Source organism: Fibrobacter sp. (assembly GCA_017503015.1).
Classification (GTDB): Bacteria; Fibrobacterota; Fibrobacteria; order Fibrobacterales; family Fibrobacteraceae; genus Fibrobacter.
The window spans coordinates 1-57671 of the sequence record JAFVTX010000023.1 but is presented as its reverse complement, the minus strand read 5'-3'; the positions used below and the strand labels follow the sequence as shown (position 1 = coordinate 57671).

Sequence of the window (57671 nt, the reverse complement as noted above, 5' to 3'; positions counted from 1 at the left end):
CCAGCACCGTCCCGCTAATGGAATGGTAGGCACAGCTCAAGGCACAAGGCACCATGCAAAGCACCGCCTTGGGGTTGGCCGCCACATTTTCGGGGTTCGCAAAGAAGGCCATGGCAAGCACGGTGGCCATGCCGGCGTTCTGCACGCCCACCTCGATAGCGATAGTCCGCTTCTTGGCGGTATTGAACTTGAAAAGCCTACCTACGCCGTAGCCCAGCACATAGCCTAGCGCATTGTGGCAGAACACCACCGCAAGCACCAGGAAAATCAACGAAAAGCCGTTGGTCAACAACTGCGGACGCACCGTCACCACCACACCGCCCACGATGAGCATCAGGCCTATGACGCTTACCGCAGGCATGTTGGACTGGATTTCCTTGAACACGGCGCGCTTGCCCAAGAAGTAGTTGCAGAGGAACCCGATAGTAATGGGCGCGATTGTCACATATAGAATGTTCAGGAACATACCCTTCGCATTCACGTCGATACTGGTGTCGGCAAGCCAAAGCACCAAGAGCGGAGTCATGATAGGCGCAAGGAGGGTGCTCACCATGGTCATGCTCACGGAATACGTGACATCGCCATGGGCCAAAAAACTCATAACATTGCTGGAAACACCGCCCGGGCAGCACCCCACCAGAATGATACCCACAGCAAGGTACGGATCCAGCCCGAACACCTTCGTAAGCCCGAAGGCCACAAAGGGCATGATCGTATACTGCGCCACAGCGCCCAGCAGAATGTGGAAAGGCTGCTTCAGCAGATTCCGCACGTCGTCCATAGAGATGGTAAGTCCCATGCTCAACATGATGACGCCGAGAATGATGGAGGATACATTCCCGTGAACCCAGCCAAAAGCGACCGGGACGAAGAATGCGACTATTGCGCTTGCGATGACAAAGGGTGAAGCGTAGTTAGAAAGCAGACGGCTAATAGCCTTGATTACCTTAAACATGCTTTAAATATAGAACTCGGCGGCACGGCAAGCAAGCCCTACTTGCGCACGATGGTCACTGCGGCGCCCAACTGCAGAGTATTCACTTCTTCAACGGGGTCCCGCTTGGAGTTCTTGTTCACCTGGAACTCATCGTCACCGTATTCCTTGTTGGAGCCTACACCGCTCCAATAAATGGCCGTACTCAAGGTTATGCCCACAAAATAGTGTTCCGAAACGCTCCAGACGTTTCCCATCTCGAATTTATAGCCCACTTCTTCACTAGCATAATCCATATCATACTTGTCCCAAGAATTATCCGGGACCAAAAAAGATACTGAAGCCCCTACAAAGAACCCGTCCAAAAGCGGCACCAATTTCACGAAAGGGTACACCTTGGTTCCAAAACCATAAAAGGGGCAGAGTTGACCGCCGCTTTCCTTGAATTCCTCCTTGTCCCGGGAATAGTACTTGTAATAGGCATCCCCAAAGGACCAGGCCAGGCCAAAATCAACAAAAAAAATGCCCCTTTGCAACAAAAGTATACCCACCTTCGTTTCAAACTGCGGACCATAACCTTCAAAGGAGTAGATGTTGTAATAAAGGTCCTTGTCGTAAACCATTTCATCCCGGTCGGTATCGTGGTACCAATGGGCGATAGATTCCGTCTTGTAATCAGACTTTGAATACTGCCCCCCTGCAGAGATTTCAAAATAGGGGTAGACAAATTCTGATGCACGATGACGCCGCCTCTTGCGAGGCTGTGCCGGCTCGTCCGTGTCGGCCAGGGTCACGCACACCAAGCAGGCTATCAAAAAGAGAACGCGAATCACGGCAACCTCAACACGGCGTAATTCACGAACTTTCCACATGAGGTGTCATCCGGTGGCAGAAACGATTCCACCACAAAATCCCCATTAATTTTCCGTTCGTCAAATTCCACAAAACGGTAATCGATATCGTCTTCGCCCCAACGATGGGATTGTCCGTCAATAGCATAAGTGGGCAATGTTATTACCTTACCCGCACAATAAAAAGAAAGATCAACCGATATCTTGTTTTTGCTACTGAGCGAAAACAAACTGTCACATTTCCATATACAACTTACGCAAGCCATATTGCGACGGTCAAAGAAGTCATATTCTGATACCGTAGAGTTGGAGTCAGCCCAAACGGAATCCCCTGCCTGGTAGGTAACCTGTAAATTCAAGGAATCTACGCCTGCTGGTTTCTGGGCGCAAATACTGGCGGTATATTTGCTTTCAAATCCTCCTTCGTCGCACGATGTAGCACAAAACGCCAGCCACGAAGACACCAGCACGCAGTACACCGCAAATTTGGACCTAGGGAACTTCATTTGATGAAAATATAAAAAGACCGCAGCGGTTAGGTGCTACGGTCTGAATTTCTATGGATCCTATCGCGTCCTCACGGACGCTCCAGGATGACAGTCGCGGAATTACGCCGGCTTGCGGCTATTTTACCACGATGTTCACGAGCTTGCCGGGAACCACGATGGACTTCACGACGGTCTTGCCAGCCATGAACTCCTTCACGCGGTCGTTGTCCATGGCGAGCTTTTCGAGGGCGGTCTTGTCCATGTCCTTCGCGACGGAGGCCTTGGCGCGGACCTTGCCGTTCACCTGGAACACGACTTCCACGGTGTTTTCCACAGCCTTGGAGTGGTCGGCTTCGGGCCAGGCGACGTTCGTGAGCGAGCCTTCGTGACCGAGGATACTCCACATTTCTTCGGCGATATGCGGGGCAAACGGGTGCAGCAACTTCACGAAGGTTTCGCACGGTTCGCGGTAGCGCTTGTCCATCTTCATCATTTCGTTGTTGAAGATCATCAGCTGGCTAATCGCGGTGTTGAAGCTCATGTTCTCGATGTCGCTCGTGACCTTGATGACGGTCTGGTGCATCACCTTCTCGATCGCTTCCGGAGCGGTTTCGTCAACGAACACCGGGGCTTCATCGCTGTCGCCCACGACAGAGCGCCAGGCGCGGCCGAGGAAGCGGTTCATGCCTTCGATACCCTTGGTCTGCCACGGCTTCACGGCGTCCAGCGGGCCCATGAACATTTCGTACAAACGAAGGCTGTCGGCACCGTAGTCGCGAACAACGTCATCGGGGTTCACGACGTTCTTGAGGGACTTACTCATCTTAGCCACAATCTGCTTGAGTTCGATGTCGGTTCCCTTCTTGAAGAACTTTCCGTTCTTCTCTTCGACTTCGTCGGTGGGGACCTTGGAGCCAGCGGCATCTTCGTAAGCGAAGGCGAGAATCATGCCCTGGTTGAAGAGTTTCTGGAACGGTTCGTCGGTAGAGACGAGGCCGAGGTCGAAGAGCACCTTGTGCCAGAAGCGGCTGTAGAGCAGGTGGAGCACGGCGTGTTCGGCGCCGCCCACGTAGAGGTCAACGGGCATCCAGTACTTTTCGAGTTCCTTAGCGACGAAGGCGTCGCCGTTGCAGGCATCGATGTAGCGCAGGTAATACCAGCATGAGCCAGCCCACTGCGGCATGGTGTTCGTCTCGCGGATACCCTTGCGGCCGTTCTTGTCCGTGACCTGGAGCCATTCGGTGGCGTTTGCGAGCGGGGACTGTCCGCCGTCACCCGGCTTGTAGTCCTTGAGTTCCGGCAACAGAACCGGGAGTTCGGAATCGTCGACGGTAGAGATTTCGCCGTCTTCCCAGTGGATAATCGGGAACGGTTCGCCCCAGTAGCGCTGGCGGCTGAAGAGCCAGTCGCGGAGCTTGTAGTTCACGGTGGCCTTGCCGATCTTGTTCGCTTCGAGCCATTCGATGACCTTCGCAATGCCCTGCTTCTTGTTGAGGCCGTTCAGGCAAAGCGTGTCGTTCTGGCTGTTGATGTAGGTGCCGTCGGCAGCCCAGCAGGCGTCCCCTGCGAGAACCTTCGGGCGAACGTCCTCGGGGCAGCTTGCATCCGGTTCCATGATGCAGATGACGGGCAGGTTAAACTTCTTCGCGAAATCGAAGTCACGGGTATCGTGAGCGGGCACGGCCATGATGGCGCCCGTGCCATAGCCGGTCAGAACGTAGTCGGCAACCCACACCGGAATCTTGGTGCCGGTGAGCGGGTTCACGGCGTAGCTACCGGTGAACACGCCGGTCTTTTCCTTCGCAAGTTCGGTACGGTCGAGGTCGCTCTTCAAGGCGGCGGCGTGCACGTATTCTTCCACGGCGGCCTTCTGTTCGGCGGTCGTGAGTTCCGGCACCATCGCATGTTCCGGAGCGACGACCATGTAGGTAGCGCCAAACAGCGTATCGCAACGGGTGGTATAGACGCGGAGCTTCTTTTCAGTCGGCTTGCCGTTAGCGTCGGCAATGGCAAAATCCACTTCGGCACCGTAGCTCTTGCCAATCCAGTTCTTCTGCATGTCTTTGACGCCCTGCGGCCAGTCGAGCTTGTCGAGGCCCTTCAGCAGGCGGTCGCCATACAGCGGAATGCGCATGAGCCACTGCTTGAGGTTACGGCGTTCCACTTCCTTGGTGCCGCACTTTTCGTGGCTGCCGTCGTTCAAGACTTCTTCGTTTGCGCAAACAATCTTGCAGTGCTTGCACCACCACACCTGTGCGTCGGCGTAGTAAGCGAGGCGCTTAGAATCCTTGTACTTGCGGACTTCGGCAGCACCCTTGGCTTCGACATCGGCAGGAATCGGGAGTTCTTCGATGGGGCGGCCCTTCTGCTGGGCTTCATCGAACCAGGTGCCGTAAAGGCGCTTGAAAATCCACTGCGTCCACTTGTAATACTTCGGGTCGGTGGTGTTGACTTCCTTGTTCCAATCGTAGCTGAGGCCAAGGCGCTTGATCTGGCGGCGGAAATTGCCGCAGTTCTTCTTGGTGGTAATGGCCGGATGCGTACCGGTCTGAATAGCGTACTGTTCGGCGGGGAGGCCGAAAGCGTCCCAACCCATCGGGTGCAACACATTGAAACCGCGGCTGCGCTTGTAGCGGCAGATGATATCGGTAGCGGTGTAACCTTCGGGGTGGCCCACATGGAGGCCTGCGCCGCTCGGGTACGGGAACATGTCCAGGCAGTAATACTTGGGCTTGGACTTATCGGTGCCCGTCTTGAAAGTCTGATGTTCTTCCCAGTAGGCTTGCCACTTGGTTTCGATCTCTTGCGGATTGTACTTAGCCATTATTTTATACCTCTAGTAGGAGCTGCAAGGTATGAGGTTTGAGGTCGCCGAGCCCATACCTCATAGCTCTATATTTTTTCGGGTGTAAATTTAGCAAAAACAGGGCGGAAGGTCCCTTTTTTGTTATAATTGTTCACATGAAGCTTTCCGGTTTTGTACTGTCCTTGTCTTTTGTCGCCCTATTTGGAACGAGCGTCCTTGCCCAAGAGGAATACTACCAGCCCGACGTAGATTCCGCATGGGTGGCGTCCCAGAATGGCGGACAGCCCCTCGAAAGCGAAGAACAGCCCGCCGAGGCTGCCCCCGCCTGCATAGGCGATGGCTGCGACGGCACGGAAACAGCGGCCACAGAGTCAGCGGAAGCAACATCTGAACCTGCCACCAGCGAAACCGCAAACCAAGGCGAGAACGCAGGCGAACAGTCCGCAGAGTCTACCGCCGACAGTTCCACAACGGACAACACAGCCCAGGCAACCGCAGACTCCACCAAAAAAGATTCCGCACAGGTGAAAACCGCCGCGAACAAGCCTATCGACCCCGACGAATACGAAGACTGCACCGAGGCGGATTCCACCAACACCGAATGCGTGGAAATTGACGAGACCGACACCTACGACCGCTACCTGCAGGAAAACGCCGAAATGTACCGCTCCCGCAAGGAAGGATTCTCCAGGTCCATCCAGATTGGCATTCGCGCCGCCGGCGGCATGAACACCTTCTTCGGTAAAAAGAGCGACGACTGGGGCTTTGGCTACCAGGCCGGAGGCGGCATTTTGGTAAGGCTCCCCGTAGGTATCCGCCACGTGAGCCTCGTTCCCGAACTGGACTTCGTCTACCGCAACTACAACTACGAAAGCAAGAACGAATACAGCAAGACCGAAGGCAGCCTGGACTACATGCTCTTCGAGATTCCCATCATTGTCCGCTACACCTTCGACGAAGACAACTTCTTCGTGGGGCTGGGCATGAACCTGGATTTGAAACTTACCGGCTCCTCGGAAATTACCCAGAAGACCAAGGAAACCGGCGAAAAGGACAAACGCAAGAACACCCTGCCCTCTTCGGGCGTGGAACTGGGAGGCGTATTCAACGTGGGCTACGCCATCAACCGCTGGCTCATTGCCGACATCCGCGTGGTGCAGTGCTTTACCAACCTGCTGAACGAAGACGCCATCGCCGAATCCAGCCTCTCTAAGGCTCACCTCTACACGTTCTACACCAGCCTCGGCCTGACCTTCGTGTTCTAGGCGTGACAAAAGCCTGACCAACTTTCTACGAGCACTTGACCTTTCGCGCAGGTGCTTTTTGTATTTTCACGGATTATGAAGAAGATTAGGTTTGCCCTAACAGTCCTTCTAGGACTGTCCCTTACAGCGTTTGCCGAAGAGGCGAAGCCCCAGGAACATTTTGTCATCGACGTGGGCGGCGGTTTTGCGACTTACTCCAGCCTTATCGTTCTTGACGGAGCTATGGACGATTTCGATTATTGCAATAACGGGAAATGCGACCCGCCCGATGAAGTTGATCACGAAACAAACTATGCGGTAGCAAGCCTTGGCGCCCGTTACATTTTCACACCCCACATTGAGGCGGGCCTGGCGGCCTCTTACGAATACTACGGTTCCTACGATAACGTTTGCGAAGGCACAGACCGTGAAATGTACTGTAAGGCAGGGGATTTTCTTGACCACCACCTGGTCCATGTCGCTGTCGAAGGAAAGTTCAACTGGTTCACGCTTTTTGACCATTTCAGGCCTTACAGTCGCGTAGGCGTCGGAGCATTGCTCGAATTTGACAGCGGGCTGGAACGAGTCGGGTTGCCTTCCGTCCAACTGACGCCTGTGGGCCTGGAATTCCTGTTCCCGTACGTAAGCGTGTACGCCGAACTGGGTGCAGGCTACCGCGGCTTCATGAGCGGCGGCATTGCACTGAGAATCTAAGCCTTAGTCCCTAGGCCTACATCCCCATGTTCTTGCGGGTCTGTTCCCGGCGGAGGCGGACGATTTCCTTTTCGATGAGGAGTTTTTCCACGGCCGGGATATCTTCGTGACGCCGGATGGCATCCTTGTACAGGGCGTTGGCCAGTTCGGGTTCACGGGCAAGGAACGATATGACGGCGACGTTCCGGAGGAAGAATTCGTCCATGTTCTTGATTTCGTACTTTTCGTAGAAATCCGCCACCAGTTTGGCAGCCGTCGCATAGTCCTTGGCACGAGCCGTTTCCAGGATGTTGAATTCATCTACAAAGGAGGCGGGAAACACCCCTGCGTTCACCAGGTCGCGGACCTTCACATAGACGGCGTTGGTGTCGCGGGCTTCCATAGGAATGCCCCTCACCCACTCGATGTATTCTTCGCGGAACTTTTTCCATTCGGGCGTGGCCTCGGCCACCATAAAGCGGGGCTTTTGCGCCAGGGCGCCAGATTCCGGCTCGGGGGCCGGAATGACGTTGTTGTTGGAGGCCGGAACGACGTTGTTGCCGGAGGATGCGACACCACTAGTATCCTGCGCAGCTTGTGGCTGGGCACCTGCGCGCATCAGGGAATCCGTACGGACTAGGTAGGCGAGCAGTGCGTTTTCGCGGTAGGTATCCTTGTTCTGCATCATGGCCTTGACCTTGGCGGGCCTGCGAAGCGCATAGTCGGCGCTGTCCAGGTATTCGGGCCAGCAGACTTCGCAGCTGTCGAACACCTGCACAATATGGGCGTTGGAATGCACGAAGCGGGCCTCTTCGGCCTTGTTATCCACGATGGGCGTGAAGATGCTGTTGGGCTGGATGTTTTCCATCATGGGCCGGACCATCTTGGAGGTGAACAGGAAGTTCTGTTCACCAAAGAAGTCAGGTTCCCGGTGGATGCGCTCGAATTCCGCCACCAGCACGGGGTCGGTGCTGAACCGCCCAATGTTCTTCTGGATTACCGGCTGGTCGCTTGCGATAATGATGATGTCGGGTTCTTCGGGAGCGCGGTACAGGCTCACATAGGGGAACACCACGTCCAGTGCCTTCAAGATGTTCAGGAACAGCTGGTCGTTGAATTCGTAGGTCTGGATCCACTGGACCCAAAGTCCGCCGGGTTTCATGTAGCGGCGCATCTTGGCGTAGAACTCGTGACTGAAAAGGCTCGCCACGCCGCTGACCCAGGGGTTGCTGGGCACGCTGATCAGCAGGTCGTACTTGCGGCGGTTGGTCAGGAAAAACGTCTGGGCGTCGTCGATGTAAATGTGGATGCGGGGGTCGTCGTAGCCGCGGGCGTTCCAGGGGTAGAACCCGCGGGCAAGATTCATCATTTCGTCCTCGATTTCCACGCAGTCAAAGTCCTTTAGCAGCGGGTCGGCCAGCAGGTAATGAGCGCCCATGCCGGAGCCAAATCCCACCATGCCCGCGTCGTAGGGCTCGGAGCGCACCGCCATGGGCATGAACGCCGTAGCCGCCTGGGTCAGTTCATCCCCTTCGATGGGGTGCTTGCGGTCCTTGCTCATGCTGGCGTCGGCCTTGCCGTTGGTCTTGATGTACCAATGCACATCGGACTCGTGGAAACTGATGGTGGCCGTCTTTCCGTCCTTCACCACAATCTTTTCGTCGGGGTGCAGGTTCTTGTAGGCACGGAACGCCCCGGAGGTAATGAGGTGCGGGTCAAAATTCACAAAGATGGAAGGCAGAACCATCAGGGCCGCCACCAGGTAGAAAGGCACGCTGTAGCGGAACTTTTTACGATAGACCACCAGCAGCACAAAGCCGATGGCAAAGTCCAGCACGGCGGCAAGCACCAGGGCGCCCTTCAACTGCAAGAACGGCAAGAGAATCAGGCCGCCACCTGCCGAACCGATGATAGAGCCCACCGTATTCCAGCCGTAAACCTTGCCGATGGGGGCTTCGCTCTTGAAGGCCCGGGTGAGAATCACCGTGATGAGCGGGAGCGTCATGCCCGCAAAGAAACTGGTAGGCACCATCCACAAAACGGAAAGGGCATACTTGAAAAGGCTCCAGCAGATATAGCCGTCGGCGGTGGTATTGAAAATCTGGTTCGCCTCGTTCATCATGCCCCAGAAGGGCTTGTGGAAGTAGAGCGTGCACAGGGCGAAAAACGCCATGAAAATCTGGGCCAGGGAAAGGATGACCAAGGAATCTTTTTTCAAAAGTTTTCCGCTGACGGCGCTTCCGATGGCAAGCCCCAGAATGAAAGCCGAAAGCATCTGGTCGAAGCTGTGGCTGGAACTGCCCATCAAGAGGCTCAGCAGGCGTATCCAGACAATCTCGTAAACGAAGGAGGTAAGCCCCGTAATGGCCGCAATCCAGAGCCAGGTGTTCTTGGGCGGCATGGGCAGCTTGTGCTCGGCAACGTAATCGACGTTCAGGGGCTCGGCGGCACGGTTTGAACCTGCCGTGGAACTTTCCGAACCAGCCGTGGCACGGTCCGCACCAACATCCGCAACATCGTCCTCGTCGTCTTCCTTGTTGGGAGACGTGGCAAACCCGATGTAGCCGAAAACCGCCGCCAGCAAGAAGTTGATAGAAGCCGCCACGCAGAGGGTGGCGTGGTTACCCAGTTCAGGGATCAGCAAGTAACTGGTCACCAGAATGCCAATGGCAGAACCCAGGCTGTTGGTAAAGTAGAGCATGGGAAGCGAAAGTTCCTGACCGCTCTTGCGCAGGAGCCCCGCCGCAATAAAGGGGAAAGTCATGCCCACCGCAATGGCGATGGGGAGCGTAGAACCCGTAGCCAGCACCACCTTGGTAATCTCGGCGCCGGTAAAGCCCAGGCCCGCAATCCATTCGCTGTCGAAGAAGAAGCCCGTAAGCAGGTTGTAGAGCGGGTGGTAAACCAGGCCGCCAATACCGATGGCCAGTTCCACCGCCGCATAGCCAAGCAGGGGCCGCTTTACCCATTCCACCATCTTGCCCGCAATAAAACTACCGATGGCAAGACCGCCCATGTAAATGCACAGCGTGAGCACCTGGCCGTAGCTGGCGTGGCCCAAGAAAAGCTTGAGGTAGCGGGCCCAGGAACCTTCGTAAATGAGGCCTGCAAAACCCGAAAGCGCAAAGAGAAAATAGACTAGGATGTTCATGGCGTAAATTTATATAAAAAAGACGCCATCCTAAGTCAAAGATTTTTACGAACCTCCGCCTTCAGTAAGACCGAATTCTCGGCGGGCCCAAGGTTCCATATAGGGCAGAATTTCCTTGTAAGGCACCACGATCATCACGCTGCCGTGGGTGTGCTCGCCGATTTCGAAAGAGGAACCATCAAAACCGATACCGTCCTTCAAGAAAGAAGGCTTCAATATGAAATTCATGCCGATGGCATTGGGACGGGCATCGTATTTTTCTGCATACTTGCGAAGAAGCGATACAATCTTTTCCTTTTCTTCTGGATTGAAAATAGTGGAATCAACCAGCGACCCGTCTTTCTTCGAGAAGGTCCGATGATACTCGTAATTGTATCCTCCGGCGGCACCGGCATCGTACCCGGCATTCGAAATATAATAGGTCGTCCACAGCTGTGAATCGAACGCAACATCTATACTGTCCATACGCTCGTATTTGAGGGTGGCGGCGACTTCCGTCTGGGCGCTGTCATAGTACCAGTCATTGGGATAATTCCTGAGTTCGGATTCAATGGACCGCTTGTATGCCTCCACCTGACGGTAAAGGGCTCTTTTATGAATTTTTTGTAAATGTCTAGCATCAAGGACTGTGTCGGCATCGGTCAAGTCCTCGCCCAACAATCCCTTGATGATTTTCCAGTAGACCCGTTTAGGATAAACTTGGAATCTCGGCAACTTCCAGTGCAAAGATACCGTGTAAAACCTGTTGCTGTCGCGTTCCGTCCCGTAATTGGAGAATTCCATACAACCCTTCTCTTTTGTGGGGTCGCATTCAATCAATTCGTCGTCATGCATGGCGATTTCCGCCTTGACCCGCTCCAGATCGCTTTTTCCAATCAGGCTGTATTCAAATTTCATGTCGTCAAGCATGGAATAGACTTTATCCACCTTCTCTTCCAGAACGGACAAGTCCTTGTCATCCCGAGCCGGCAATGCAACTGCCGACTCCTTTTTGGGGACTGTGGCAGCAAGTGAGCAGACAACTACCGCGGCAACTACCGCGGCAAGGTATGCCGCCGACAAAATCGAACTCACGATTTTCTTTGCCCTGGAACCCGTTTGGCTCGGCCTGTTCATAATGGCGAGCACGAACGCCACCACGGCAAGCGGAAGCAAGAACAGGGACATTCCTCCCCGCGACACAAGGCCAACGAAAAAACCGGCCAAGATAAAAAGCGTTTCAAAAACTGCCATATTCTATACCCCCCATCTGAGGTGAGCAGACCTGAACACTTCAATGCTGTTCACGATACTGATAACACATTTTTTGACATTTTGGGTGTTCGGATATTCCCTTACACCGTTTTGACGAAGCAGACGAAGCACTTCAGTAGACTTCACAAGGTTGCTAGTATTCCTTTCCATATTCGATATAGACTTACTCATTCCACCAATTCGACCATCCTTGGTAAAGTTGGGGCCACCAGACATTCCAATCACCAATGTTCCTGTCATGCGATAATAGTTGTAATTACCATCGTAACGATACTGCATACGAATACTCAATGGGATGATTGTCAAATCATGGTCAATAAACGGGTCAGGGTAACCATAAGAGGTAAGCCTCTCCCCAATAGGTAACTCAGAGCGGGCAAGACGGCATACCATAGGCATTGCAACAGGCACTTCATCAAGTTTCTACAGAGCGAGGTCTGACTCCAAGTCGTAATCCACGAGATGAACCTGGTAGCACGAATCGTTCTGAATATCGTAATAACAGACATGTTCATACGTGTCCACCACATGATATGCGGTCACGATGTACTCGCTGTTAACGAAGAACCCAGTTCCGTTACGCATGCCGTCGGCGAAAGTCATGGCGACGAAAGCAAGGATGATGACGATTAGCCGTATCATGATTATTCTACGGGGACATAGCTTCGTACTTGATACGTACATTTTGATACGTCTGTCGTGGTTGGCTTGTTCTTGTGCATGATATACTGCGATATTAACATGCCATCGTAGAAGAATGATGTATTTTCTTTGCGTGTGCTGTTTCCGAATGTCATTCCAATTACTTTTCCATGACGGGAAATTGCGGCACCACTGAACCCACCTGGCAACCGTACATTCAGTGCATGTGCGAAGTAATGAGGGAATGTCGAGTCGGCAACGACTTTTGCAGGAAAAGCCTTTACTTGAACTTTGGGGTTGGTTTCAAGGAATCCTGTAACCGTGACTGGTTCACCCACTTTGACAGCCCTATCTTCGATTTTGCATGCGGTTAGTGATACACTATTGTCAACCTGAATGATTGCAGCGTTTAGGTACTCGTTTACGCTCTTATCAAAAACAGTATCAACAGAGTGTTCCACCCTTGCTACAACGGGTGTGTTATTTATCATCACGACAATTGCGGCAAGCTTCTCAGCATTGCGTGCAACGTCTCCTGTAGTGACGATGTAGTGCTCGTTGAATGCGATGCCTGTCCCAGATATCTGGGTGGTCTTCATATGTACAGTATCAGCCTTTCCCGAGTCGGCTTCTGTCATGTAGGTGGGTACAATCTCGGCGAACACGGAAGTTGCCAAGATGCCGATAATGAGGATGAGTGCGTGTTTCAGAGTCGTCATAATTACCTCCGTTGATTGTATTCTCTATATAATTATCGATGGCAGTCCCGCCAATGTAAAGTTAGATCGTTGTAAAATTTCGCAAACACAGAAGAAGGCTTTTACACCCCCCATTCATCATGAGCAGACCTGAATACTTTCTTACTGTTCACGATGCTGATAACACATTTTTTGACATTCTTGGTGTTCGGATATTCCTGTACACCATTCTTACGAAGGAAACGAATTACTTCAGTAGACTTAACCAGGTTGCTGGTATTCCTCTCCATTGTCGATATCGACTTGCTCACTCCACCAATTCGACCATCCGTTGTAAAATTTGGCCCGCCAGACATGCCAAGCTGCAGAGTTCCAGTCATGCGATAATAACTATAATCACCGTCGTAACGATATTGAACACGGATGTTCATAGGGATAACGGTCAAATCATGGTCAAGAAACGGTTCAACGTAGCCATACGAGGTGAGTTTTTCCCCGACAGGCAATTCCGAGTGTGCGATACGACATACCCTAGGCATTTCAACAGGTTCCTCGTCCAGCTTCAACAGAACAATGTCTCTTTCCTTATCGTAATCAACGATATGTACCTTATAGCACGAATCGTTCTGGATATCGTAATAACAATTGTAGTCGTAATCCTCTACGACATGATACGCAGTCACGATGTACTCTGAGTTGACAAAGAACCCCGTGCCGTTGTGAAACCCTTCCGCAGAAGCCATGACCGCAAACGCAAGGATGATACCGATTAGCCGTATCATCATTATTCTACCGGGACATAGCTTCGGACTTGATACACGCATTTTGATATGTCTGTCGTCGTGGGCTTGTTTCTGTGTAAGATGTACTCCGACATTAGAATTCCATCGTAGAAGAACGATGTGTTTGGCTTGCGTGTACTGTACCCGAATACCATTCCGATTACCTTTCCGTGACTAGACAGGGCTGCTCCGCCGAATCCGCTAGGCAACTTCACGTTGATTGCGCTTGCTACATGTTCGGGGAATGTCGAGTCCGCAACGACTTTTGCTGGCAAGGACTTCACCTGTACCTTTTTACTGTCCTCAGGGAAGCCAGTGACGGTTACGAGTTCACCGACCTTGATTAGTCTCTCTTCGATTTTACATGCGTTTAGTGGAACATCGTTGTCAACTTGGAGAATAGCCATGTTGAGGTACTCGTTCTTATCTTTGTTGAAAAGAGTGTCTGCGGAGCGTTCCACCCTGGCTACAACAGGGGTGTTGTTGACCATAACAACTATGGCAGCCAGTTTCTTAGCGTGACGAGCGACGTCACCAGTGGTAACGATGTAGTGCTCGTGGAATGCGATACCTGAGCCGTACACTTTGGTCACATTCATGTTTACTGTGTCGGCCTTTCCAGAGTCGGCTTCTGTCATGTATGTAGGCACAAACTCGGCGAACGCGGAGGTTGCCAGGATGCCGATTATGAGAATGATTGCGTGTTTCATGATGTTAGAGTCTGAATTGGAGGTGGATATGTTCATTTGAGAGGTACTTGTCTTCCCATCTTACCTTGTAGTCTTTGGGTAGGGTGCCTTCGAGGATTCTGACTACACGTCTTCTCTGGTTCAGGGGGAGGTCAGCGAGACTGATATCGACAGCTTGTCCATACCTATGGGGTGACCACCGGTCGTGTATATGGTAGGAGTCACGGGCGGAGATGATGGTAGGTGAGAAGTCTGGTCCGAACTGGCTCTTGAACACCTTTATGGCATAGACGAGGCCGCTTTCGAGTTGAGGGGTAAGTTCCATGACGACACCTGGTTTTTGGAAAGTGTTCTCCATGATGTAGTCATGGTTTGACCCTGTTTGGAGAGGGACATCGTAGTTGACGTTGTCTATGGAAGGCTCAGTATCGTCAGTTTGCTTATATGTTCTCTCGTCGGGTTTCTGATAGGTTTCTTCGGGGTGGGACTGCTTGTATTCTGTAGCTACAGGAATATCGTTGCCGTGATCGTAGGACGAACCACTCGGAGATTTTTTCATATCGACAAGTACGAAAATGGCGAACCCTATGAAGCACATGATAAAAAACAGCGATGCGGGGCTCTTGACAATGTCGATGACGGCGCTGGCGGTGAATATAGCGAATCGGATGCCAATATTGACGAGCAATATTATGCCAACGATAATCAGCAAGATTACGAGAAGGATGATAAATACAGTGCTCATGGCATCTTCCCTGTAAAATTAAAGTGATTGTGATGCGGTCGGATAATGATTTCTCTTATAAAACTCGGTCAACACTTCTTTTCCTATACTCGGAATTTTTTCTTTTCCGAGGACATTATACCACCAATAGGTAACTGGCATATCGGTCCCCCAAAGGATTCGCTTGCGTTCGATGCCGTCACCTACAAGTGCTCCAATTTCGTTCTCGCCGGCAAAAGAGGAATCGACCACTACATTAGGGTAATTTTTTAGCATATATTCCTGAGCATCTAGGTCTTTCAAATGTGCAAGCTGAACAAGGCATTTTGGATGCGTTTTGATAAAATGCTCGAATCGTTTCGGCGAATCATCGCCACTGGCCCCTGTATGAATCAAAATACGCAAATTTTGTTTTTCCGCATACGAAAAGAACTCTTCCGTAAAATTTACAGTTACGGGATCGTCAAGTTTCCACTCTTGAGCGCGAGGGTGTAACTTGAAACCATCGTAAGGGCATTCTGTCATTGCCCGCTCAATGCCAATGCCGCTTTTGACAATATCGGGAACAACCCAATAAAGGGCATGAGCCTTGAAATCTATTGTTTGCGCATATTCCAAGGCGGACACGACTTCTTCGCGGATTTTTAGATAAAGTTCCTCATGATTTAAGACCTCGGCATCGCTTTTCCCTGCGACAATTGTTTTTGAATACAAGCAACTGGTTGTAGAAGAAAACCAGCATTCGCCAATGCCATTTTTTTTCAAGGCATAGAAAATATCTTCTGCCTTAAAATAGACATCGTTCCATTGACCAATATGAACATGATAGTCCGTCATCATTTTAAAATCGTCCGTTTCGCCTTGGCTTCCTCTACAAGTTTGCGGTTTAAGTGAGCAGCCTTGCAAAAATGCGGAGCCACCTTCAAATAGTCGCCGCCACTTTCGTTGAAGTTGCGAACAAGGCAAGGTGCACAGAATTGACGGTCTTCGCAGTCATAGCACTGCGGAATAGCCGACTTGGTAAGTTTACGCAACTTATTGAGTTGTGGGGATTTTTCCCAAATGTCCTTGATGGGTTGCTCGCGAACATTGCCACAAGCCATACCTTGCCAACCGCTGCACGGGTAAACAATTCCGTCGCTTGCGATGCATAGGTTGTCCATGCCTACGCCACAAAAAGGGCGCTTGCCCCATTCCTCGCGGAAAGCCTCCGGCACAGGGGTATCGGTAAAGTCAAGATAATCCTTGTCGAACTGGATAATGTCTTTGAGAAGTTCTTCCGTCTGCTCCATTGTCAATCGTTCGGCAAGATTATCTGTAGTAAAATCGTATCGGGCCATCATCACATAGTCGGTCTGAGCTTTACAATTACGCTCGTAAGCGTATTTCAAGACATCCTTATAAGTGTGATAATTAGTCTTCATTACAGGGCAACTGATTTGTACGGGGATATTCGCTGCAATCAAAGCTTCTATCGCAGCCTTAGTCTTTTCGCAAGAACCCTTCAATTGGGTGATGTGGTCATGCTCTTCGGGATTAACGCTATAAAGCGAAGTCTGCACGTAACTCGGATTGACTTCTTTAAGTACATCTATCATGCGCGATGTGAGTAATGCGATATTTGACAGCACATAGAAACTGAAGTCGAGTTCACGAGCCTTGCGCAATATTTTTTCGGCATCGGGGTGCGTGAAAAATTCTCCACCAGAGAGAGTCAATCCTAGCACGCCTAAATCGTGTAATTGTTGCAAGACGCTTTCAATCACTTCGTAGGGTAACACTACATTCTTCAATTCATGGGGAATGTAGCAATGGATACATCGTTCATTGCAACGATTAGTCGTTTCAATTTGGCAACTATGTATTTGTGGATGTTCCCGATAATGTACGCCCAGCACCTCCTGGGTGTCAGAATAGAGTTTGTCGTCGTCAGGATTTTGCTGGGCGTTGTAGGTGAACAAAGTTTTCGGATTTTCCGCATAACTAAAATATGTATCCTTGGCGGCACATTCTTCGGCAGTATTGCCGGAAACCAGATAACGATCGGCAACTAGGGAATCTAGAACTTCCCTCAAGTCTTCTTTGATGTTTGCTGGGGCAACGCCCTCGAAGTATTCACTTGCTTTGGCAGCCAAGGCATCAAGACTTTGTGGATCGCGGGAAAGAACTTCAAGGAAGGCCCTGCCTTCTTGAGTGTATGTGCGGTCGTGTTTGGTAAGCTGACTATAGATATAGCTGTATTCACCAATGGAACGGATAAATGTGTCACGAGATTGACGGTAGAACATAAAATCATTCCTTGCAATAATTTATCAGGTCAGTATATGGAGGAACTGTTGAAAGAGCAAGAGTTATCTTTTCGGGATTATTAATCATCCCTGAATCTGCTATGAAAACAATTGCATCATTTAATAGTTTTTTTTAATTTTTCATCATTTGTCCTCAAAAACAGCTTTACTAACATATCATGGTGAGCTTTCAATCGTTTATTATCTGACAATGACTTTATGACATCCTTTTTATTTTTTGCAAGTTCTTCCATAACTTTATCCCTTCGTTGTGCAAGTTCTTTCACCTTGTGTACATAATCACAATACGATTTGTCTAAATTCAAAAGATTGCCATGGTTAGCAGAAAGATGCGGCAGCGGACATAAAGAGCAGTAACCATAAGCATCACATTTAATGCACTCGCAAAAATCTGAGACATTGATTTTCCGGCACTGTTGCAATACCGGATGATTGGCGTAAATATTCTCTATCGAATCTTGATGGATGTTCCCCAATTTTTCATACCACCCTATCATGGGATAGATGGAACCATCTCCAGAAATACAAAGTCCATTCGCCGCCTCCCCATAAAAAAGGCATTCCGATGGCTTCGTTTTTTGGCGATTATTCCCCCATACATATGCCAACTCCCCGTTGTTTTGCATCGTTTCTTCATAGAAACGTTCCAAGTCATCAAAATTCAACCTTTGACTCAAATTTTTTTCCGAATAATCCGAAGCTCCGAAAATAAACAAATCCACACACGATGGGATTTTTTCCTTGTCTGCCCACCGCATCAAATCCGCCAAATTATTCTTATTAACTTGCATCGCCGGGCACGAAACGAAAACAGGAACATTGCGCATACGCAGCTTTTGTAGAGCTTGTAAAGTTTTTTTTGAAGACCCTTTCAAGTTTGTCACGTTATCATGAATAACGGGATCCAAGGCATATATAGACAATTGAACTTCTTTAAGGCCTTTGCTGACAAGAGATGCAAGAAAATCCGCATCAGCATCCGATAAAAGCGTTCCGTTAGAAAATAGACTGAACGAACATCCTTCATTTTGAATAAAGGCTAGAATTTCTTTCCAATTTCTATTCAGCAGGGCTTCGCCGCCAGTGATAGTCACTTGTAATTTGTCGGAACGGATGTTCTCAATTTGCTTAAATACCAGTCGGACATCTTCAATGGTTAAAAACCCTTACCTTGTAGAATCACAAACTCGATAACAATGAACACAACGTTCATTGCACGGGTTGGATATTTCAAGGGAAAGGCTTTTTAAATGTTCAATTGGGGTCATAAAGAAACGGATTCAAAGCAATACTTATATTTTTAAATATTTCTCAATTTTCCCCCTGAAGTTATCCATTGTATCAATAAATTCCCGACTTAGAGAATCTTCCTTCTTCATTTGTTCTTTCAATGTGTTTAACATTTCGATGACATAATCAATCGATTTTTTGAAATTTTCATAGTTTTCCATTTTTTTCTCAGTTTTTATGGGGCTATAAGGCAAGAGTGCAAAAGCCTTTACCCCTAGTGAAAGCAAACTCCAGGCGTTCGGGGCATACCCCCGCACGCAGGAGAATTGCGTATTATTTTACTTGGTGCGTTCGCAGTTCAAGCAAGTTTGGCTGCTAAACGAACGGTGGTTAGCAGGACATCCAGCAGCGAAGCTGCCGGTGGGGTTGTTCTTGGCGATAAGCTGGGGCTTCTTGTAAGCCATCTTTTTCATTGTCTTCATATTATACCTCTAGAGTATATTTCCCTTTGTCTAATCTGGTCAAAGCCGGGATAACCCCGACCAGAAGTCACAGACATCTGTAACTTTTAGGAAATATATATTATTCTCGCCCGGAAATCACAGATATATGTGATTTTTCTTGCTTTTTGAACAAACAAAGCAAAAATGGCCCCTTCAAGCTATTTCGGAACCCCGCCAAGCCTTCTTCACGCTATCACAATCCTCTGTAAAATAATAACAGACATCTATATACCCCAAGGACAGTCCAAAAACTAATATCTAGGTATGCCACACATGCCAAAGATAGACCTGCAAAACTTGCAGAAAATTGAGGATGACCGCTTCTCCGAAGCCCTCGCAAAGGTACTCAGGCGGCACCGCAAGGCAAGTGCCAGCCGCTCGGGCATGCCATTTTAGCTGCATTCCAGGTATATAGACGACCATACTTGGAACAATTCGTTTCATCGTCTTGATAGCAATAACTATCCTGCGTCCTGTAATTCAGGTTTTCCGCCATCCAAATTTGTTCGCCAATTTTTACAGTTTTGTATTTATTTCCTTGGGCGTCATAGACGACCTCCGCGCTGGAAACTTCTTCCTCTATAAAATCCATAATTGGTTTATGTTCTGGCATCTCATCGACGTAGATCGGTTCTTCTTGCGTTTCGCGGGTTGGCGTGTTTGTCTCGCTTGTGTTAAAATGAGTGCGCTTATTTTCGAGGAGAGACCGCTTGTATTCTGTAGCTACAGGAATATCCTTGCCATGGTCATAGGACGAGTCCCTCGCAGATTTTTGGTTAGCGAGAAGTGCCAAAATGGCTACCACTATGAAGCACATGATAAAAAACAGCGATGCGGGGCTCTTGACAATGTCGATGACGGTACTGGCAGTGAAGATGGCGAATCGGATGCCAATATTGACGAGCAATATTATGCCAACGATAATCAGTAGGATTACGAGAAGGATGATAAATACAGTGCTCATGACGTCTCCTTAGTTTTCATCCCAAGGGTAATTACGGGCAACCGTTGGCATTTCCGGAACCAGCCTGAGCGGGGCACTCATCGACACCCTTGCAGAGATGGTTATATTCATCCATAACTCCATTTAGACTTACCCAAGGATCGCAGACGCCGTCACGATCGGGGTCAGGATCTTCGGCTGATGTGTTTTCAGCCGTTTCATCGATTTCTTCCCAACCAGCGGATGGGGCTTCATAAAAGCGCTCCAGATTTTGCTGTGCAATCTGATATCCCTGCGCGGCCGCCTTTTGGTACCACTCAATGGCCTTGTTATAATCCCGTTCCACGCCTTTGCCTAGCTCATACGCAATACCCAATTCATTCTGAGCCACGGCGTCACCTTGCATTGCAGCTTTTTCCATCCATTCAAAAGCCTTTTCGTAATCCTGCTCCACGCCTTCACCGCGTTTATAAGCTCCAGCCACGGAAAGCTGAGCCTGAGCGTTACCTTGCATAGCCGATTTCATCCCCCATTCAACAGCCTTTTGGTGATTCTGTTCCACACCCTTGCCTACCGCATACATATAAGCAAGATTGTTCTGGGCTACTGCATTACCGGCGTTAGCCGACCGTGTCAAATAACGAAGAGCTTCGCCATAATCTTGCGCAACCCCATCTCCATTCAGATACATATCCCCTAACAAAAATTCAACATCGACATGCCAAACATCCCATCCTCGAGGAATTGGATGAATGTCAAGCGCCCTTTCCCATAATTTTGCGGCTTCCAATCGATTCTTTGGCACAACCGTTCCATCATAATACATAAATCCCAAAGAGACTAAAGCACTCCCATCTCCTTGATTTGCAGCCATCCTGTACCAATGTTCCGATTTTTCAGGATCTTGGGTAACTCCCAAACCTTCTGCGTACATATACCCGAGTTCGCATTGAGCTTCTGCAAGCCCCTTTTCAGCGGCAGACACAAAGACATCATAGGCTTCGCCATATTCCTTCTTTTCCAGCAAGCAAACGCCTTTATTATATTCAGCGGCCCGGTTTCCCAACATAGCGGCAATACTGCTAATGAGGGAACTGTTGTGCGAATAATTGCACTCATTGTCAAGGCCGACAATTTTATCGGATGTTTTTAAGACAACCGCTGTAACAACTACTGCGACGAGAAACAGAACCGCCACAAGCCCCAAGACCAGGGGCACAATAAATCTGTTCTTATTGTTCATTGTCAATTACCTCCTAGACATAAATCACCGCAGTCCCAGCGAGCTTATCGTGCCACCCTTGTTTTTTAGAATCAAACGCAATCCAAAGGAATCCAAGACCCAGAGGAAGGAAAGAAAGCAAGTATGCAAAATATCGCCCTATAAGTTGATTCTTTGTAGAAGCCTTACCCGTCCTTGCGTCAACAATCTTGGCCGAAATAGCCATTTTACCAATCGAAGCTTGTTTCTTGTACCAAAGAACGAGGAGTATAACCTGAGAAAGGATATACAGTACACTATAAAAAGCTATGGCCACACACGCACTTTCACTTATCCAATCACTTCTTATTTTTCCCTTAGATAATAAATAAATTATACGGATCGAAGCCGGAGAAACGAATATACTGATCAAAATACCATCAAGAAAATTTGCTGCAAATCGTGCCCAGAACCCGACATATTTCTGTTCTTGTCTTGTTTCGGGCGAAGCCGGGGTATATTCCTGCCTCGTTTCAAGGGATGCCGGGATAGATCCTTGTTTAGTTTCAAGCGAAGGCGGGGTTGATATTTCCTGCTTTACACTCTGTTGAGATTGGACAGAATCCGCTATCCCCACAGCGTTTCCGCAATAGGGGCAGAACTTTGCCGTTTCCGCAATTCTTTTTCCGCACTGTTCACAATACATAGGAACTCCTGATTGAAATAAAAGGCACCACACCGCGCCAACCACATGGCCGCGCGGCCTTAGGGACAACCGTCTGCATCTACGGAACCAGCCTGGTCGGGGCACTTGTCGACACCACTGCAGACAGCGTCATATTTATCCATAACGCCATTTTGACTTACCCAAGGGCTGCATATTCCGTCCTGATCGGGGTCTGGATTTTTGGCTGTTGTGTCTTCAGCCTTTTCCCCGCATGCCATGCCAAGAACCGCCCAAATGGAGAGCGTTGTCAAGAATAGTATCTTTTTCATATTTACCTCACTTGAAAAAACATCACCAGAATTTTACTTTCTTCCCGTTTACGAAAAGTCCGTTTCCATTATTTTGTCTGCTATTGTCGTAATTCTTGCCTCCAGCATTCCTTTCAGACTGCGTGCAATCATCATGGCACCCTATGGCACCAGGCGGGCAGCAGCGTCCTTTCGGCCGGTTCGCCTTTTGTCGCGCAAAACTGTTATCTTGTTGCCTCGGGCAGCCTCGTTCGCCGCCAAATTCCGTGGGACATTCGTCAAGATAGTCCTGGTCACAGCCGATACCCTCGGCTCTCCAAAGTCCCATTTCTTCAATCCACTTGTCACAGAATCCATCGTGGTCCTGGTCGTAGTCGCCATAAGTCTTCTTAACATATTCCCTAAGATTTTGGTTGGAGCATCCCATGGCTCGACCCCAATTGTAAGGACACGCGTCGATATAGCCTTTCGTGCAAACCTTTTCCTTCGCATCGGCAATAGCGGCTTTTTTCTCGGCTTTAGATAGGAACGGATTGGAATACTTGTATTTCTTGAAAGAGAGATTTCCTTTTATTCCAAGGGATGCTGCATATTTGGCACACTCGCCCCATTTATCCAAACAGACAAACTCCTCCGAACAGAACCCGTCGTTATCGCTGTCGAACAACTGCCGTATTTGCAGTTCGATGGTCTCCTTGGCTTCCTCTTTTCTCATTGCACGGACTTCTTCCGTGCAACCGTCGGGACTGGCCCCTGAAATAGTTGGACAGAGGTCAAGGCCTTCGCATAAATTGCTCATAGAAGACTCTTCGTATCCTTCTGAACAGAAACCATCCCTATCTGAATTATAGGATTCCAAAAATCTCTCTTTTTCCGCACGCTTTCTTGCCTTCTTTTCTGCAATATCCGCTGCTTTTTTCCGTGCAAGATTTTCCGCTTTGTTTTTTTCTTGGACAGACTTGCAATAACTTTTTTCTCCTTTTGCGCACATTTTATTTGCATATTCGACGACTTCTTTAGGAGGGGCACAATCTTTTTTGTCGCAGTTATCTTCATATGCATCAAAAATTGTGTACACCTCTACTGGGTCGCAACGGCCGCTAGCAATTTCTTCTTCAGTTTTGTCGGAACTTGTCAAACGGCCTTGTTTGCATTCAAGGTATCGATGCTCGCGACTATGGTTTTTTCCTTCACAATCCGACTTATTAAGAATGAATCTAACCAACATTTGATGATCGCGCTTCGACAAGCGATACACCTTTCCGCGATATGTAACTTGGTCCCCTTCTAATTGAATTTTCCTATCAAAGTACAATTCAATGACATTCTTTCCAACTTCTGCTTCAAAACTGTTCTCTAGAACTTTTCGCCCGCTTACAAGCCCGGCATTCTTTTTTACAATCTCCTGATAGTTACGCCAGCCTTCGTTTACGCCATTGGAGCATGTCATCTTTGGACGAATACAATCATCACGCGTATAAAAGCAGTTGCCGAGTGGATAGGTATTCCAGGTATTACCATCGTATTCAAGTTTTTGACATTTTTTTGCCGAACCCGAATTTTCATTGACGATTATCACATAATCCGGCGTTTCCGTCACCGTATAAGCCCTACACGGAGTCTCTACACTTTCTTTCTTGCTTCCATAGGAATAAATGACTCTCCCTTCACCGTTATAGACCTTGAAAGCGCAATCATCATAAAATGTTTTCAGTTCTCCGGTCTCTTTGTCTCGAATCGAAGCGAGTTTAATATTGGCAGTAACTTTCTTTATCTTTGATGCCGGATCGACCCACCCAAAGGAATTTCCCCAAAATAGGGTCAACAGGAAAATAAGAACGGTTATTCTTTGCATAAAAATTCCTAGATTATTATGAAATCAGAGTATTCTTATCTGGTCAAATTTTCCAATGGGCGCCCCGCATACACCAAATTTATACGAAGGACGCATCCATTGTTTTTAATGCATCTTCCGCTCGAAACTAAACTATAGTCCACATTTGCTCGATTCAGCGCTATTAGATGAAACCGCATTGTCATTAAGTGTTAAAACCTCACATATCAAGGTTCCAGAAATCCTGATGTAATACAGTTTGGTATTGTTTTCCGCAAAACGAACGAATCGGTTGTATATAGAAGCAGTCGAGCCCTTGTAACCATCATCGCATTCATAACTTGCATAAAAGTGTTCATTAGAGCCTCTAGTGCCCTCCCCCACATTGTGGATATCTACATCAGTCCATTTGCACTGACGCGCAAAACAGAATGCAGCCATCACGAGCAAGCCCAAAATTATTTTTTTGACCATATGATTACCCTCTTTACCTGCCTGTGTTGTCACCTGGTCAAAGCCGACAGCGCCACGACCAGTAGTTACGGTCATTCATGATTATAGAAATAATACCGGCCCGTGTAAAATTAAAGAGATTGTGAATAGAACGGGAGGTTTCACAGTTTATTCGTCTTTTATGCAACGAACACTATAACCATATGATTTATCTCCGTTCCATATATTGTGAGACTTCATATATAATTGAACGCTTTTTACCGAAGAATTACTAACTTTTGTAGATGTCCAAAACTCCGCCGTTTCTCCCAAACGATTGTAGTATTCAGTGATGCAATCGCTGTATTCGCCTTCACAGTCTGGATATAGTTGGTCCATGCGAAAACCAGCTGGCAACGCATTGAATCCATATTTGTCAGACCCATTATAATTACCCCAAAGTGTCGTCGAGATTAGTTCACCGGCGTCTTTCACATGAGCAAATAGAGTTTCAAAATCAGATTCAGTCGGAATCCGGAACCCAGCAGGGCAAACATTTTTGTGTGGATATTGTTCATCAGGCTGCTCATGATTATATCTGCTCGGATACCCCATAGCAGCTGCCCATGTATACAAGCGCCCATATTTTTCACACATCAATTCGTTATCATCGTAGCACCACGAATCACTCGTTCTTAGTTTGAGATTCTCCGCCATCCAGGTCTGGTTACCTATGGTTACTACTCTATACGAGTTTCCGTCTGCATCTTTGACAGATGTGTCTTCTGCGGGAGCCTGATCTTGTTGAGCACTTTCTCGATTAAAGAACGAATTTTTGGCTGATGTGTCTTCAGCATTGTTCCCGCATGACATGCCAAGAACCGCCCAAAAAACCAGTCCCGTCAAGACTAGTATCTTTTTCATCTTTATCTCACTTGAAAAATTTGCTTTTATATTTCTAAACTATAGTCCACAGTTGGTTGATGTTGCGCCATCATCTTTTATCGTACCATTGTAAATAAAAGTCCAAGCCATGCATGACGAGGCTCCAGTAGTCCTGATAAAATACAGTATGGTGTTATTTTCCGCAGAACGAACTAATCGGTCGAAGGAGGTACGAGTAGTCGAGCTCTTGTAACCATCATCGCATTCATAAAATGCCTCAAAGACTTTATCACCATCGCCCCTGAAATCTACATCGTGATCTGGCAGCACCACCTTTTGTAGAAAATTGCCATTGCCATCCACTTGGTAGAATTCTACATAAGTCCATTTGCACTGACGCGCAAAACAGAATGCAGCCGTCACTAGCAAGCCCAAAATTATTTTTTTGACCATATGATTATCCTCTCTTTATCTCCCTGTGTTGTTACTTGGCCAGAACCGGGATAACCCCGACCAGGAGTCACAGACATCTGTAACATTTACGAAATATACATCATTATTTTCCAAAAATCACAGAGATATGTGGTTTTTCTTGCTTTTTTTGAACAAACAAAGCAAAATTGGCCCCTTCAAGCTATTTCGCCACCCCGCCAAGCCTTCTTCACGCTATCACAATCCTCTGTAAAATAATAACAGACATCTATATACCCCAAGGACAGTCCAAAAACTAATATCTTGGCATGCTACACATGCCAAAGATAGACCTGCAAAACTTGCAGAAAATTGAGGATGACCGCTTCTCCGAAGCCCTCGCAAAGGTACTCAGGCGGCACCGCAAGGCAAGGGGCATCACCCGCGACGGGCTCGCGTTCCAGCTCGGTCTCCACAAGAACACCCTCTACGGCGTGGAAGTCGGCATCAAGCGCAAGAGCGGGCACTTTAGCCACACCCAGCTCACCATGGCAAACTTCATCCGGCTAGCCGCATTTTTCGGCTATCAGCCCGGCGAATTCCTGCAAGAAGTCCTTATCGAGGCAAGCGACTGCTACCCTCCAAAAAAAGCACCACATCAAAATGGTTCTAAATTACGCATAATTGGCAACCACACTTAACAAAATCAAGCAAAAATCGTTAAGTCCAGTTGACAATTTTACTCTTTGGAATTTGCAAAGCCTAAGCCTTCGCGACGGCGGGCATCTTGAGGGTCTTGCCGTCTTTATCTACGGCTTTCCACGGGGTAAGCCCCACCACTTCATCTACGGGGAGCGAAAACGCGATGCCCTGGCCCATGGTGTCTAGCCCTGCCTTCTGGTATAGGGCGTGGAGCACGGCGTCCTTGATTTCTGCGGACACCAGAATCATCACCACCTCCTTTTCGGGCTGGATGGCGATGTGGAAAAAAGATTCCGCCTCCTTGTTGGCCGTGCCGCGACCGTTCAGGATAGTGCCGCCACGGGCGCCTGCACTCTTGGCCGCCTCCATGACCGTCTCGGAAAATCCGGCATTGACAATGCACATAATCATCTCGTGCTTGCTTGCGCTCATTTCTCGTTCCTCCGTACCGCCTTGCGGTTGTCGCTCAAAAAGTTGAAAATGGACTTGCCGATAATGCTTGTCATGGGAATCGTACAGGCGATACCCTTGCCACCCGCGATGGTGTTGAATTTTTCTTCGATGCTTTCCAGGGCCGCCTTGAGCTTGTCCTCGCCTATCACGCTCAGAATAACCGCACGCTCGGAATCCACCAGACCGATGGCCGTAAGAACTTCCTGAGAGGCGGTTCCCCTGCCATAAAAGACCATCTGCATGTTCACGCCAAAAGACTGGATGTGGTCCATGTAAAAATCCGCCTTGGCGCGGTTCACCATGGTCACGAGAATCTTGAGGCGGTTCATGGACACCTTGGAATGCCCATCGGGAGACCCGCTTCTCTTTCGCCTGACCTGTCTTTCCTTTTCAGCCATACCGCTCCCTACACAAAGTCTATAATCTGCTCGTCGTCGGCATCCTGGATACGGCGCATCATGTTGCGGTTCCTGAAGAACCTAGAAACAATGGCCTTGAAGCCGAGAATCTGGATGGTAATCAAGGGAGTCATGGCCACCATGGCCACGATACCGAAAGCATAACTCAGAATGGAATCGTCACCGCCGTGGATGACGGAGCAAGCCCCGATAGAAAGAGGCAGTATAAAGGTGGAGGTCAAGGGTCCGCTGGCCACACCACCCGAGTCGAAGGCGATAGCCGTATAAAGCTTGGGCACAAAGAACGACAGGCCGAGGGAAACAAAATAGCCGGGAATCAGGTAGTAAATCAGGGGGAAGCCCATGTAGATGCGGAACATGGAAAGCCCGATAGAAACGCCCACGCCAATAGAAAGGGCCACCAGCATGGAACGCTTGGTCACGAGGCCGCCGGTAATTTCTTCGACCTGCCTGTTCAGCACGTGCACCGCAGGTTCTGCAAGCACCACCACCATGCCGATGACAAAGCCCGATGCCACGAGAATATGGGGGCTTTGGGCCAGGGCGCGGCCAAGCTCGAAGCCCACGGGCATAAAGCCAATCTTCACCGCCGTCAAAAATATCAGGAGCCCTGCAAAGGTATAGCAGATGCCGAACCCGATTCTAAGAAGGCTATTGCGGGAAAGCTTGAAGGCAAAAAACTGGAGCACCATGAAAAACACCACAATTAGTGCCAGGGCAACAAACACCTCTTTGGCCACCTCAAGGACAGTCGGAATAAAATGGCTACCGAGGCATGCGTCTACAGAATAGGCCGCAGGCTCAAGGGAATAAGTCAGGTCGCCCTTAGAAAAAAGAACCAGGCCCATCAAAGCGAGAATCGGCCCTACGGAGCAAAGGGCAATCAAGCCGAAACTATTCTCACTAGCATGCTTACCGCCAATGGCGCCGGCCACACCCACGCCCAGCGCCATGATAAAGGGAACCGTAATAGGGCCCGTCGTCACGCCGCCCGAATCAAAAGCCAGCGGGACAAAAATTTCCCTGCCCATGGACACCATGAGCATGCCCAACATGAAAAGCACCATGTAAAAAAAGATGATGATGCTCGAAAGGTCCAGCCTGAAAACAATCTTGATAATCGAAAGCAGCAGGAACAGTCCCACGCCAACGCCCACCGTGGCCACCAGCAGCGTGGGGTGTACCGCCTGCTTGACCTGTTCGGCAAGCACCGAAAGGTCGGGTTCTGCAATGGTGATGAACACGCCCATGGCAAAACAGACCGAAGCGAGCAGCTGCAACTTGCGGGACTTGGCAAGGCCAGAGCCCACCTGTTCGCCCATAGGCGTCATGGCAAGGTCCGCCCCCAGATTAAAAAGTCCGATTCCCGCGATGAGGAATACCGCACAGACCAAAAAAACAACCAGTTCCTTTGTAGAAAGTTCCACCAGGGGCGTAAAGGAAAGAAACAGCACAATCAAGGTGACCGGCAGCACCGACGAAAACGCCTCGTGAAGTTTTTCAAAGAAGGACTTGAACATTACTCGCCCAAATACTCCACGGCAAAGATAAGCGTAGAACCGCCTGGGATGGGGCCTGCGGCACGGGCTCCGTAGCCAAGGCCAGGAGGCACAATCAAGATGCGCTTTTCGCCGGGAAGCATTCCGGCAACCCCCAACTCCCAACCGCGAATCACACGGCCACCGCCCAAGGGGAAACTAAATTCCTGGTCACGGTCACGGGAGCTGTCGAACTTGTGACCGTTGGTGAGCCAGCCCGTGTAATGCACCCGGACCTTAGAGCCCACCTTCGCAGGTTCTCCCTCGCCAGGCTTCACGATGGCGTAGCGCAGGCCTTCGGAACCGTTTTCAAGAGCAAGGGTGGTGGTATCCGGGAAAAAGTCCATCTTTTCGACAACTGCGGAATCCACTTCGGACTCCACCAACTCCACCCGGAAAATCAGGGTGGAATTGGAAGGAATCATAGAATAAGCCGTTGCACCGTAGCCCATGGCTGGCGCCACACGGAGCCAGCGGACCCCGCCTTCACGCATGCCGTCTAGCCCCTGTTCCCAGCCCTTGATAAGTTTGCCGTTGCCGAGAACCACTTCTAAAGGCTTGCCCAAGTCCTTGGAACTGCCAAACTTGCGCCCCGAAAGGAGCCAGCCGGTGTAATGGGTCTTGAGGGTTGCACCAGCGACTGCAGGCTTGCCGCTACCCGATTTCTCGTCGTAGGCCTTGAGGCCCTTGGAAATTTCTTTCCACTTGAGGGCGTCTACACTCTGGGGGAACTTGTCCGGCTCCATGGGCGGGTCGGCATGGACCAGCTCCACCTCGAAGTACAGGTCGGAATTGGGCGGAATGTTTTCTAGGGAACGGTCGCCATAAGCCATGACCGCAGGCACCGTCAGGTAGCGGATTTCACCCACCTTCATGCCCAGGATTCCCTTTTCCCAGCCCTGGATAACCTGCCCCATTCCCAAGGTAAATTCCAGAGGCTCTCCATCGTAGGAACTGGCGTAGAGCCACTTGTCCTTGTAACGGGCGATGCTGTCTGCCGTGGCCGCAATGTTCCTCGCCGCAGTGGCACTATCCGTAGGGGCGGGCACGGCGACTTTTGAGTCCTTAGCCATGTCTGCAGTTGTGGCCTTCGAATCCTTCGACTTTGTGGCATCCTGAGCGGTTTTTGCCGTATCGGCAGGGGCGGCCTTGGCACTGTCCGCTGTCACAGAATCCGTAGATGTCTCTGGCGTTGCAAATTCCAGAGCCGCCAGGGAGTCTTCCATGGCCCTTTTCCGCATTTCTTCCATCTGCAGGCTGTCGAGAATCAGGTAGCCCTTAAAATGGACCTTGATAAGCTGGCCCTTGCGGATCTCGTCGCCCTGACCGTCCCTGACGCTTTCAATGTTAAAAGGGATAGCCCACAGATTACAAAATAACGCGAGGACCAAGAAAATCTTCAATTTCGGCATAAAAACTCCTACCCCACAAGATAGAAAATGCTAGTTTTACAGAGTAAGGTTTTTCCACAGTTGAACGGAAAAAGAATATGCTATCTGTTGTTATTGTCATAACGATTGTCGTGCTGTCCATTATTCTTGCGGCCATCGGTGCCTACGTGGTTATCCACAGCACCGAAGAAAAAGAAGAACCCAAGCCGGTTATCGACGTTTCCGGCCAGTATGCCGTGGTGGTCCGCCCCGCACGGGAATCCCTCACCAACGTAAAGCCCTCCGAAGTATCCCTGCGTTCCTGGCTAGAAACCCAGACGCAGCTCACCCCCGAACAGCGGGAAGAATATATCCGCCAGTGGAACGCCTCTCTCGAAGAGACCATCCGCACCATCGACGAAGGTGACAAGAACGGCACCGTCACCTACCGCATCGAACTAGGCCCCAAGGGCAAGAATTACGTGAAGTTCGTCGGCGAAGACAATTTTATTACTCGCGAGCAAATAAGGAACCACGCCGAAATTTTGCCGCCCTACGTGCTGGGCTGCGACTGCAAGCTTTTGCCCAAGCAGCCCTGGGAAAACCCCAGCAAGTCCGGCTGGAAGGCCGTTGTACCCTCCCACGGAAGCACCTACGAAGTCCCCGACTGGAGGCAACTTGCGTAAATCCCTCCTTGCCCTCCTGATAGCGGCACCGGTCCTGACCCATGCCGCAGGATCCGCCATTATCACCCTGGAAATGCCCGTAGGCGCCCGCCAGCTGGGTATGGGTGAAGTCGGCGCCGCCGTTGCCGACGACGCCACCGCCATGTTCTACAACCCGGCAGGACTTGCCTTTGGCCCCCTGGCCGACGAATGGCGCATGTCCTACCCCGCCGATTCCAAGACCGCTCCCTTCTTTACCAAGATGGCGGCCCGCAGCAAGAACGGCTTTTTCGCCAAGAGCGAACTCTGGGCCGGAACCGCCCAAGGCATCCTCCGTTATGACGGAGAGCAGTGGGTAGACTACCACTCCGTCACCCTGCAAGGCAACGCCAAGATTAAGGACGCCGTCAAGGTCTATGTAGGTACGGAACGCGGTATCGACGAATACTCCCGCCAGGTGAAAAAGTTCAACGACATCAAGTCCGCCGAAGAAGAATCCGACGTGGTAGAAGTCAAGATGCCCTGGAACCTGGTGGTAAACGACACCATCACGGCCATCATCTACGACAACCGCACCGAAAAACTCTGGGTAGGCACCCCCAAGAGTCTCTTCCGCTTTGACGGCAAGGCCTGGAAAAACTACGACGAAGAACTGGGCAGCAGGCGCATCACCGCCCTGGTGAACCAAGGCGCAAGCCTCTGGATAGGCACCGACAACGGTCTCTTCTTGTACCGCAACGGACAGTTCGAGCAAAAGGGCAAGGTGCTCCCCAGCCAGAAAATCAACGCCCTGGTGTGGTCCGAAAACCGCAAGGAACTGTTTGTGGCAGTAGAAGGCGCAGGCGTTGCCCGCCTGGTTCCCAAGAAAAGCGTTAACGACAAGGACCGCTGGAGCCTCTTCACCGAAGAAGACGGCATCATGGACCTGAACCCGAAGGCCCTTGCCGTCGATAGTTCCGGCCACGTGTGGGCCAGCCACAAAGACGGCCTCTCCCATTTCAACCTGCGCAAGTGGGAACAGATCAAGTTCGAAGGCAATACCATCAACGACATCTCGGTGGACCGCAAGGGCGCCATCTGGATTGCAACCGACAAGGGCGTCTGGCGCCACCTGCCGGACTACGCCACCGCCAGCGGCCGCAAGGCCGAACTAGAACGGGGCACCGCCGAAGGCGACGTCAAGAGCGACGACGAATGGACCCACTACCACAGCGGCAACGGACTTTCGGTAAACAAGGTGTGGGCGGTTCTCCCCCAGGGTAACGATGTTTGGTTCAGCACTGCAAACGGCATGGAGCAGTACAAGGACGCCGACTATCAGCTAACCGCCTTCTACGAAAAGCTGTTGCCCATCTTGAACATCCCCGACCTGTACCACCTCTACGGCGGCATGACGGTACCCATGGGAGACTGGGGCACCATCGGTTTCCACGTGAACTTTGTGAGCTTCGGTTCTACGGTGGTTTCCGGCGATATCGACGCCGACGACCTGGTGGCCTACAACAGTTCCGAAATCGTGGGCGGCGTGAGCTACGGCACCCGATTCCCCGGGAACATCGGTCTTGGCCTCTCTATCAAGTTCTTCTATTCTGACCTGAGCTCCGGAGCCGCCGCCGGCGAAGAGGAGGCAACCACCTTCGGCTACGCCTTCGACGTGGGCATCCTCAAGAAGGGCGTCATTTTAGACAAACTAAATCTAGCCTTGGTTCTCGCCAACATCGGCCCCAGCGTCTACTACGTGGACAAGACCATCGAAGACCCCATCCCCCTCACCTGGCGGCTTGGGCTTTCGTACGAGCTTCTGGCTCTTGCCGACTACAAGTGGATCGTGGCCGCCGACTACAACCGCGAAGTGGTCTATGACGACAGCAAGGGCGACCCCGAACCCTTCTACATCGCCTGCTGGAAATCCATCGCCAACCCGGAACGGGGCGGACACGGCGCTACCGCCGCCAAGAACTCCCTGATGCAGGGCGTGTTTAACGTAGGTACGGAATTCATCTACGCCAACACCATCGCGCTCCGCCTGGGCTACCTCTACGACGACGTGGGCCAGCGTAGCGAAGTGGACTTCGGTTTCGGCTTCATGATTTCGGACATGTTGCAGTTCGACTTTGCCACCATCCGCGACGTAGGCGACAACGACGGCGTCCGCGACGGCCAGATGCGATTTGGCATGCTGTTCAAGTTCTAGTGGTTAGTGATTAGACCGCACGGCCGTGGTTAGGACTAATAATTGCAGCGAAACCGCTCTGTTTTAATCACTTGATACTATTCCACCCGTTCCAGAACAATCAGTGCCCGTTCCTGGGTGCTGTTGGGAATAGTGTAGAAGTGCTTGCCTACGAACTTGTAGCCGTAATCTTCGGGGTGAAATGTCTTGAGTTCGTCGGCCACGGCAGGGCCCTTCATAAAGAACACCCGGCCGCCCACCTTCAAGGAATTGGCGATGCGGGGCAAGGTCTTTTCCATCAGTTCGAAGGCTCGGCTGATGACGCCATCTACGGGGATTGTCATGCTGCGGCTGGTGACCTTGTGACCAAAAACGTCGATTCCCTTGAGGCCCATCTTCTCGATGACCATGTTCAAGAAGTTGATGCGGTTGGGCCGGGGTTCACAAAGCGTAAGACGAATCCCCGGATTCACGATTTTCAGAGGAATTCCCGGAAAACCGGCGCCGCTCCCCACGTCGATCATGCGGGCGGGCCACTTGGGCACATAGGCGTTTATAAGCGTGCAGTCGGCATAGTGCCGCTCCACCATGGTCTCGAAAGCGTTTAGGCGGGTCAGGTCTTGGTCGTCGTTGTTGGCCCGCAACAACTGGTGGAACTCCCAAATCTGCTTCAAGGTCTCGGGCTGGAGTTCTACACCGTAATAGTGCAGGAGCTTGTCCAGTCCCTCAATCGAGGGCTTCACCCGCTTACCGTTAAACAGCGGAAAGTCGGTACGGGGCGCCTTCAGGTGGGGCACAAAGTCACGACCTGCGGCAGAGGCATTACGGGAAGGTTGCCGCGCCACGCCGGAATTGGACCCTGCAGAAAAAGGCTTCTTGGACCAGTTTGAACTTGCCATATTGAAAAAATAAAAAAACTTAGGCACTTTTCGGAACAAAAATAAGTCTATACATAGAGGAGGCTTATTTTGTCCAAAGATAGACACGAAAAAGAAGCTGGAGTCCTGCGCTCATCCGTCATTGCGACGGCACTTTTTGCCCTGGCTGGGGTCGTTCTTGCCGCCCCGCTAGGCGAATCGAAGGTTTTCGACTGGTGGGACAACGGAATCATTACCGCCGAAGAAGCTACCGAAATCCTGGACCTGCTAGAAGAAGGCAACCAAGAGGAGGCCTGCCTCCTTGCACAGACTTACGCCCAAGAGCCCTGCGACGAAACGGCTAGTGGCAAGACCCGCGCAGGCTCCACCCTAGGGAAAATTTCCAGCGGCAAGAAGTCCGCGAAAGCCCCGACCCGCCCAGACCTCACACCTCACGGCTACATAGACTGGAAAGGTCGAATCGATTCCACGGGACACCTGGAAAGTCACCGCACAGAACTGCAGGTCCAGTTCTACCGCTACACCCTGAGGCTCGGCTCCCAGGAACTTCTCGCCTACAAGAACCAGGGGAGCGAGGCCTATTTCGGAGACGTTTCCACACGGGAACTCCACAGCCAGATCCCGTTGGACACCCTCTGGGGAACGGCCCTCCTCTACCCCTTCGGGAACTTTCATGTGGCAGGCCTTCTGGACACCGCCAAGACGACACAGTTCCGGCTGGGATACGGCAGGCGGGGCATCGCCAGCGTCGAAGCATTTTACTGGCACGGTTTTGGCACAGGCGGCACCAGCGACACAAGCGGCACCAGCAGCCTTCGCGAAGGCACCGAATCCGCCTACCCGCCAATCAACGGCGTCCATTCCGCAGGCCTACAGACGAAATTCCCCTTCGGGCAGGTGGCCGCCTGGTGGCAGCACGGTCAAGAATTCCCGCTTATCAAGGTTCAGTTGCACGGCAGCGAGAAAAAGGAGCGCGACGACGCAAACGCCGGAAAATCCGTCAGCAAGGCGGGTCAGAACGGCGCCGGCAACTCAGGTCCAGGCGGTGCCGTCACCTACAGCTGGCGGACCACCGCCTATATCCATCGGGAGGAGTTCCCCAGGTATGCCCGCTTGAGCAAAACCATCCAGAAAAGCAGGTTTTGGGGGTCCCAAAGCCTGTCCGTCAGGGCGCCCGACCTGCTGGACACGAGAGTTTCCGCAAACGGGACCCTTATAGAGCCCCTGGACGCCGACACCATGGCGGTCCGGCTCAAGCTGGGAGCGGAATCGGGTCCTGAATTTTTGAGATTATCCGCCAGCGCCACCTGCCGAGACGCGGGCTCCAACTGCAGACAGACGGACTGGAAAGGCGGCCTGAACCTTACCCCCTTGGAACTCTGGGCTCTGGGGGCTTCTGCCCGAGTCCGGCACGACCGACCCGAAGGTTTTTCCCCTCCCCACCTGGAATTATCCTCAAAATTCACGGATTATAGACAAAGTTACACGAAATTCACCTTCATCCTTCCCAAGGGCCGCCCCCGAGACGACATGCGCCTGCGTTCGGAATTCCTTATTTCCGGAGATTACTTGGACATTTCCCTTGTCTGCACCTTCAAGGACGTTAACCGCCTGCACCTGACCCCGTTACGGGGTTTTGCCGAGGCAAAAGTGCGTTTTTGAGACTAAAGGCCCTGTTTTTTCTCAAAAAACACCTCAAAGGAAATGTTTGCTCATGGTTACACGGGTAAACAGAAAAGTATACAACCTATGGGCTTTATGCCCTGCCAGATTCTATCTTAATGCATACCCAAACACTCCCTTGACGTCCCTAGGCTGCTCCTTTGCCCAGGGACGTCTTTTTGTTGTCATCCCCGCGAAGGCGGGGATCTCATTGTCTTTGATAATTCTAGTTTTGTCTTAATGTTTATCGCCGCCGCCATCGGAGCTGTCGCCTTCTTGCCCTCCATCGTCTTGAACATCGCCCTTGCCTGCGGTGCTCCCTGGGGAGCCTACGCCATGAACGCCCAGCACAAGGTTATCCCGCCGGAACTCCGCAAGGCCTTTATCGTGCCGACCTGCCTGCAGTTCGTGGCCCTGTTCGTGCTGCTCAGCGCAGGGGGAATCCTGCCCGAAATTATCCCCTTCCTCATCACCCGGATTCTCGCCTTCTTCTTTGCGCTGTACGTGACCTTCTATACGGCAACGGTTCTTTTCAGCACCAGCTACAAGGAACGCACCGTCATGGGGAGCTTCGCCGTGGTGAGCGCCGTCTGTTTCTGGATCGTGGCCGTGGGCACCCTGAATTTCTAACCTTCCATTAGCTATATTCCCTGCCATGGTTCACCCCTCCGCATTTGTGCACCCTTCTGCAAAAGTCCATGAGACCGCGACAATCGGCCCTTGGTGTCTTGTAGATGCCGGAGCCGAAATTGCCGAAGGGGTGGTGCTGGAAGCCCGTGTCCATGTGTACGGCGGCGTTTCCATAGGCAAAAGCACTCGCGTCTTTGACGGGGCCGTCCTGGGGGCCCCACCCCAAGACCTGAAATACAACGGCGAGAACACCCGGCTAAAAATCGGCGAGAACTGCATCATCCGGGAATACTGCACCCTGAACCGGGGCACGGCACAGGGCGGCGGAGTCACCCGCCTTGCAGACAAAGTATTGCTCATGACATACTCCCATGTGGGGCATGACTGCTTTATCGACGAAGGGGCGGTAATTTCTAACGGGTGCCAGCTGGGCGGCCACGCCAGAATCGGGCGCTATGCCACCCTGGGCGGAAACGTCGGAATGCCCCAGCGGAACCAGGTAGGAGCCTATGCCTTCGTAGGGGCAACCCTGAAAGTGGAAAAGGACGTGCCACCGGCAAGCAAGGCCTTCGGGACTCCGCTCAAGTGGGGCGGTCTGAACCTGCACGCCCTGAAGCTCCACGGTGAAGAATTTTCCGAAGAACGCATCGCAGGCCTAGACAAGGCCTTCAGGGCGCTGTACCGCAGCGGAAGGCCCATCCAAGAAGTTATTGACGAACTAAAGGCCAGCGGCGATCCTCTATTCAAGGAATTTTTTGACGAACACTGGGGCGGCACGCTTATCCGTCCCTAAACCAACGTCATTCCGGCCCATGAGCCGGAATCTAGATGGCGAACCAGGTTCGCCATGACGTTCAACCGCATCGTCACGATGGAAAAAGACTATTTTCTAGAAAAAAATGACAAACCTAATAAAAAGCAACGACAAAAGTAACGTCCCCAAGCACAACTACCAGCGGGACCTGGACTACATCATTCGCCGGCTGGAACGCACCGGCGATGTGCCGACGCTGTTGTTGCACGCCTGCTGCGCCCCCTGCAGCAGCTACACCATCGAATACCTGTCGCAATACTTCAAGATTACGCTCTTCTACTACAATCCAAACATCGCACCCGACGAGGAATACCGCCACCGAGTCGAAGAAATCAAGCGGTTCGTGAAAGAATTCAAGACAAAGCACCCCGTCACATTAATCGAAGGCGAATACGACCCGAAAAAATTCTACGATGCCGTCCGTGGGCTGGAAAAAGAACCCGAAGGGGGCAAGCGCTGTCGCAAGTGTTTCGAGCTCCGCCTCGCCGAAGCGGCCCGCCTCGCACAAGAACTGAACGCCGACTACTTCACCACCACCCTCACCATCAGCCCCATGAAAGACGCCCAGGTGCTAAACGAAGTGGTGCAGGAGCAGTGCGACATCTACGGCATCAAACGACTCCCCAGCGATTTCAAGAAAAAAGGCGGCTACAAGCGTTCTATCCAGTTGTCCGCCGAATACAAGCTCTACCGCCAAAACTACTGCGGGTGTGTCTATTCCCGTCGCGAAAGCGGCGAAGGATAGGCGGCACTTGCCCTCGGCGGTAACGAAACCCCGCTTATATCCTTATCACAAGGTTGTTGGCACCAAATGTCGAGGCGTAGCGCACGTCTTTCGCCCGTCGCATAATGATAGCAAGGCTCAGGTCCTTTTCTAGGTCAAAAGCCCGAAAGACCTGGCCCGTTTCTTGTCGGCTCCATGCTCAAGGGCAAAGGCAACGGCAATATGGGAAAGGTCCAGGATTTCTTCGGTGGAATCGGCAGTCACGCTTATCTCGTTTTCGTTAGGAATTCCAAAGGACGCGGGCATCAGAAGCATCTTGTCACCGAACGAACCTTTCTCTTTTTGGCGGTGTATGTAGAAAACCGCCAACAGAGCAAGCTCCAGCATGTTCACCACCCTACCAATCCACGCTCCCCGATAGCCCACCACTTGCAAAAGCAAGAAGGTGATCGAGACCAGGTTTCCGCACTCTATCAGAAAACTATAGAACGTATCAAAACGAAGCCGCTTGACCGCCATGAGGTAATTATTGAAGTTATAGACCACCGAATAGAAGGGAATCGAAAAAGCGGCCTCCCTGATTCACTCGATACACAGATCAAGAGCCTGAGGGTCGTTGGACTTTAGAAAAACTCTCGCAAAAAAGGGCTTTCCCACGATGTATCCGCGAATGTAGTCCCCCGTCATTAGCCCTATCTGGGAATCCCATTAGCGAGGACACCTTTACGCGGGATCCATTTGCGATGGTGCTACCGATAATTTACAGGAACATCAGCAAAGGGGTAACATAGCCGAGGACAGTGACCCCCTGTGGTCCAATAAAGTGGCTCATGGAAAACTTCTTTACTTTAATTGTAATCGCTATATTACAGACAAAATATAGTATCACAATTCACACAATCCAACATACAACTTCTTCTGAAATAATCAGAAACATTCTGTTTTAACGGAAACACGCCATGAACCAACACAAACTAACAGCACTTGGCGCATTATTTTCCCCAAATGAGATTATTTTATCGTTAGTGGACATGATCAAGACTATATGACTCAATAACAAAGGGAATGACGATACTAGGCATCAGCAGTCATCTAACGAAATACGATTTTATATGAGTATTTTTTACTCCATCCGTTGCATAAATAACAGACTCTTCGCCAAGCTCCTGCGGATATTAAATAATTTTCCTTGATGCAGATTATCAAAAAAGCCCCCGCATGTAGCGGGAGCGTTTTCAAGTCCTGATACAAACAAATTAGAACGAATACGTCGCAGAGATTCTAGAGAAGATTCTGCCTTCACCCTGGAAGGGGTTACGGAACAACAGGTCTTCAGCAACGGTCACATCAATTTTCAGTTTTTCTTCGATGTTGATGCCAAAACCAAAGCCCACATGGTCATCGGCAGTACCGTCAGCAAGCGGGTTTGTGCTGAAGAAGTTTCCGTCTTCACGGCAGATACCCTGACCAGACTTGTTCTTCTCGTTGACGTCGCACTTGGTATAGAGGATAGACTTCTGACCGCCAACGCGAATCACGAACCAATCCCACCAGATGTTACGCTCAATACCGAAGGTAATCATACCGCCAATATCGGAACGCTTGTCCCAATGGGGGTGTTCCTCTCCCTGAGAGTCATAAATGGATTCGCCAGACTCGTAGTCAAAGTACCAGTCGTGAGCCTTCAGCTTGTTCCAAATGAAGTCAGCACCCATCCAGAAGAAACCACGATCAAGAGCCACATTGATACCGAGACCGGCCTGAGCATGCTTGTCTTCGATACCAGGAGCCTGCATCAACCTCATGGAGAAGGCCGGCACCAGCTCACCGTCCAGAGCGTCCAGCGTAAAGAAAGCGCGGGACTTGGCAAGGAAGGAGAAATCACCGTCATCGAAGAAATTCAGGTGTTCCGGACCGTACTGAATACGAGCCAAGCCAAAGCTGAACTCGAAATCAATATTGCTTCCGAACTGCAGATTCAAACCACCATCGGCCTGGACTGCAGAAGCATACGCTCCATCTTCAACCTGGTATTCGCCGCTTTCCGTCTTGTCACCACCATCCTGGTGGGCAATGTAGATGTGCAAGCCCCAAGCATCTCCGTTAGAAAGGGTACCACCCAAGAAGCCGTCGAAGTTCGTCACAGTCTCAGGAACTGCCGTGGTGTCGCCAGAGGTTTCACCAACAACTTTCGTCGGGAAATAACGCATCAGCTCGTTGTTAATACGGCCAAAAAGACCACCGATAGAGAGACGCGGATCGGGATTGTTTTCGTCACCCAAAGAAAGCGAGAAAATGCCACCAAAGTTCGGATGCTGCGGATCCTTGTTCGTTCCCGTAGGCACATCCTGGGTATAAGGTCCAAATTCACCGATCAAGTAGTTCGGGTAAAGGTTGATGTTTGCAGCGTTGTCAAAGATGCTAACATCATCCATAATGTAAGTGGTGTTCTTGCCCATGGATTCCACACGAGCGAAGGTTGCAAAGGCAGACCCCACGCCGAGGACGCCGAAGGATAGACCCACTGCCGCAGCTGTTTTAAAATTCATTGTACAGGACTCCTGTTGAAATATCTGTCATAAAGTTAAATATATTCTTTGAAAAACGCAACAGAAAAATGAAAAAAGACCGCGCTTTTCGCGCGGCCTTTTTTAGCGTATCGCTAGACCTGAATTATTCAGAGAAGGTGAACGGAATGGTTACCGTAGTGTTACCGGACTTCACCTTGCTGAACTTCCAGCGGCTCACGGCATTCTTGATTTCGCCATCAAACTCGCCGTAACCAGTGGTGGAAGAAGCAATGGAAATGCTGATAACTTCACCGCCCGGAGCGATCGTGAACTTCAGGGTAACCTTACCCTGGAATCCCGGTTTCTTCTTCAGGAACTTGTTATAGATATGGCGCAGACCCGGAGTACGCTGACGCACAACCTTCATGATGTCTGCAGCGGAACGAGATCCACCACCGGCACCCATGTCGATATCGCGTTCAGACGGAGTCTTGATGGAGCCCTTAGCCTTGGTAGCGATACCACCGCCACCACCGCCAAGGAGGCCAGCCAGACCGTCACCGATACCACCGGAACCGCCTTCGGCATAACCTTCGTTAAAGCCACCATCAGCCTTACCGCGACGACCACCGAGAACGGTCTTACCCGTAGTCTGGAGGCCTGCCACGTCCTTAAGAACCTTATCGATGTCCTTGGTGAACTTCTGGTTCTTCATTAGGTCGTAGGCAGCAGCACTAGCGTTTTTGGTCTGAGCAGTGAGGAGCTTAAGCACGCCACGAGTCTGGGGAGCATTGGGCTGGCCCTTACCACGGGGCTTGCCACCGCCACCAGCCTTCTTACGAGGCTTCTTGGGCTCTTCTTTCTTCTTCTCTTCTTTCTTTTCTTCCTTCTTTTCGTCCATCACCATGGAAGCGGAAAGGTCGGCAGCTGCAGATTCTTCGAAGATCACTTCGTCAACCACAGCTTCGTACATGGAAGCCCACAGGGAGAAAGCAAGAGCAACGATCAAAGAGATACCGGCGATAGCGCCCATCTTCTTGTCGGATTCCGGCATCAGAGACGCTACTAACGGATCTATAGGAGCTTTTTTCTTAGCCATAGTTATTCCTCCCCGCCGTTCTTTTCCATCACGGCAAATGCGATGTTCGTATAACCGGCAAAGCCACAAGTGGCCATCACCTTATACATGGCATCGTACGGGATGTTCTTGTCAATCTGGACAATGATATGGCCAGCTTCATCAGCCGGGAGGCCCATCTTCAGGTTGTGTTCCTGTTCGATAGCGCGACGGTCTTTCAGAACGTCGTTCACCTTTTCGACCAGGAGGTCTTCCTGACTGAGGACATCGGGAGTGGGAACCACCTTTTCATTATCCACGATAACGTACGCATTATCGACAACCACCGTCAAGGACACTTCCGTAGGTTGCACCTTGGAGGTAGAAATCGGAAGAATCAAGTTTTCGGCCTGAGTCAAAAGCTGACCTTCAGCGTCCAAGTTCTTAATCATGAACACCAGAATGATGGTCATCATGTCCATCATGGACGTGAGGGAGAAAGGTACGTCTTCACTAAATTTACGAGTTCTTCTAGCCATGATTAACCTCCCAACTTAGCAAGTTGAATCTTCACAAAACCGGCTTCCTTAGAGCGGTCCATGAGCTGAATAATCTTGTCAAATTGAGTATCGTCGTTTGCCACGATGATAATGTTATCCACGTCTTCGAGGTCAATAAACTGCGTATGAATTGCAATCAGGTCCTTCGCAATCAGGTCGTAGGCAGAAAGCGGGTAAATCATGGTCTTGGCGGCCACGTCCGGCTTGAGCGTACGAGCGGAGTTAGGCGTAAGGGTTGCAAGGGTCACGCCTGCACCGGGCTTCTTCAAAGCCGGCGGCGGGGTAAGTCCCAAGGTGCCTTCGCCAGGGAGAGCGAGGAAGCTGTTGTTTCCATCTACGTATGCACTGTCAGCAAGGGGTTCTTCAGCGCTGCCACCATTGGTGTACAGGGCCCAGATAACCTTACCGGGATCTTCTTCAGATTCCTTCTGGATTGCCCAGAGTTCGATGTTCTCGATTTCGTAAAGATACTTTTCTTTATCCATCTCAGAACCATCTTTGCACTTGGGTCCGTGTCCACTTTCCACTGTTGCCTTGACGTCGTCAACGGCGTAGGTAATCAGTTTAGCATCGGACTTGCAGCGGAACGTCCACATTTCCTTGAAATAGACGTTGGGCTGGAAACCACCACGAGCACCTATCACGAGATAATCGCTGGTAATCGCGAGGGAAAGGTTCAATGCCTGCTGGTCGGGCTCCGGAGGAGTGTCGTTGTCCATCTGCATCATAGAACGTTCAGGCAGATTGACTTCAACAATAGCCAGCTTGGAGAAAGCGGTCATAGACAAAAGCATAGGAATCAGAATAGTAAACAAGCCCATGGCCGGCAACAGGTCCGGTTCTTCAGGCTTGGCTGGTTTCTTTAATTCTTTTGCCATGTTTTATAACTCCGTTAAATTAAAACTCTCAGTCGAAATTAGGAGAGGGAGTTGATAATCTTGAGGCCCTTTTCTTCCATTTCCTGGATCAGGCGTTCGGAGTTCATGTTGAGAAGACCCACAATGACCAGAAGAGGCACGGCGGAGAGAAGTCCGAGGAGCGTCGTACCCATAGCGATAGCGATACCGTCGGAAAGAGCCTTAGCACGTTCAGAAGCGGGTTTGTTAGCCACGGCATCGAATGTGAAGATCAGACCGTAAATCGTACCCATCAGTCCGAGCAAGGTAGAGATAGATGCCATCACCTGGATAATGCTGATATAACGAGTAAGACGAGGAGCTTCGGTCAGGAACACGGCGTCGCATGCGGCCTGCATCTGTTCGCGGCCACCGGCACGGGTGGAAACGATGGATGCCATGATGCGAGCAATGGGGAGGTTGGTCTTGTTGGCAAGGCCAAGTGCTTCATCGAACTGCTGAGAGCTGATGAGCTTACCGAAGTCGGCCAGGAACTTGGCACGACCCTTGGAGCTCTTCACCATGATGTAGATAATACGTTCGATGGAGAAGCCCAGACCGATCATGAACACGACCAAGATGATCCACATGAACTGGTAACCATCAGATTCAGGGCTGAAGGATTGAAGCATTTTAGACATTAGTGTACTCCTTTAGAGTTGTTTTTGGTTTGTTTTTTGAATTCTTAAGTTCATATTTATTTTTTTTAGAGCGTTTTAGGGAGTCTTGGCGCGGTAAAACTTTATTTACAGCAGGCAAATCATCCCTAATCCCCCTAAAAGGCGAGGGAACCCTATGAACAAGGTCCCCGTAAAATTGTTTTTACCGCACTACTTTTTCTTCTTTCCCTTCTTTTTCGGGGCAGGAGCAGCAGCGGGGGCGGCCTCGGGTTCAGCACCAGATTCAGAGGCGCCTACTTCTGCACCTGCAGCACCGGCAGCGGAGGGAGCCGGGGCCATCTGAGCCTTCAGTTCAGCCAATTCCTTCTTCAACTTTTCGTTTTCAGCCTTGGCTTCCTTGATAATGTCGCGGTAGGTAGCGAGCTTTTCTTCCGGAGTCATGACTTCGGACTTGGAAATCTGCTCGATACGAGCCTTGGTCTTGAAGTATGCCGGGTCAGCAAACAAGGTGGACGGGTCGAACTTTTCAATCTTGGTGTTCAAGGTTTCGTTTGTTTCATCCATCTGCTTCAAGAGTTCAAAGAGCTTGGCAGTCCACTGGTTGTCGATACCGTAGTGGGCAGAAGCCTTAATACCGGTGGCGCACACGGGCACTGCAGCCTGCTTTGCGGCGTCGGACTTGTTGTTCAGTTCTTCACGATAGGCTTCCAAGTCTTCGTGAGCCATTTCGATAGCGTCTTCCTTCACAGCACCTTCGTATTCCACATATTCCCTTACGATGGCAGCGGAGTCCGGCAGCGGAGCGTTGGCGAAGGCGTCAGCCACTTCGGCAAACACGGCGCACTGCTGGTAGTACATTTCGATATAGCCCTCTTCGGCCTGGACCACATCCTGGTTGTAGAAACCCTGGTCACGGGCAAGGTCGATGTTCTTCTGGAAGATAGGACGAGCCTGGTCGTAGTAAGGCGGCAGCTGCTGCACGATAGTGATACGTTCAGCAAACATTTCTTCTTCGCCCTTGGCGCTCTTTTCCTGTTCACGAACCTTGGTGGCCATGACCACAAAGAGCATACCCATCTTGTTAGTAGCACGGAAGGTCCACTTTTCAGAAGCATAAGACGCAGACTTGGAGTAGTGACCCATGGCGGCCTGCAGGATTTCCACCAACTTCTTGATGGTCGCGGCCTTTTCCTTTTCCTTGCCCTTCAACACATAGGGTTCCATCTTGTTGTATTCGTGTTCACCCAAGTAGAAGGCAGCTTCAGCAGGAACGCCCGGATCGGCATTCTTGATTTGCAGACCGTATTTGTCGTAGTTCTTAAGGGTCTGGTCGTAATCAGCAACGGCCTTTTCTTCTTCCTTAAGTTCCATGTAAGCACGAGCAGCACCGATGTAGGCAGCAATCAGCTTTTCCTTGTCTTCGGTGTAGTTCTTGATGAAGAAATGGTATTCCTTGGCGGCCTCTTCCCACTTCTTGGCGTTACCGTAAGCCACAGGAATGCTGAAGGCTGCATCGAGGGCGTAGGTGCTCTTGGGATAGTCGTGGACAAGGTCCTTAGAGCAGCGGATGGCTTCGTCAGTCATCTGGGCTTCGTCATAGCTCAAGCAGGCGCTATAAAGGAAGCTCGGAGTACGTTCATCCTTGGGGTAACGCTTGTAAGCCAGTTCGTAAGTCACAGCAGCCTGCTTCTTATCCGGAATGGAATCGAAGGTCTGGGCTGCAAAGCCAATTGCCTGGAAGGCCATAGAGTCTTGCGGGAAGTTATTGGTGATGAACAAGAAGGTCTGAGCAGCCTGACGGGGGTTACCGGCTTTCTTGTAGTTACTTGCCGCACGCAAGATACCCTTGATAGTCAAGGAGGACGATGCGTAGCTCTTGGGGAGCATCATAAAGGTTTCGGCAGCCTGTTCGTGCTTGTTGGCCTTTTCGTAAGCAACACCAGCTTCGAACACGGCCTTATCGGCGAAGGAAACCAACGGATAACGCTTCACGAGAGCCAAGTATGCAACAGCACCTTCTTCGTAGCGCTGAGCCTTGACAGCCTTTTCTGCCTTCTGGAAGAGCACTGCTGCGATAGCCTTTTCAATTTCTTTCGCCATAGAGTCGTTCTTGGTGGCCTTAACATCATGGTATTGCTTGTACAGCCATTCAAATTCCACCAAGGCTTCATCCAGCTGATCAGATTCCAGCAAGGACTGGGCGAGCATACGACGAATCAGCAAAATGTACTGGTGATCCGGATAACGCTGCACTAGATCGCGCAACACTGTCACGGCAGTCTTATACTGCTTAGCTTCGTAATGGACAATGGCAGCGTTATAGGCAAGTTCAGCAGCTTCCTTGTTCTGACCGAACTTGGCCATGTACTTGTCAACCTGGGCAAAGTAGGCCTTGGTTTCTTCACCCTTATAGGCCTTGGTAGCATCACCACCGTACTTCTTGGTCTTAGCAGCTTCACGAGCCTGGTCCATCATGAGCACAGCGTTATAGGCAGCTTCTTCTTTCTTCAGGAGTTCCTTGTCACCCATGGGACGGCGTCCATAGCGGGTGGTGTCGGAATCCACGATCCAGTTGAACATCTTGGCAGCGTTTGCAAACTGCTGCATTTCTTGGTAAACCAGGGCCAAATTGATGTGAACCCTGTATTCATCCCAAGACGGTTCCTTGGCATAACGCTTCAAGAATGCTTCGTAAGCCTTGATGGCTTCGGCATACTGCTTCTTACCGGCTTCCAGGTCACCTTCCTTGGTGAGCTTGGCAGCACGAGCGTGGTGATACTGCGGAATATCCAGCATAGCGCCACGGATAGCCGTTTCAGCGTTCTTTACCGATTCGGGATACTTCTGGTTTTTCTTGTACCAAGAAGAGTTGCGGTCATAACGCTTCACCACGGTGTAGCGGTGTTTCTGCGCATCTTCGAACTTCTGCTGGATGATAAGGATTTCAATCATCGCAATATCGGCCAAAGGAGCATCAATGTAGTCCGGGTTAATGGTCATCAAACGCTTGAAGGATTGCACCGCTTCTTCGTTACGGTCATGGTCCTTGTTCTTCATACCGATACGGTAGTACACAGAATCCTTGAAGGGCACCTTCTTGTCTTTCAAGAAGGCTTCGGCTTCGGCGACACCACCACCTTCCAAGTCAGAGAAGGAGGCCGCCATGAAGTCCATAGCTTCGGCACGGAGGTCGTTGGGATACTTACCCTTGTCGGCACCGATGATGTAGTCGTAGTACTTGACGGCTGCAGTTTCGTATTCTGCAATGTTGTAGTAAGATTCGGCCAAGTGATACATGGCAAGAGCAGCTTCCTTACCCGTCAGGTTTTCGAAACCAGTCACCTTCTTGTAGGCTTCCACGGCATCGCGGAACTTGCGGTTCATGAAGTGGTATTCTGCCATACGGAGCCATGCCTTGGGAACAAGGCCGTTATCCGGGAAGTTACGGACCAAGCGTTCACGGAGGCGGAAGGCCTTCTCGTCTTCGCCACTGGCTTCTTGCACGGCAGCAGCCTGATACAGCACCATGGGAGTCTTGCTTTCCTTGGGATACTTGTCGATGTATTCCAGGAAATATCCCAGAGACTTCTGGTGGTCTGCCTTGGGGAACTGGTCGATGTTTGCGCACTTGGCGGGCTTGTTGTCGCGGTCGGCACACCATGCCACGTCTTCTTCGTACTGGGCTTGCTTATCCAGGAAGAGCTTTTCTTCTAACTGGAACTGGTAGTGGCCCAACTGTTGCAAGGCAGAAGCGCAGCGGGCGTTCTGCTTACCCTTACAGTTGTTCACCTGCTTTTCCCACTGCTTGATAGCAGAGCGCATGCCTTCTTCGTCAAGACCACCAGAACGGCAAGCCTGAGCAGCCTGGTTCTTAAGGAGCTTGTAAGAGTTGGCGCATTCCTTGTACTTTGCAGAGCCCTTTTCCATGGACTTGCACTTTGCGTAGAGTTTCTTGGCTTCTTCGGTTTTATCCTTACAGGGATCGGAAGCGGCAAAGGAGGTTCCCACCAAGGAAAGGACCATTGCCGTTAAGAGTAAGATACGTTTCATTATTCTCTATCCACCTATAATTTCTATAAAAGGGACGAACCCGGATTACTCCAGGTCATCCAATTCCTCCAGTTCCTGAGCAGCGCCAGAACCACCGGCACCACCAGCCATCTTGGTCTTGACGGTAGCCAGAGTAAAGCCAGCGTCGTCCAAAATGCGCTTACGGTTAGATTCAAAGCGGTCGCTCTGGATAGACCTCTGAGTAAACTCAGCATAATCTTCGATAGCCTTGTTGGCCTTATCGAAATCAGGCTTCAAAGCTTCACGCTTGCTTTCCACACGAGGCGTGGGCAACTGACGGGCAAGGTCAAGAGCCTTGACCTGAACAGAATCGAAATCGTTCTGCATGGCTTCGTAAGCCTGACGGGCGCTGTCACGTGCGGCTACAGACACAACCGGCTGTTCCGTACGCTTTTCGGCCTGTTCCAGAGACTTCACGGCCTTGTCGTAGTCCTTCTTGATGAAGTAGCAGTAACCCTGAACCAGGTAGGCTTCGGAAACCAGGAAGGATTCCGGAAGGTTGCTGATAATCCAGTTGGCAGGCTTCAATGCCTCGTCGGGCTTGTTCACCTTGAGGAAGGACCATGCGATACCGAGCATTGCTTCGTCATACACAGGGGAACCCGGTTCCACCTGGCCGTACATCTGGGCGGCAGCAGCCACGTCGGGCTTTTCGCCAGAGAAGTAGATATGGCCGAGCTTCACCTTGGCGGCATCCTGCAGGTCGCGTTCAGACTGGTTGGAAACCGGCTGTTCCGTAATGTCGCGGAAGCAGTTTTCGGCTTCTTCCCACTTGCCCATGCGGCTGTAGGCGATACCCATGGTGTAACGGGCATAGAAGTAGTTTGCGTTACCGGGGAGAATGGCGGCGAGCAGGTCTACAGATTCCTGATAGAGGCCCTGTTCGAACTTGATCTGACCGGCGATATAGTCGGCGTCCGCCTTCACGTCGCTCTTGCCGAACACCTGAACAATGTTCTGGTACTTGGCCATAGCGTCGGTGTACTTGCCTTCCTTATAGTCGATGTTCATCAACTGGAAGTGGTACTTGGCGTTCTGTTCCGTTCTGGGATAGCGCTTGATAGCGTCTTCGTAAACGGCACGGGCAGCCTTGTGCATGCGGAGGTTTTCAAAGGACTTTGCCTTATAGAACGCGGCCTGGTCCACCAAGTGGAATGCGGGATACTTGGTCTGAACCTTACCGAAAGCGTATGCGGCTTCGAGGAACTGACGGTTCAAGTACAGACGCATAGCAGCGCGGTAATCGTTTTCAGGTTCGATCTTCAAACGACGATACCGTTCTTCGCCAATCTTCTCTTCACGAGTGTCACCGAAGCGGGTGGTGAGCTTCACAGCCCAGATAAAGCCACGGTTCTTCTTGGCGTAGAGGTCGTCGTGAGACATTTCCAGGTCAAGCTGCAGGTAGCGGAAGAAGCTTACGTCCTTCACGTTAACCGTAGCGCCGACAACCGGGTAACCTTCCTTCGTGAAACGAAGACGAACACCAAGGTGCGGGGACAGATAGTAGGTCAAGGTGAAGCTTTCTTCCAAGTTCATGCCCTCACCACCTTCTTCATCGTCGTGCATCACGTCGATAACAGAAAGTTCGGCCTTGGCCTCGAGAGCGCGGTTAAGTCCGCGGTAGAACAAGGAGAAGTTCAGGTTAGCAGGAATCTTGTACGCTTCGCTCTCCGTAAAGAGGACCACCGTGGGTGCATCCTTTTCGGCGGTGCTTACTGCAGGCTGCAGAGCGTTCTGCAAAGCAACACCCACAAATAAGTCACCATACTTGGAGGAGGAAAGCGGGTTCCAGCTCACGCCCACGTCGGCACCGAAGGTCACGTGCTTCACTTCATCGAACTGGTTGATGTAAAGCACAGAGATGTCGAGACCCACGGCCACGCAGTGCATCAGGTTATAGGCATAGCCCAGCAAGAAGGCGAATTCATCGTAGGACTTGCCGCCATCGATAGAAGCACCGTTCTCGAAGAAGGAGAATCCGATGGTGTGCTTGTAATCCATAGGGAAAGCCAAGCTCACATATTCCTGGCTGGCTTCACCACTGATAGAACTGAAGAAAGCGGCACTTACTTCCAGCTGGTCCGTCATGGAAATTCCAGCGGGGTTCACATACATAGCAGTGTTGTTACTACCAAATTCACCGAACCAGTCGTTCTGCTGGTATTTGTGCGGGGAGTAGACTGCTTCAGCGTAAAGCGCGCTGGCAGCTACTGTTAGTCCGAGGACTGACGTTTTGATGAAACTAGTACGCATCATCATCTACTCCTTTACTTGATATCCGTGCGCTTGAATTCGATACGACGGTTCTGCGCACGCCCTTCGGGGGTTTTGTTGGAGGCCACCGGCTTGGTATCACCCATACCGGATGTTGTAATACGGCTTTCGGAAATACCCTTTTCTACAAGGAAGTTCTTCACAGCTTCGGCGCGGTCGGCAGAGAGCTGCTTGTTCTTGGCCTTGTTACCCTGGTTATCCGTATGGCCTACGATTTCAAACGTAGCTTCGGTGAAGGTTTCCATGATGTCCACCACCTTCATCAGAGAGATGTAGGAATCCTGAGTGATGGTTGCCTTACCGGATTCAAAGTTCACACCTTCAAGCACAAAGACCTTCTTGGGCGGCTGCGGCACTTCGTCCGGGCATCCGTCGTCGTCCTTGTAATCGTTGATGGTTTCGGGCTGTTCGGGGCACAGGTCAACGCCCTTACAAACGTGAGCGAAGTTGGCCTGCATAGCCTTGGCTTCTACCCAAGGATCGCAAATACCGTCGCGGTCGTTGTCGGCATCCGGGCAGCCATCGTCATCCTGGTAACCGTCGAAGTCTTCAGCTTCTTCGGGACAGTTGTCTACACCGGTACAGACCGATGCGTATTTGTCTGCAAGACCTTCTTCGGAGACCCAAGGATCGCACATGCCGTCGGCATCGGAGTCCGGGTTACGGGTCTCTTCTACTTCCTCTTCTTCTTTCTCAATCTCAGTAGCAGTAAGGCCGATATCCAACTTACCCTTTCCACGCTTGAGCATCGGCGAGGTGGACTGGCAGTAGAAGTTCGGCTTCGAAAGAGAGTGGTTGATGAACTTCGGATCAAGGGAAACGTTGGTACGGTTCACCTTGATGAACTGGTTGAAGGGGTAGTAGTTCTTGTAGATGTTGTTGTACTCCACCTTGGTCTGACCAGCAGCAGGGTCGGCAAACACACCGTAGTAGTGGTTTTCCATGAAGATGTTGTTGGTGGCGATGACGTTGGTGGGGCCCTTCAATGCAAGGCCGGAGTAGCCATTGCGGAGCACCACGTTCTGTTCGATGGATGCATCCAGCGCCTTAGCACCCCAAGCAAGGATGCCGGACCAGCGGTTGCCGTACACCACGTTATTGCGGAGGTGAGGAAGCGAGATGAACGCACCGATACCCGTGGCCTTGTTATCCAGCACGTAGCAGTGGTGGATATAGGGGGCTGCGTTTTCGCAAAGGATACCTTCGAGACCGTTCCTGATAGTGAAGTGCGACATCTCGGCACCCGAAGTACCCATGACGGTCGGACCGTTTCGGCCACCATCGATGATAGTCGTGAGAGGATCCTCACCTTTCAAGACCACATCCATCACCAAGGTAATGTTTTCGTTGTAGGTGCCACGCTTTACCAAGATGGTATCGCCAGCATCCGCATTGCCAAGAGCGTCGGCAATCTTTGAGTAATCGCCAGGCACGTTGATATTCTTTGCCATGGCGGTTCCAGAAAGAAGCATCGCCCCGGCCGTTACTAAGACCAGTTTCTTTAGGGTCATACTGCTACGTTTCTCCAATCATAGAACACATAAATTCGTTTAGCTTTATCATTTGCCAAGACTGACAAAATCAAACTCAAGTGGGAATATACCTCAAAAATCGAGTTTAGTCAAACCAATTCTGCGAAAAAACGGCATTTTTCGCAAAAAAAGGAATCAAAGTCAGCCTTATGCAAAGCAAAAATTACGATTCAGGAGTCTGAGACTCCTTCACGTCCTCCTTCTTCGCCCCCTGGATGGACACGCGAATCTCCTGGCAGGTCTTCTTGATGTCCTGCAGGACTTTGCGGGCACGGGTGCCGGCGGACTTGTTACCGCGCTCGAACTTTTCGTACTCGCGCTTGAAGTTTTCGACTTCCAGTTCAAGGTCGTTTACTAAGCTCATAATAGAACTCCCATAAAAAAGATGCTTTACGGAAAATAAATAAAGTTTTTGCTAAAAAATCGCCATTTTGTAAATTTAAAGATACATTAACGAATTATTACAAGATTTTTTTACTTATAAACACTTTATCAACAACTTGACAACATCCACAATCGTTCCAAGGCGGCTTTCCCTTTTTCGCCAATTGCCTCAGAAAAGTCATTTACAAACATTTTTATGTGAGATTCTATAACATTTTTTTCTTCAATTTGGGCCTTTTCTTGAATGAACGGGGTTACCATTTCAGCCCTCGTCCATGCCATTTTTAGACTCTTTCGAATTTCCGATTCAACGCCCTCTATTACTTCATTCGAAAAATCTTTTCGAGCAACCGCTATTCCCAGAGGAATCGGAGTACCCGTTTCCTGCTCCCAATAAGCACCCAAATCCTGTAACAGATAAAGGCCGTCCCGCTTCCAGGTGAAACGGTGTTCATGGATAGTCACGCCCTGAGCTACCGAACCCGCAAGTAGCCCGCGGTACACTTCATCAAAAAAGGCGTAGCGGAGACGGGGCGCACCACCGAAGTTTTTCTGGTACCAAAATTTGAACAAAAGGGCAGCCGTTGTGTTTTTTCCGGGCAGCGTGGTTTCGCCATTGGGGTCAAATTCGTCCCCCTTGCTTGACAGCAGGAGCGGTCCGCAACCATAACCGATGGCACCGCCACAGCCAAGCCCCCGGTAATTCTCGCGAACCTGGGGGTAAATCTGGGCGCTGACTTTTGCCACGTCCAGTTTGCCCGCCATGACCATTTCGTTCAAGGTCTGAACATCGGCGTAATGGACATCCCATTCAAAGGGGGAATCTTTTAGGCCTGCGATGAGGTTTTCGTAGATGAAGGTGTCGTTTGGACAGGTAGAGATGCCGAGAGAGAGACGCATTGGGGTGTGGGGTGTGAGGTGTGAGATTAATTAGGAATTAGGAATTCGGATTTCGGATTTCGGAATTAGTTTTTTTTTAGAGAACGATTCCGAATTAGAAAAGTTGATCAAGAACGGATTGTTTCAAAGCGGAAAGTGCACGAGGAATATCCCAGGAGGATTCGTCACGGTCAGAGGCCATGTTGCTTACGGCACGGAACTGATAGCCGGGCACGCCAAAATTTTTACATACGGCAAAAAAAGCTGCCCCTTCCATGTTTTCCACCTGAATCTGGAAAAGGGTTTCCCGACGATTGCCCAAGTATTGGGTTCCCGTGCAGCAGTTGACTGTTCCCCCGGCAACCCCAGGAGCATCCAAAAGGCACAACGGCAAATCACGGATAGAGGCCCCACTATAACGGGTCTCTTTTGACACCAGGGTTCCCCATGGGATAAAATGCCCCTCCCTGCTCTGAGCCCCCATATCGGCAACGACTTCGGTATCGATACGGACAACACACCCCACCTGAAGACCGCTCTTCGGGTAAGCTCCACAAATACCGAGCAAAAAAGCCCTATCGTATTTCTTTAGACTTAAAAAACGCGCCAAATTCGCCGAGAAATCTACGATTCCCACTCCAGCTATTGCAACGTCTACAGAGGGATTGACCATTGCCGGCGTGGAGGATGCCACCACCGACGAAATGTTCTTGAAAAAAAACTGGAATTCTTGCTTAGACGCAAAGACAATCAGGGTTTTTGCCATAACGCCTCCGAAGATTTTATTCCAACTTTTCGATAGCGTCCTTGAATTTCGCTTCCAGTTCGCTTACACGGGCAAGATCCAAATCCCAAGGCTTGTCCACCTCACAGCGAGAAACGGCCACTGCCGTAGCCTTGATCAAGCACTCCTCAAAGCTCATACCTTCGCCATCGGCATAGAGCCAGCCAGCAAAGATGAATCGCCTGCGCCAATATTGTTTTTCATGGTGATAGTAGGCGGTTGCAGTTGCATTCCCTGGAACTTCTTTTCTACAAAACGGAAGGCGCGAACCGGAGAATCGCCATCGGTCACCACCAGGTTCTTGATAGGAAGGCGTTCCAGTACGGCGGTGGCCGTCATTTTCCAGAACTGGGGGCTGGAGGTGACCTGCGGGATTCCAAGACGGGTCAAAAGTTTGCAGTATTCCTGCATGTTGATTTTCAAAAGTTCAACGCCCTTCGAAAGCCAGGTGTCGATACCTTCGATGGCATCGATAAACACTCGCTTGCCCGTGAAGTCCAGGGAATTTATCTTCTCCAGGTCAAAGGCTTGCGGGAAAGACCCGCATAGAGCGACACATTGGGTAGATGTCCAGTGTTCGTTCAATGTCTGAAGAAAATCCTCATTCTCATTGCCTGTCAAGACCGGAGACGGCTCAATCAGTTCGGTCGTGCTTCCGCCACTTACGATTGTGGTGCAAATGCGGGTCGGTTCCTTAATCCAGACAGGGGCCTGCTGAATACCGCAAGCAGACAATTCGTCAAAAATCCTTGAGCCATTCTCGGCGCCCAAGAAATGCATCAGCAAAGGAATTCCGCCCAAACGCTGCAAGACACGCCCGCAGTTGACGCCCTTTCCAGAAGCATACTCTTCGACCTTCGGGATGCGATGGACTTCGCCCGGAGTAAACTTGTCCAAGAAGAACAGGCGCTGCCAAGCAGGGTTGAGACCGAGAATAAGGATTTCTTGAGCCATAATAAACCTAGAAGTTCACCTTGTAAAATTTACGCTTGCCCACCTGGACAACCAGCTGGTCTGCACCCTTGATTTCAATCTGGGACTGCGGATCGGCAAGCTTTTCACCGTCAATTTTTATGCCGCCGTTCTGGACCATGCGACGGGCTTCGCCTTTGCTTGCAAAGGCCTTGATTTCTACGAGCAGGTCCAGGGCACCATAGGTGCCGGCCGCCACGCTGCATTCGGCAGCATCGCTCGGAATAGCGTTACCGCTGTGGATTTCGCGTTCCTTGGCAGCGGCGGCCCCGGCGGCTTCTGCGCCGTAGTACTGCGTCACGATGTCGATGGCGAGACGGTGCTTCGCATCGTTCGGGTTCATCTTGCCCGCGGCGATGTCGGCCATCATCTGCTTGATTTCTGCAAGCGGAATGTTCGTGAGGAGTTCAAACCAGTTCTCGACGATGCTGTCGGCGAGACTGTAAATCTTGTGGTACATCACGTCGGCGGGCTCGTTCAGTCCCACGTAGTTGCCGATGGACTTGCTCATCTTGACCTTGCCGTCGGTACCGAGCAAAATCGGCATGAAGAGGCCGATCTGCGGTTCCATGCCTTCAAAAATCTGCAAGTCGCGACCGCGGAGCACGTTGAACTTCTGGTCGGTGCCGCCCAATTCCACGTCGCTCTTGATGGCTACGGAATCGTAGCCCTGCATCATGGGGTACATGAATTCGTGCAGGCTGATGGGCGTATTGGCCGTGTAGCGGTTGTGGAAGTCCTCGCGCTCGAGCATCTGGGCTACAGTGAACTGGCCCATGAGTTCGGTCACCTTGCTGAACGGGAGCTTAGAGAACCATTCGCCGTTGTAGTGGATTTCCACCTGGTCGCGGCGGACGACCTTGAAGAACTGTTCCTGGTATTCCTTCGCGTTCTCGAGCACCTGTTCGTGCGTGAGACGCGGACGGGCCTTGTTGCGGCCGCTGGGGTCACCAATCTGGGCAGTGTAGTCACCCACGATAAGCACTACGGTATGGCCCAAATCCTGGAACTGGCGGAGCTTGCGCATCACCACCGTATGGCCGAAGTGAACGTCCGGGGCGGTCGGGTCCACGCCCATCTTGATACGGAGCGGAACTCCGGTATCGTAGGACTTCTGGAGTTTCTTTTCGAGTTCTTCTTGCGGCACAACATCGATAACGCCGCGCATCAAAATTTCAAGCTGTTCTTTTACAGGACGGAATTGCATGTTTTTAATTAAGTGGTTAGTGGTTGGTGGGCCGAAGGCCGTTAGTGGTTAGGAAAATTACAGGTCTAAACCACTAATCACTGGAAGCCCATGTAGAAGGAATGGATAATCATACGGGATAAATATAGAAATTCAAACTTTGCGGATAGCGAAATTAAGTTTTTTTTCTATAAAAATCCCTTTTCTCCTTTTTTTATGTATTTTTCGAAATAAAGAAGTGGGAGAAATTATGAACATTTTCACAACACTAGCTCTTATCGCGTGTATCGCCTTCCTCACATCATGTTCCGGGACAAGCAACACGATTTTTTTTAATTCGAGCAATCAATCAAATTCCAATGTTTCTGTAGATGTTCCTGGAGTCAAAGTAAAGTCCAACGACAATTCAAAAAATATCAAAGTACTTGGTGTTACGGTAAAAAATGAAGACAAGCACAATACCATTCCCACCGCTAGCGACACCAGACATTTCTTGAATGGCGATGCATGCAAAAACTGCGACTACATTGGACGAACGGAAAACAACGATGGGCATTGGGTAGAAGCCGAAATAGTAGGAGGATTTAGAAATGGAGAAGAGCGAGAGTACTTAGACGGAGAAGTCATTCGTTCCTCATACTACGTAAATGGCGGAAAATCCGGAATGGAATACATTTTTTCACACGGAACAATTATTGACTCCGCATACATTGAAACAACCGATGGCAGCAGCTGGGACCCTTATAGAATCAAGACGGCACTACCTTACCCTGTGTCCATCTACATATACAACTTGATTCTCGGCGACCCAGATGCCGCAGTTTCTATTACCACCACCAATGGAAAAATCACGACTATCTACAAAAAAAAAGCAACCGATACCACAGGTGCCTCCAAAGCGGCAACAGTTGAATACGAACGTTATAGCAACCTTTCTAATTTCAAAGTGAATATAACGAATCCTTTTCCAGAAACCATGGTTTTCATAGACAACGAACTCATTGAACGGCACTTGATCCAAGGGGGCCAAACTGTTTTTGAATTTAAGAAAGATAGCATAGTCAATGAACTTTTCCCCGACGGAAAAACGGCAACATTCGCAACAGGAAATGTCAACTACTCTTTAATCAGGATGGAAACAACTTGCTCTGGAGAATGCCACATATCTGAATTTTTTGAAAATGGAGTAACCAAAGAAGAAAGTTTCTATTTCAACGGCAAACCAACAAAAACAATTACACGCAATGAGAACAACATCGTCCTATTCGATTTTGATTATCCAAATTATTTCAAATTATTTTACGATGATGGCACGCTGCGTGAGTTTTTTCAAGGAGAATTCGCAAACGATGCTGAATTGACGAAAAAGAAGGGTATTTGGAAATCATTCTACCCTAACGGGAACCTTGCAATTGAATCAACCTACGAAGATGGTAAAATAGTCAAAACGACCATATGGTATGAAAACGGCAAGCCTAAATTGGAAACAGATTACTCTAGTTACCAACGCAATTATTATGAAAATGGGCAATTAACATTTGAAAGCATCGGTGTGATAGAATCAATTAATGGCGTTGCAAATCTTCTTGAAGGAACAGAAAAAAATTGGTATGAAAACGGAACACTTCAAGGGGAAACCATCTTCAAAAATGGCGTAAAAACAACAATGAAATACTGGGATTCTACAGGTGTCCTAAAAATGGATTTTCAACGAATGAAACACTTGATAACAGAAATTTCACCAACGGAGCATATGGAGTATGTTGGCGACATTATTTATGACAAAGAAGAATATGAGTGCACTGGCTTCTGCACGAAAAAGACATATCAAGGAAATATTTTAATTTATAAAGAAAAAAAAGAGGGGGTTGACCCAAGTACAGGAAAATTTAAAAAGGTTTCTGTCGACAATTTTGATTCTACAGGAAAAAAAATTTCACATGAAGAATATCTTTTAGACCAATTAGTGATTTGGAAAAAATATTTTCCCGAAAATGAGGCTATATCCCATGACTTCAATATAAACTCCCATTTTAAAGTATACTACAAGCCCAAGAAATTATCACTCGATTTTAAAGGTAAAACAGACAATAAAGCAAAATATATTGAAGGGACCGAGATCCAATACTACGAAAGTGGGAAAAAGCGCTCGGAATCTAAATGGAAAAATTCAAAAGCAGTATCGCTAAAAAATTGGGACGAAAAAGGTCTTCTGATATCCGACTTCGTTTTGGACAAG

Annotated in this window: 53 protein-coding genes and 1 pseudogene (1 of these 54 running past the window's edge); 10 read left to right on the top strand and 44 right to left on the bottom strand. The window is 50.4% G+C overall.

Annotation, left to right across the window (positions count from 1 at the left end; genetic code table 11):
* The 4 genes from IKB43_04315 to IKB43_04300 all read right to left on the bottom strand — a co-directional run.
* Positions 1–955, bottom strand: partial view of a bile acid:sodium symporter family protein gene (locus tag IKB43_04315; GenBank protein ID MBR2469363.1) — the 5' portion only. The gene continues 44 nt to the left of window position 1, outside the view; 955 of the gene's 999 nt are visible here — the first part of the coding sequence; its start codon is at positions 953–955; its stop codon lies off the left edge, out of view.
* 38 nt (positions 956–993) lie between these two features.
* Positions 994–1767 carry a hypothetical protein gene (locus tag IKB43_04310; protein MBR2469362.1) on the bottom strand — a complete coding sequence of 258 codons (774 nt, stop codon included), beginning with the start codon at positions 1765–1767 and terminating at the stop codon, positions 994–996.
* On the bottom strand, positions 1764–2291 hold the full coding sequence (locus IKB43_04305; protein ID MBR2469361.1) for a hypothetical protein: 528 nt from the start codon (positions 2289–2291) through the stop codon (positions 1764–1766). The genes IKB43_04310 and IKB43_04305 overlap by 4 nt, the downstream gene beginning before the upstream one ends.
* A 118-nt stretch (positions 2292–2409) precedes the next feature.
* Complete coding sequence (locus IKB43_04300) at positions 2410–5097, bottom strand: leucine--tRNA ligase (protein MBR2469360.1); 2688 nt, start codon at positions 5095–5097, stop codon at positions 2410–2412.
* 137 nt (positions 5098–5234) lie between these two features.
* On the opposite strand from IKB43_04300, the gene IKB43_04295 reads away from it, so the two are divergent.
* The gene (locus IKB43_04295) at positions 5235–6344 is read left to right on the top strand and encodes an outer membrane beta-barrel protein (protein ID MBR2469359.1); all 1110 of its coding nucleotides are present in this window, start codon (positions 5235–5237) and stop codon (positions 6342–6344) included.
* A 75-nt stretch (positions 6345–6419) separates the two neighbouring features.
* Positions 6420–7037, top strand: a complete 618-nt coding sequence (locus tag IKB43_04290; protein MBR2469358.1) for a hypothetical protein — start codon at positions 6420–6422, stop codon at positions 7035–7037.
* A gap of 16 nt (positions 7038–7053) precedes the next feature.
* Here IKB43_04290 and IKB43_04285 read toward each other — a convergent pair whose 3' ends face one another.
* The 21 genes from IKB43_04285 to IKB43_04185 form a co-directional block, all read right to left on the bottom strand.
* Positions 7054–10167, bottom strand: a complete 3114-nt coding sequence (locus tag IKB43_04285) for a fused MFS/spermidine synthase (protein ID MBR2469357.1) — start codon at positions 10165–10167, stop codon at positions 7054–7056.
* Between the two features lie 45 nt (positions 10168–10212).
* The gene (locus IKB43_04280; GenBank protein MBR2469356.1) at positions 10213–11400 is read right to left on the bottom strand and encodes a hypothetical protein; all 1188 of its coding nucleotides are present in this window, start codon (positions 11398–11400) and stop codon (positions 10213–10215) included.
* 3 nt (positions 11401–11403) lie between these two features.
* On the bottom strand, positions 11404–11832 hold the full coding sequence (locus tag IKB43_04275) for a hypothetical protein (protein ID MBR2469355.1): 429 nt from the start codon (positions 11830–11832) through the stop codon (positions 11404–11406).
* Between the two features lie 12 nt (positions 11833–11844).
* Entirely contained in the window at positions 11845–12063 is a 219-nt protein-coding gene (locus IKB43_04270) for a trypsin-like peptidase domain-containing protein (protein MBR2469354.1), read from the bottom strand.
* Between the two features lie 2 nt (positions 12064–12065).
* Complete coding sequence (locus IKB43_04265; protein MBR2469353.1) at positions 12066–12782, bottom strand: trypsin-like peptidase domain-containing protein; 717 nt, start codon at positions 12780–12782, stop codon at positions 12066–12068.
* A 101-nt stretch (positions 12783–12883) separates the two neighbouring features.
* Positions 12884–13546 carry a trypsin-like peptidase domain-containing protein gene (locus tag IKB43_04260; GenBank protein MBR2469352.1) on the bottom strand — a complete coding sequence of 221 codons (663 nt, stop codon included), beginning with the start codon at positions 13544–13546 and terminating at the stop codon, positions 12884–12886.
* Complete coding sequence (locus IKB43_04255; GenBank protein MBR2469351.1) at positions 13546–14253, bottom strand: trypsin-like peptidase domain-containing protein; 708 nt, start codon at positions 14251–14253, stop codon at positions 13546–13548. Before IKB43_04255 ends, IKB43_04260 begins: the two co-directional genes overlap by 1 nt.
* Before the next feature lie 4 nt (positions 14254–14257).
* On the bottom strand, positions 14258–14977 hold the full coding sequence (locus tag IKB43_04250; protein MBR2469350.1) for a hypothetical protein: 720 nt from the start codon (positions 14975–14977) through the stop codon (positions 14258–14260).
* Between the two features lie 18 nt (positions 14978–14995).
* On the bottom strand, positions 14996–15796 hold the full coding sequence (locus IKB43_04245) for an amidohydrolase family protein (GenBank protein MBR2469349.1): 801 nt from the start codon (positions 15794–15796) through the stop codon (positions 14996–14998).
* The gene (locus IKB43_04240) at positions 15793–17244 is read right to left on the bottom strand and encodes a radical SAM protein (GenBank protein MBR2469348.1); all 1452 of its coding nucleotides are present in this window, start codon (positions 17242–17244) and stop codon (positions 15793–15795) included. The genes IKB43_04245 and IKB43_04240 overlap by 4 nt, the downstream gene beginning before the upstream one ends.
* 116 nt (positions 17245–17360) lie before the next feature.
* Complete coding sequence (locus IKB43_04235) at positions 17361–18419, bottom strand: radical SAM protein (protein ID MBR2469347.1); 1059 nt, start codon at positions 18417–18419, stop codon at positions 17361–17363.
* A 138-nt stretch (positions 18420–18557) separates the two neighbouring features.
* Complete coding sequence (locus IKB43_04230; protein MBR2469346.1) at positions 18558–18782, bottom strand: hypothetical protein; 225 nt, start codon at positions 18780–18782, stop codon at positions 18558–18560.
* Between the two features lie 51 nt (positions 18783–18833).
* On the bottom strand, positions 18834–18977 hold the full coding sequence (locus IKB43_04225; protein MBR2469345.1) for a hypothetical protein: 144 nt from the start codon (positions 18975–18977) through the stop codon (positions 18834–18836).
* Between the two features lie 367 nt (positions 18978–19344).
* Positions 19345–19962, bottom strand: coding sequence for a hypothetical protein (locus IKB43_04220; protein MBR2469344.1), 618 nt, complete (start codon positions 19960–19962; stop codon positions 19345–19347).
* 31 nt (positions 19963–19993) lie between these two features.
* A complete protein-coding gene (locus tag IKB43_04215; protein MBR2469343.1) occupies positions 19994–21184 on the bottom strand; it encodes a sel1 repeat family protein in 1191 nt (396 codons plus the stop codon).
* A 13-nt stretch (positions 21185–21197) separates the two neighbouring features.
* Positions 21198–21848: an RDD family protein gene (locus tag IKB43_04210; protein ID MBR2469342.1), complete on the bottom strand. Its 651-nt coding sequence runs from the start codon at positions 21846–21848 to the stop codon at positions 21198–21200.
* Positions 21849–21907: 59 nt separating this feature from the next.
* Positions 21908–22138, bottom strand: coding sequence for a hypothetical protein (locus tag IKB43_04205; GenBank protein MBR2469341.1), 231 nt, complete (start codon positions 22136–22138; stop codon positions 21908–21910).
* A 22-nt stretch (positions 22139–22160) separates the two neighbouring features.
* On the bottom strand, positions 22161–23972 hold the full coding sequence (locus tag IKB43_04200) for a hypothetical protein (protein ID MBR2469340.1): 1812 nt from the start codon (positions 23970–23972) through the stop codon (positions 22161–22163).
* Positions 23973–24104: 132 nt separating this feature from the next.
* On the bottom strand, positions 24105–24500 hold the full coding sequence (locus IKB43_04195; protein MBR2469339.1) for a hypothetical protein: 396 nt from the start codon (positions 24498–24500) through the stop codon (positions 24105–24107).
* Positions 24501–24572: 72 nt separating this feature from the next.
* A complete protein-coding gene (locus IKB43_04190) occupies positions 24573–25307 on the bottom strand; it encodes a fibrobacter succinogenes major paralogous domain-containing protein (protein MBR2469338.1) in 735 nt (244 codons plus the stop codon).
* Positions 25308–25346: 39 nt separating this feature from the next.
* Positions 25347–25721, bottom strand: coding sequence for a hypothetical protein (locus IKB43_04185; GenBank protein MBR2469337.1), 375 nt, complete (start codon positions 25719–25721; stop codon positions 25347–25349).
* A 296-nt stretch (positions 25722–26017) separates the two neighbouring features.
* On the opposite strand from IKB43_04185, the gene IKB43_04180 reads away from it, so the two are divergent.
* Positions 26018–26380: a helix-turn-helix transcriptional regulator gene (locus IKB43_04180; protein ID MBR2469336.1), complete on the top strand. Its 363-nt coding sequence runs from the start codon at positions 26018–26020 to the stop codon at positions 26378–26380.
* A 61-nt stretch (positions 26381–26441) separates the two neighbouring features.
* On the opposite strand, the gene IKB43_04175 is transcribed toward IKB43_04180, so the two are convergent.
* The 4 genes from IKB43_04175 to IKB43_04160 are packed head-to-tail and all read right to left on the bottom strand — an operon-like array spanning position 26442 to position 29864.
* Positions 26442–26813: a P-II family nitrogen regulator gene (locus IKB43_04175; GenBank protein ID MBR2469335.1), complete on the bottom strand. Its 372-nt coding sequence runs from the start codon at positions 26811–26813 to the stop codon at positions 26442–26444.
* Complete coding sequence (locus tag IKB43_04170; GenBank protein ID MBR2469334.1) at positions 26810–27232, bottom strand: hypothetical protein; 423 nt, start codon at positions 27230–27232, stop codon at positions 26810–26812. The genes IKB43_04175 and IKB43_04170 overlap by 4 nt, the downstream gene beginning before the upstream one ends.
* 8 nt (positions 27233–27240) lie before the next feature.
* The gene (locus IKB43_04165) at positions 27241–28773 is read right to left on the bottom strand and encodes a DUF1538 domain-containing protein (protein ID MBR2469333.1); all 1533 of its coding nucleotides are present in this window, start codon (positions 28771–28773) and stop codon (positions 27241–27243) included.
* Positions 28773–29864: an FKBP-type peptidyl-prolyl cis-trans isomerase gene (locus tag IKB43_04160; GenBank protein ID MBR2469332.1), complete on the bottom strand. Its 1092-nt coding sequence runs from the start codon at positions 29862–29864 to the stop codon at positions 28773–28775. The genes IKB43_04165 and IKB43_04160 overlap by 1 nt, the downstream gene beginning before the upstream one ends.
* A gap of 416 nt (positions 29865–30280) precedes the next feature.
* Between IKB43_04160 and IKB43_04155 the strand changes: the two genes are divergently transcribed.
* Positions 30281–30847: a hypothetical protein gene (locus IKB43_04155; protein MBR2469331.1), complete on the top strand. Its 567-nt coding sequence runs from the start codon at positions 30281–30283 to the stop codon at positions 30845–30847.
* Entirely contained in the window at positions 30840–33020 is a 2181-nt protein-coding gene (locus IKB43_04150) for a PorV/PorQ family protein (protein MBR2469330.1), read from the top strand. The genes IKB43_04155 and IKB43_04150 overlap by 8 nt, the downstream gene beginning before the upstream one ends.
* Positions 33021–33097: 77 nt before the next feature.
* On the opposite strand, the gene rsmG is transcribed toward IKB43_04150, so the two are convergent.
* On the bottom strand, positions 33098–33742 hold the full coding sequence (gene rsmG / locus IKB43_04145) for a 16S rRNA (guanine(527)-N(7))-methyltransferase RsmG (protein MBR2469329.1): 645 nt from the start codon (positions 33740–33742) through the stop codon (positions 33098–33100).
* Between the two features lie 225 nt (positions 33743–33967).
* On the opposite strand from rsmG, the gene IKB43_04140 reads away from it, so the two are divergent.
* The 4 genes from IKB43_04140 to IKB43_04125 all read left to right on the top strand — a co-directional run bounded on the left by IKB43_04140 (position 33968) and on the right by IKB43_04125 (position 37728).
* On the top strand, positions 33968–35539 hold the full coding sequence (locus IKB43_04140; protein MBR2469328.1) for a hypothetical protein: 1572 nt from the start codon (positions 33968–33970) through the stop codon (positions 35537–35539).
* 240 nt (positions 35540–35779) lie between these two features.
* Positions 35780–36169, top strand: a complete 390-nt coding sequence (locus IKB43_04135) for a hypothetical protein (protein MBR2469327.1) — start codon at positions 35780–35782, stop codon at positions 36167–36169.
* A gap of 25 nt (positions 36170–36194) precedes the next feature.
* Complete coding sequence (gene lpxA, locus IKB43_04130) at positions 36195–36962, top strand: acyl-ACP--UDP-N-acetylglucosamine O-acyltransferase (GenBank protein MBR2469326.1); 768 nt, start codon at positions 36195–36197, stop codon at positions 36960–36962.
* Between the two features lie 106 nt (positions 36963–37068).
* On the top strand, positions 37069–37728 hold the full coding sequence (locus IKB43_04125) for an epoxyqueuosine reductase QueH (GenBank protein MBR2469325.1): 660 nt from the start codon (positions 37069–37071) through the stop codon (positions 37726–37728).
* A gap of 129 nt (positions 37729–37857) precedes the next feature.
* On the opposite strand, the gene IKB43_04120 is transcribed toward IKB43_04125, so the two are convergent.
* From IKB43_04120 to IKB43_04055, 14 genes and pseudogenes are all read right to left on the bottom strand, one after another.
* Positions 37858–38253 (bottom strand): hypothetical protein, encoded by a 396-nt coding sequence (locus IKB43_04120; protein MBR2469324.1) that lies wholly within the window; start codon positions 38251–38253, stop codon positions 37858–37860.
* 710 nt (positions 38254–38963) lie between these two features.
* Positions 38964–40256 (bottom strand): hypothetical protein, encoded by a 1293-nt coding sequence (locus tag IKB43_04115; protein MBR2469323.1) that lies wholly within the window; start codon positions 40254–40256, stop codon positions 38964–38966.
* A gap of 124 nt (positions 40257–40380) precedes the next feature.
* Positions 40381–41316 carry a TonB family protein gene (locus tag IKB43_04110; GenBank protein MBR2469322.1) on the bottom strand — a complete coding sequence of 312 codons (936 nt, stop codon included), beginning with the start codon at positions 41314–41316 and terminating at the stop codon, positions 40381–40383.
* A 2-nt stretch (positions 41317–41318) separates the two neighbouring features.
* Positions 41319–41813: a biopolymer transporter ExbD gene (locus IKB43_04105; GenBank protein MBR2469321.1), complete on the bottom strand. Its 495-nt coding sequence runs from the start codon at positions 41811–41813 to the stop codon at positions 41319–41321.
* Positions 41814–41815: 2 nt separating this feature from the next.
* On the bottom strand, positions 41816–42712 hold the full coding sequence (locus tag IKB43_04100; GenBank protein MBR2469320.1) for a biopolymer transporter ExbD: 897 nt from the start codon (positions 42710–42712) through the stop codon (positions 41816–41818).
* 38 nt (positions 42713–42750) lie between these two features.
* Positions 42751–43371, bottom strand: a complete 621-nt coding sequence (locus tag IKB43_04095) for a MotA/TolQ/ExbB proton channel family protein (protein ID MBR2469319.1) — start codon at positions 43369–43371, stop codon at positions 42751–42753.
* A gap of 189 nt (positions 43372–43560) precedes the next feature.
* Complete coding sequence (locus tag IKB43_04090) at positions 43561–47400, bottom strand: tetratricopeptide repeat protein (GenBank protein MBR2469318.1); 3840 nt, start codon at positions 47398–47400, stop codon at positions 43561–43563.
* Between the two features lie 45 nt (positions 47401–47445).
* Positions 47446–49677, bottom strand: coding sequence for a tetratricopeptide repeat protein (locus tag IKB43_04085; protein ID MBR2469317.1), 2232 nt, complete (start codon positions 49675–49677; stop codon positions 47446–47448).
* Between the two features lie 11 nt (positions 49678–49688).
* Positions 49689–51224: an OmpA family protein gene (locus tag IKB43_04080; protein ID MBR2469316.1), complete on the bottom strand. Its 1536-nt coding sequence runs from the start codon at positions 51222–51224 to the stop codon at positions 49689–49691.
* Positions 51225–51390: 166 nt separating this feature from the next.
* Positions 51391–51591 carry a hypothetical protein gene (locus IKB43_04075; GenBank protein ID MBR2469315.1) on the bottom strand — a complete coding sequence of 67 codons (201 nt, stop codon included), beginning with the start codon at positions 51589–51591 and terminating at the stop codon, positions 51391–51393.
* A gap of 128 nt (positions 51592–51719) precedes the next feature.
* On the bottom strand, positions 51720–52511 hold the full coding sequence (locus IKB43_04070; GenBank protein MBR2469314.1) for a 1,4-dihydroxy-6-naphthoate synthase: 792 nt from the start codon (positions 52509–52511) through the stop codon (positions 51720–51722).
* 94 nt (positions 52512–52605) lie between these two features.
* The gene (gene mqnB / locus IKB43_04065; GenBank protein ID MBR2469313.1) at positions 52606–53256 is read right to left on the bottom strand and encodes a futalosine hydrolase; all 651 of its coding nucleotides are present in this window, start codon (positions 53254–53256) and stop codon (positions 52606–52608) included.
* A gap of 16 nt (positions 53257–53272) precedes the next feature.
* Positions 53273–54228: pseudogene (locus IKB43_04060) on the bottom strand (carbohydrate kinase).
* Between the two features lie 7 nt (positions 54229–54235).
* The gene (locus tag IKB43_04055) at positions 54236–55453 is read right to left on the bottom strand and encodes a tyrosine--tRNA ligase (protein MBR2469312.1); all 1218 of its coding nucleotides are present in this window, start codon (positions 55451–55453) and stop codon (positions 54236–54238) included.
* Positions 55454–55682: 229 nt separating this feature from the next.
* Between IKB43_04055 and IKB43_04050 the strand changes: the two genes are divergently transcribed.
* Positions 55683–57671, top strand: a 1989-nt coding sequence (locus tag IKB43_04050; protein MBR2469311.1) for a hypothetical protein, incomplete at its 3' end; no start/stop codon positions are given.

What these genes read in the sequence shown, in the direction of transcription:
- IKB43_04110 (MBR2469322.1), bottom strand. Translation starts at nt 41,316, where the DNA reads ATGGCTAAGAAAAAAGCTCCTATAGATCCGTTAGTAGCGTCTCTGATG.
- IKB43_04200 (MBR2469340.1), bottom strand. Translation starts at nt 23,972, where the DNA reads ATGCAAAGAATAACCGTTCTTATTTTCCTGTTGACCCTATTTTGGGGA.
- IKB43_04195 (MBR2469339.1), bottom strand. Translation starts at nt 24,500, where the DNA reads ATGACCGTAACTACTGGTCGTGGCGCTGTCGGCTTTGACCAGGTGACA.
- IKB43_04090 (MBR2469318.1), bottom strand. Translation starts at nt 47,400, where the DNA reads ATGAAACGTATCTTACTCTTAACGGCAATGGTCCTTTCCTTGGTGGGA.
- IKB43_04070 (MBR2469314.1), bottom strand. Translation starts at nt 52,511, where the DNA reads ATGCGTCTCTCTCTCGGCATCTCTACCTGTCCAAACGACACCTTCATC.
- IKB43_04115 (MBR2469323.1), bottom strand. Translation starts at nt 40,256, where the DNA reads ATGAATTTTAAAACAGCTGCGGCAGTGGGTCTATCCTTCGGCGTCCTC.
- IKB43_04125 (MBR2469325.1), top strand. Translation starts at nt 37,069, where the DNA reads ATGACAAACCTAATAAAAAGCAACGACAAAAGTAACGTCCCCAAGCAC.
- IKB43_04085 (MBR2469317.1), bottom strand. Translation starts at nt 49,677, where the DNA reads ATGATGCGTACTAGTTTCATCAAAACGTCAGTCCTCGGACTAACAGTA.
- IKB43_04220 (MBR2469344.1), bottom strand. Translation starts at nt 19,962, where the DNA reads ATGAGCACTGTATTTATCATCCTTCTCGTAATCCTACTGATTATCGTT.
- IKB43_04135 (MBR2469327.1), top strand. Translation starts at nt 35,780, where the DNA reads ATGTTTATCGCCGCCGCCATCGGAGCTGTCGCCTTCTTGCCCTCCATC.
- IKB43_04305 (MBR2469361.1), bottom strand. Translation starts at nt 2,291, where the DNA reads ATGAAGTTCCCTAGGTCCAAATTTGCGGTGTACTGCGTGCTGGTGTCT.
- IKB43_04170 (MBR2469334.1), bottom strand. Translation starts at nt 27,232, where the DNA reads ATGGCTGAAAAGGAAAGACAGGTCAGGCGAAAGAGAAGCGGGTCTCCC.
- IKB43_04265 (MBR2469353.1), bottom strand. Translation starts at nt 12,782, where the DNA reads ATGACGACTCTGAAACACGCACTCATCCTCATTATCGGCATCTTGGCA.
- IKB43_04185 (MBR2469337.1), bottom strand. Translation starts at nt 25,721, where the DNA reads ATGGTCAAAAAAATAATTTTGGGCTTGCTAGTGACGGCTGCATTCTGT.
- IKB43_04095 (MBR2469319.1), bottom strand. Translation starts at nt 43,371, where the DNA reads ATGTCTAAAATGCTTCAATCCTTCAGCCCTGAATCTGATGGTTACCAG.
- IKB43_04055 (MBR2469312.1), bottom strand. Translation starts at nt 55,453, where the DNA reads ATGCAATTCCGTCCTGTAAAAGAACAGCTTGAAATTTTGATGCGCGGC.
- IKB43_04105 (MBR2469321.1), bottom strand. Translation starts at nt 41,813, where the DNA reads ATGGCTAGAAGAACTCGTAAATTTAGTGAAGACGTACCTTTCTCCCTC.
- IKB43_04175 (MBR2469335.1), bottom strand. Translation starts at nt 26,813, where the DNA reads ATGAGCGCAAGCAAGCACGAGATGATTATGTGCATTGTCAATGCCGGA.
- IKB43_04205 (MBR2469341.1), bottom strand. Translation starts at nt 22,138, where the DNA reads ATGAAAAAGATACTATTCTTGACAACGCTCTCCATTTGGGCGGTTCTT.
- IKB43_04270 (MBR2469354.1), bottom strand. Translation starts at nt 12,063, where the DNA reads ATGATACGGCTAATCGTCATCATCCTTGCTTTCGTCGCCATGACTTTC.
- IKB43_04190 (MBR2469338.1), bottom strand. Translation starts at nt 25,307, where the DNA reads ATGAAAAAGATACTAGTCTTGACGGGACTGGTTTTTTGGGCGGTTCTT.
- IKB43_04165 (MBR2469333.1), bottom strand. Translation starts at nt 28,773, where the DNA reads ATGTTCAAGTCCTTCTTTGAAAAACTTCACGAGGCGTTTTCGTCGGTG.
- IKB43_04180 (MBR2469336.1), top strand. Translation starts at nt 26,018, where the DNA reads ATGCCAAAGATAGACCTGCAAAACTTGCAGAAAATTGAGGATGACCGC.
- IKB43_04075 (MBR2469315.1), bottom strand. Translation starts at nt 51,591, where the DNA reads ATGAGCTTAGTAAACGACCTTGAACTGGAAGTCGAAAACTTCAAGCGC.
- IKB43_04160 (MBR2469332.1), bottom strand. Translation starts at nt 29,864, where the DNA reads ATGGCTAAGGACTCAAAAGTCGCCGTGCCCGCCCCTACGGATAGTGCC.
- IKB43_04100 (MBR2469320.1), bottom strand. Translation starts at nt 42,712, where the DNA reads ATGGCAAAAGAATTAAAGAAACCAGCCAAGCCTGAAGAACCGGACCTG.
- IKB43_04295 (MBR2469359.1), top strand. Translation starts at nt 5,235, where the DNA reads ATGAAGCTTTCCGGTTTTGTACTGTCCTTGTCTTTTGTCGCCCTATTT.
- IKB43_04215 (MBR2469343.1), bottom strand. Translation starts at nt 21,184, where the DNA reads ATGAACAATAAGAACAGATTTATTGTGCCCCTGGTCTTGGGGCTTGTG.
- IKB43_04155 (MBR2469331.1), top strand. Translation starts at nt 30,281, where the DNA reads ATGCTATCTGTTGTTATTGTCATAACGATTGTCGTGCTGTCCATTATT.
- IKB43_04210 (MBR2469342.1), bottom strand. Translation starts at nt 21,848, where the DNA reads ATGTATTGTGAACAGTGCGGAAAAAGAATTGCGGAAACGGCAAAGTTC.
- IKB43_04255 (MBR2469351.1), bottom strand. Translation starts at nt 14,253, where the DNA reads ATGAAACACGCAATCATTCTCATAATCGGCATCCTGGCAACCTCCGCG.
- IKB43_04285 (MBR2469357.1), bottom strand. Translation starts at nt 10,167, where the DNA reads ATGAACATCCTAGTCTATTTTCTCTTTGCGCTTTCGGGTTTTGCAGGC.
- IKB43_04240 (MBR2469348.1), bottom strand. Translation starts at nt 17,244, where the DNA reads ATGTTCTACCGTCAATCTCGTGACACATTTATCCGTTCCATTGGTGAA.
- IKB43_04245 (MBR2469349.1), bottom strand. Translation starts at nt 15,796, where the DNA reads ATGATGACGGACTATCATGTTCATATTGGTCAATGGAACGATGTCTAT.
- IKB43_04290 (MBR2469358.1), top strand. Translation starts at nt 6,420, where the DNA reads ATGAAGAAGATTAGGTTTGCCCTAACAGTCCTTCTAGGACTGTCCCTT.
- lpxA (MBR2469326.1), top strand. Translation starts at nt 36,195, where the DNA reads ATGGTTCACCCCTCCGCATTTGTGCACCCTTCTGCAAAAGTCCATGAG.
- IKB43_04225 (MBR2469345.1), bottom strand. Translation starts at nt 18,977, where the DNA reads ATGAAGACAATGAAAAAGATGGCTTACAAGAAGCCCCAGCTTATCGCC.
- IKB43_04260 (MBR2469352.1), bottom strand. Translation starts at nt 13,546, where the DNA reads ATGATGATACGGCTAATCGGTATCATCCTTGCGTTTGCGGTCATGGCT.
- IKB43_04250 (MBR2469350.1), bottom strand. Translation starts at nt 14,977, where the DNA reads ATGAGCACTGTATTTATCATCCTTCTCGTAATCTTGCTGATTATCGTT.
- IKB43_04280 (MBR2469356.1), bottom strand. Translation starts at nt 11,400, where the DNA reads ATGGCAGTTTTTGAAACGCTTTTTATCTTGGCCGGTTTTTTCGTTGGC.
- mqnB (MBR2469313.1), bottom strand. Translation starts at nt 53,256, where the DNA reads ATGGCAAAAACCCTGATTGTCTTTGCGTCTAAGCAAGAATTCCAGTTT.
- IKB43_04300 (MBR2469360.1), bottom strand. Translation starts at nt 5,097, where the DNA reads ATGGCTAAGTACAATCCGCAAGAGATCGAAACCAAGTGGCAAGCCTAC.